Genomic DNA, 46,591 nt, shown 5'->3' on the forward strand with positions numbered 1-46,591 from the left:
CAGCAGACCCGCCGGGCGGCCCGGTTGGTCCGTGCCGCGCACCGCCAGCCGGTGGACGTCCTGCTGACCCACTCACCACCCCGCGACGTCGGCGACCGCGAGGATCCTCCGCACCGTGGTTTCGCATGCCTTCACATGGTCGTCGACCGGCTGAAACCCACCGTTCTCGTGCACGGCCACATTCACCCGCACGGGCAACCGGTGCCGGACCGTGTGCTTGGTAATACCAAGGTGCTCAACACGGTCGGATACCGCATCCTGGAACTGCCATGAAGCGAGACACCGGCTTTCCAGTCGCCGACGCCGAGAACGACTTCCTGCGGGCGCGCCGCAGGCAGGTCCTCTCGCGCCTGGCCGCGTGGCTGCGGCGCGCGCCGGACGACGTGAACATCATGCTGCCGTTCGACGAGGTGGTCGCGGCGCTGGGCAGGCTCGGCGAGCGGCGCCTGGGCCTGCAGGTCATCACCCTGGACTCGATCGTCGGCAGCGTGGACCGGTCGCGGGAGTTCGACCGCCGCTTCCGGCCGACGTCCGGCCAGGTCCGCGAACGGTGGCAACGCCTCGCACTGGCCCAACGCCGAGGCGAACCGATTCCCCCGATCGAGGTATACCGGGTGGGGGACATGCACTTCGTGATGGACGGCCACCATCGGGTGTCGGTGGCCCACGCCCTCGGCCTGAAGACGATCGACGCGTACGTCACGGAGGTCGTCACCCGCCTGTCCCCGAGTGGCATCAGCTACCGCGGTGACCTGCTGGTGAAGGACTACCGACGGATCTTCCTGGACCGCGTGCCGCTGACCGGCGAGGCGCGGAAGGCGGTGCTGCTCACCGACCCGTGGGACTACGCGGAGCTGGCGGAGTCGGTCGAGGCGTGGGGCTTCCGCCTCATGCAGGACGAGGGTCGCTACCTCGACCGGGTGACAGTGGCCACACGCTGGTACGACGAGGAGTTCGTGCCGGTGGTCCGCATGCTGCGGCAGGCCGGCATGATCGAGACCCAGACCGAGGCCGAGGCCTACATGTGGGTCGCGAGCGAGCGCTACCGCCTGATCCGCACCCACCGCTGGGACGACGAGGTCATCTCGGCGGTGCGGGACAGCAAACGCCGTTAACTCCCTCGCGCCCCTTCGTCAAGTTGTCCACATCGACCTGTGGACAACTCATCCCCTGTGGACAACCGTTTTCGCCACTCGCTCCCCCTCGGCGAGACTCGCAGTACGCCACATTCCACGGCGCACATCACAGGGGAGTCCACAGAAATGAAAATCCTGGCCATTCCGGTCGTCATCACGGCCTGGCTGCTGATCAGCACGACGACGACAGCCACGGCAACCGCGGAAACACAACCGTGTGAGCGCGGGGAGTTCTGCCTGTGGCCAACGGAGTCCTACGGGGGCGACATCCTCCGCGTGGCCCTGGCAACCGCGAACCCGAACGAATGCGTTCCCCTACCGGACGGCTTCGACGCCCGCTCATTCGCCAACCGCTCGAAACGACCGGTAACGGTCTACCAGGGCCGAGACTGCTCGACAGAAGCCGAGTTCGACACCTACCCCGGCGGCGGCACCTTCGTACCAGAATCCCCCTACGTCGTCCGCGGCGTACAAATCTGGGACGACTAACGCCCAGCACGGACGAAAGCCGTCCCACCAACCACTCACTCGTCCTCCGGTCCCCGAGACCGGCGGGACCTCAGTTCCCGACCCCACTGCGTTCCCCCGAAGGAGGCACATGCGGAAACCCCTAACTGAATAGGAGCACCCGGTCCTCACCCATTTCGAGCACAGTCGTATCCGCTGGAAGTCATCGGCCGAGTGCGTCGGCACCTCAGCTGAGGCACGTCTCAGCCCCGGTGCGGGAATGTGAACGCGCGTGCGTGCGTTGATCTCCGCAGGGGGTAGGACGATGGACCGCGACCCAGGCTCGACGCGAACCCGTCGGAGTCCGCTGCTGGGTGGCTTCCTGGTCCTGACAGCCGCCCTCTCCGTGGTGTCCATCGTCGCGATGGTGCGGTCCCTCGTGGCGATGACGTACCTCAACATCCACTTCCACTCCGAGGTGGACCCGTTCTCCCGCGCGGTCAGCTACTACGTGTTCTACGGTGACGGTCGTGAGGTGTTCGCGACGGCGGCGATCGTCCTCGCGGGTGGCACCGTGACCATGCTGGTCGGGCTGCGGGTGGCCGGGCTGCGGCTCGGTGCGCGGGCCGGCGCGTTCTTCGGGGTGTGGTGCACGAGCCTCACGCTGTGCGCGATCTTCCCCACGGACAACAGCAAGTCGATCACCAGTGTGTCCGGCCTGATCCACCAGGTCGCCGGGGCGTCGCTGTTCGTGAGCCTGCCGCTGGCGGGCATCGCACTCGCGAAGCGGCTCGTCGCCGACCTGCGGTGGACCCACGTCGGGCGGGTCGTGCGGCGGATGGCCGTGGTGGCGATGGCGATGGCGGCGGCGTACCTCGCCACCAGGTTGCCCGACATCTTCCCTGGCCTGGCCATGCCCGGCATCCTGGACGGACGGGGTGTCTCCGGACTCGTCCAGCGCGCGCTGTTCGGCCTGGAGATGCTGATGTTGATGGCGCTCGCGGTCCACCTGTTGCGGGTCACCGTCAGCACGGCTCGCGGGCGCGGGCAGCCAGCGAGAGCCGAGGCCACCGGATGATCGCACTCGCCATCGTCTTCGCCGTGCTCGGCGCGTGTTGCAGCGCGGTCGGGGCACATCTGCAGCACAAGGGCGTCCGCTCGGCGACCAAGGACACGGGGCTGCGGCTGCGTGCCGTGTCGGCGCTGGTGCACAACCGCTCGTGGCTGCTCGGGTTCGCCGTGCTGTTCACGTGCACGGTGCTGCAGATCCTGGCACTCGCGCTGGCGCCGGTGACGATCGTGGCGCCGATCGTCGTGCTCGCCCTGCCGGCGGTCGCCGTGCTCAACGCACGGTCCTCCGGTGAGCGGCTCGACACAACGGTGGTGGTCGCGATCGGGGCGAGCACGCTCGGGGTGGCGCTGTTCGTCGCCCTGGCGTCCAGGCACGCGTCGGCCGTGCACTTCCCGACCACGGCGGTGTTGCTGGCGGGTCAGCTGACGGCGGGTGCGGTCGTGCTGTTCGGCGTGGCCGGGGCCCTGACCAGAGGGCTGGTGCGGTGCGTCCTGCTGGCGACGGGCGCGGGCTGCGCGTACGGGCTGGTGTCGGTGCTGGTCCGTGACGTGACGTACACGTTCCAGTCCGCGGGCCTGCGCGGTGTCCCACCGCTGCCGGTCACCGGCCTGGTCGCGGCGTTCGCGGTCGGCTCGTGGTTCATCCAGCTCGCGTATGCCAGCGGCCCACCGGACATCGTGGTGGGTTGCCAGACGGTGCTGAGTCCGCTCGTGGCCACCGCCATCGCGATCGGCCTGCTCGACGAGACGGCCGACGCGGGCGGCTGGACAGGCGCGGGCCTGGTCTGCGGTGCGGCCGCGGCGATCGTCGGCGTCGTGCTGCTGGCACGCCACCACCCGGAAGCGACGTCCAGGGCGACCCCGCACTCGGCCGAGCGACACCTGTTCCGCGCCATCTCCCGCCGCTGACCGCTACGGCGGCCGGGCGAGCAGCCTGCCCCACTCACGCGCCGATGAGCAGGATGGCGGCCCGTGACAGGCGACGTGGGGACGGCGGCGACAGCCAGGAAGTCGACGCCGCCGTGTGCTACCGGAAGCCCGCGAGCAGGAGCGCCGGCCTGCGGACGTGCTGCTCGCGAGGCAGCCGCCCGTCACGGATGAACGTCACGAGGCCGGGAGGCCGCCCAGAACAGCCACCCCTGGACGCGCTGGCCGAGGTCTACCGCGGCCGGGACCTGGCCGTGAGTGCGCGCCCGGCATGGACTTCGCCGAGCTCCGTCAGCGACCCCAGATTCTCGGCCGGCGCATGCGAACGGATTGTCTCGGCCAGCTCGCGCGCCGCCGCGACGATCAGCTTCTCCCGCTCCGCGCGCTCCCGACGCGGTTAATCGCCATGCTCGTGATTCTAGCAACGCTAGCCAACCTGCCGACGCTCATGCTAGCGTCACTCCTGTTCCTAGCAATGCTAGAAAGGGAGCCGAGATGCTCACCACCGTCGCCTACGGGCTGGCCATCGTCCTCGACCTGATGATCCTCTTCATCGGGTTGCGCTTCCTGTTCGTCCCGTGGGCAGCCGCGGCCGCGTACGGCGTGCCGGCGAAGCAGGACCGGGCCTACCTGACGATCAAGGGCATCCGGGACAGCAGCTACGGCCTCATCGGCCTGGCCCTGCTGGCCTTCGCCGGCGTGCGGGCGGAGACGTGGTTCATGCTGGTCGTCGCGCTCGTGCCACTCGGCGACATGGTCGTCGTCCTGCGCAACGGCGGCACGAAGACCGTGGCGTTCGGCATCCATCTCGCGACCGCCGTGGTAGTCGTCGTGAGCGCCGTCCTGCTGTTCCTGGTCTGAGAAGGAGACGCGATGTCACTCATCCACCCGGACTTCACCGAATCCGTCGTGGTCCGCGACGCCGACGCCGAGGTGATCAATCGCGCGCCCACCACCATCAGGTTGCTGGCCGACAGCAGCGCCACCTTTCGCACCAGCACGGCCTGGGACCAGCGGTGAACGCGGAAGTGGCGCCCCAGCCCCGCGGGCCAGGACGCCACTTCCGTCGTGAGCTACTCCGAGTACGTCAGGTTCTTGCCCGACGCCGGGTCGAACAGCTGGATCTTGTCCGCGTCGAACCAGACCTCCAGCTGCGCGCCCTCCTTCGCGGCCGAGGTGGCCGACAGGCGGGTCACCAGCTGTGAGCCGCTGGCCGGCACGTCCGCCGCGCCGGCGTCGGCGGCCAGCTCCTCCAGCTCGGCGGCCGTCGCGGCCTCGCCCTCCACCGTGAAGTAGGCGAACTTGTCCGAGCCCATGGACTCCAGCACGTCCACCGTCGCGGTGAAGGTGCTGCCGCCGGTCAGTGTGGTCTCGTCCAGCACGTGCGAGTCCTCGAAGTGCTCGGGGCGGATGCCCGCGATCAGCTCGCGTGGGGCGTTGGCCGCCTCGGCGAGCCGCCGCACCCGGTCGGACAGCGCGACCTGGCCGAGTCCCGTCGACAGCTGGCCGTTCTCCAGCGTGCCCGGCAGGAAGTTCATGGACGGGGAGCCGATGAAGCCCGCCACGAACAGGTTCACCGGGTTGTCGTACAGGAACTGCGGCGAGCCGACCTGCTGGACGACCCCGCCGCGCAGCACCACGACCCGGTCGCCCAGCGTCATGGCCTCGGTCTGGTCGTGGGTCACGTACACGGTCGTCGTCGCGAGCTGCTTCTGCAGCTTCGACACCGACGTGCGCATCTGCACGCGCAGCTTGGCGTCCAGGTTGGACAGTGGCTCGTCCATCAGGAACGCCTTGGGGCTGCGGACGATGGCCCGCCCCATGGCCACGCGCTGGCGCTGGCCACCCGACAGGTTCGCCGGCTTGCGGTCCAGGTGCTGGGTCAGGTCGAGGATCTTCGCGGCCTCCTCGACCTTCTGCCGCACCGTGGTGTCGTCCACCTTGGCCAGTCGCAGCGGGAACGCCATGTTCTCCCGCACGCTCATGTGCGGGTACAGCGCGTAGGACTGGAACACCATCGCGATGTCCCGGTCCTTCGGCGCCTTCTCGTTGACGCGCTGGCCGTCGATGCGCAGCTCGCCGGCCGTGATGTCCTCCAGGCCGGCGATCATGTTCAGCATCGTGGACTTACCGCAGCCGGACGGGCCGACGAGGATGATGAACTCGCCGTCCGCGATCTCGATGTTCACCTCGGACACGGCAAGGGCACCATCCGGGTACCGCTTGGTCACCTTGTCCAGAACGATCTCAGCCATATCCCCTCAGCCCTTCACGGCACCGGACGTCAGCCCCGCGACGATGCGGCGCTGGAAGAACAACACGAACAGAATGATCGGGATGGTGATCACCACGGCGGCCGCGGAGATCGTCCCGACCGGGGCCTCGAACTGGGAGGCGCCCGTGAAGAACGACAACGCCGCCGGCACCGTGCGCGACGCCTCGGTGGACGTCAGCGAGATGGCGAACAGGAAGTCGTTCCAGCAGAAGATGAACACCAGGATCGCGGTCGTGAACACGCCGGGCGCCGCCAGCGGGGCGATGACCCGCCGGAACGCCTGCGCGGGCGTCGCACCGTCCATCTTGGCCGCCTTCTCCAGCTCCCACGGGATCTCCCGGAAGAACGCCGACAGCGTGTAGATCGCCAGCGGCAGGGCGAAGGTGATGTACGGCAGGATCAGGCCCGGCCACGTGTCGAACAGCCCGAGGTTGCGCTCCATCTCGAACAGCGGCGAGACCAGCGAGACCTGCGGGAACATCGCGATCAGCAGTGAGACGCCCACCAGCAGCTGCTTGCCGGGGAAGTCCAGGCGCGCGATGGCGTAGGCGGCCATCGTGCCGAGCACGACCGCGATCACCGTCGCGATGATCGCGATGCCGATCGAGTTGACCAGCGCCCGGATGAACTCGCTGGTCGTGAAGATGTCCTTGTAGTTCTGCCAGGTCCACGCGCTCGGGAAGAAGTTCCGGTCGGTCTGCGTCTCCGGCGTCTTGAACGACAGGGAAAGCGTCCACAGCACCGGGACCAGCGCGTAGACCACGATCACGATGTCCACAAGGGTCCACCGGGCCTTGCGGCCACCGAGTGTGGGCCCCGCGGACTTGGCGCGTGCGGTGCGGGGGGTCGGGTCAACAACAACGTCGGTCATCAGCGCCTACCTCCCGGGTCGTTGCCGGGCGCCGAGGCGCCGAACAACTTGATGAAGATGAACGCGATGATCGCCACCGCGATGAAGATCAGCACGGACATGGTCGACCCGATGCCGAGGTTCAGGCCGCGGATCAGGTTGTTGTAGGTCTGCATCGACACCGACGACGTGTCGTTCGCGCCCTTGGTGAGCACGAAGATGTTGTCGAAGATGCGGAACGCGTCGAGCGTGCGGAACAGCAGCGCCACCAGGATCGCCGGCTTCATCACCGGGACGATCACCTTGGTGAACCGCTGCCACGCGGTCGCGCCATCCATCGACGCCGCCTTGAGCAGGTCGTCCGGCACCAGCGCGAGCCCCGCCATCAGCAGCAGCGCCATGAACGGCGTGGTCTTCCACACCTCGGCGAGGATGATGATCGCGAGCGACGCGGCCCGGTCGGTCAGCGGGGCCTCGGCGCCGAACAGCGCGGCCAGGTAACCGGTGTCGGAGTTCCACGCGTAGAACCAGGAGAACGCGGCCACCACGGTCACGATCCCGTACGGGATGAGCGACACCGTGCGCACCAGGCCGCGGCCGACGAGCGTGCGGTGCATCACGAGCGCCAGCAGCATGCCGAGCACCAGCTCGATCACCACCGACACCACCGTGATCAGCGCGGTGACACCGAACGCCGTCCACCAGTAGCCGTCCGACAGGACCGCGACGTAGTTGTCCAGGCCCACGAACTGGCGCTGGTCGGGGAAGCGGAGGTCGTAACGCTGCAGGGACAGCCAGATCGAGTAGATGATCGGCCAGCCGGTGACCGCCAGCATCACGATCGCGGCCGGCGCGCACAGCAGGAGACCCAGTCTCCGCTCGGCCTTCTTGCCCTCGGACAGGGCGGGCTTTCCCTTCGCCCGCGCCTCGCCCGTGGGCGCGTCAACTGTCCGGGTCTGAGCTGATGGATCGCTCGCAAGCTCGCTCACGGGAGAACTCCCTTGGAATCCAAGGCTTTCTGCAACTGGTCCCGCAGTTCGTCCGCGGTGGACTTCGGGTCGATGTTCTGCGGTGGCGAGAGCACCTTGGACGTGATCGTCGACAGGTTCTGGTACACCACGGTCAACGGCCGCACCGTCGCGTCCTGCAGCTCGTCGCGGATCGTCTGCCACATGGGGTACGCCTTGACGAAGTCCGCGTCGCTCTTGTCGTACACCGACTCGATCGTGGGCGGCACGCCGTCGTTGATGGCCGAGTACCGCTGACTTTCCGCGCTGCGCAGGCACAACGCCGCCTCGAACGCCTCCGGCTTGTGCTGCGAGTACGCGCTCACCGCGAGGTCGTAGCCGCCGACCGTCGCCTTGCCCGGCCCGTCGATGCCCGGGTAGGGCGCCCACTTGAAGTGCTTGGCGCGGTCCGGGTTGCCGGTCTGCATGGCGGCGTAGACGTACGGCCAGTTCAGCTCGAACGCGGCCTTGCTGTCCGTGGCCTCGAACGCCTGCTGGACCTGCTGCTCCTGCGCGTTGGTCAGCGAGGGGTCGGTGATGCCCTCGGTCGTGACCTGCTTGAGCAGCTTCAACGCGTCCACGGCGCCGGAGTCCATGACGACCTTCTTGCCGTCCTCGGACAGGATGTGCCCGCCGTACGAGGCGACCAGCGTGTTGTAGGTGACCACGAGGCCCTCGTACTGCGCGCCGGTGAACACGATCCGGTACGGCTTGTTCTCGTCCTTGAGCCGCTTCGCGACGGTGATCATCTCCGACCACGTCTGCGGCGGGTGCGGCGTCACGGTTTCGTCATACCAGAGCAGCTGGACGTTCGTGTTCTTCGTGGCGGCGTAGAGCTTGTCGTTCCACTGCGCCGTCTTCAGCGGCCCCTCGAGCACGCCGTCCTCGGCCTCGCTCTTGTTCGAGCCGGTCCACTCCTGGAGCCAGTTCGCCTCGGCGAACTCAGGCACCCAGGTGACGTCCAGACCCAGGACGTCGAGGTCGGTGTCGCCGGCCGCGAGTCTGCGGACCATCTGCTCGCGCTGGCCGTCCGCATCGCGCGGCAGCTTGCGGTAGACGATCTCGTAGCGGCCCTTCGCCTCCTGGTTGCACCGGTCGATGACCGACTGGAAGTGTTCCTCCGGCGCGTAGTAGACGTTGATCTCTGTGCCACCATCCGAGCCGCAGGCAGCGACCAACGGCGCCACGGCGAGTGCGACTCCGCTGACGGCGAGCATTCGCCATCGCATGAGAACCCTGCCTCCCTTCCCGCCCGCACGGGAGGCGCTTGGCACCTCCATGTGCCTGGGGGAATCATGTTTCACGGTCCACTGAACCTAGGCCCGATGATCACGAGTCGCAAGCGAGATGCACAACGATCCGGTCAAGGCCCGTAACGGACCGAAGCGGAAAACCGGCCTACTCCGCCGCGGCGGACGGCCGCATCGCGAGCTTGGCGAGGAGGTCGCGCCCCTTCTCGGCGCTGCGCGGCTGGGCGAGCACGTCGTACCTACCGGCCACCAGCTGGCTCGCCGACGCGATCTCACGCCCCGAACTGCGCGTGGTCGCATACCCGACCGCGGCGAAGACCAGCCCGAAGACCACCCCGGCGACCAACCCGACGAGAATCGGCGCGAACGACATCGTCTGGGAGCTGAACAGACCCAGCAACAGCCCGACGAACAGCCCGAACCAGGCCCCGGACAACGCACCCGTGCCGAGCACCTTCGGCCAGCTCAACCGCCCGATCACCCGCTCGACCAGCATCAGGTCGACCCCGACGATCGTGACCTCCTGAACCGGGAACTCGTTGCCGGCCAGGTACTGAACGGCGCGATGGGCCTCCTGGTAGGTGTTGTAGGACCCGATCGGCCAGCCAGACGGCGGAGTCGGCACCTTGGGGAGCCCCTGGCTCCCCCGCGCCCCACCCGAGAACGAACCGGTCACCGTTGCTCACCTCTGTTCAGCAGTTGACACCATCCTGCCAACAAGGGGCGAACAGTGCTAACCCGACACCGACCGCGCGTGTCCAACGCCCACAGCCCGCGTGTCCAACGCCCGCAACCCGCGTGTCCAACGCCCGCAACTCGCGAGTTCAACGCACCGAACCCGCGAGTTCAACGAATCCGGCCAGCTACTGCCGACCACTTTCGTTGGACTCACCGGCCGCGTGCGTTGGACTCACCCGACGCGTGCGTTGGACTCACCGGGCGCGTGCGTTGGACTCGCGAGGTCAGCGGGACTTGTACTCGCGGAGGAGGCCTCGGCTGATGATGGTCTTCTGGATCTCGCTCGTGCCCTCGCCGATGAGCAGGAACGGGGCCTCGCGCATGAGGCGCTCGATCTCGTACTCCTTGGAGTAGCCGTAGCCGCCGTGGATGCGGAACGACTCCTGGGTCACCTCGACGCAGTACTCCGACGCCAGCAGCTTCGCCATGCCCGCCTCGACGTCGTTGCGTTCGCCGGAGTCCTTCAGGCGCGCCGCGTTCACCATCATCAGGTGGGCGGCCTCGACCTTCGTGGCCATCTCGGCCAGTTTGAACGCGATCGCCTGGTGTTGGGCGATGGGCTTGCCGAACGTGCTGCGTTGCTGCGCGTAGTCCACCGCCAGCTCGAAGGCGCGGATCGCGATGCCGCAGGCGCGGGCGGCGACATTCACGCGGCCCACCTCGACGCCGTCCATCATCTGCGCGAAACCCCGGCCGGGGGCGCTGCCCAGCACCGCGGCGGCGGGGGCCCGGTAGCCGGAGAACACCGCCTCCGTCGTGTCGACGCCCTTGTAGCCCATCTTGTCGATCTTGCCCGGGATGGTCAGCCCGGGCGCGACCTCGCCGAACCCGGACGGCTTCTCCACCAGGAACGTCGTCAGGTTCTGGTGCGGCTTCTCGGCGCCCTCGTCGGTCCTCACCAGCAACGCGATCAGGTTGGAGCTGCCGCCGTTGGTGAGCCACATCTTCGCGCCGTCGATGACGTACTCGTCGCCGTCGCGCTTGGCGCGCGTCTTGATCGCGGCCACGTCCGAGCCGAGGTCCGGCTCCGACATCGAGAACGAGCCACGCACCTCGCCGGTGGCCATTCGCGGCAGCAGGCTCTGTTTCTGCTCGTCCGTGCCGTGCTGGCGGACCATGTGCGCCACGATGAAATGCGTGTTGATCACACCGGACACGCTCATCCAACCCCGCGCGATCTGCTCGACCACCAACGCGTAGGTGAGCAGTGACTCGCCGAGCCCGCCGTACTCCTCCGGGATGGTGAGGCCGAACAGCCCCATTTCCTTCATCCCGTCGACAATGTCCTGCGGGTAGGTGTCCGCGTGCTCGAGTGCCTGAGCGTGCGGGATGATCTCCTTGTCGACGAAATCACGGACGGTGGCGAGTATTTCCTGCTGGACGTCGGTCAGGCCGGCGGTCTGAGCGAGGCGGGCCATCGTGGGCGCTCCCTCCGGTCGACGATAGTTACCGGCCAGTATCCACCGGTTAACGCTCGTTCGCGCCGAGGTTGTGCGCAGCGCCACTGGACGCGATGTCAGCTCACCGGGAGTTCGGCGCGGGAGCCGCAGTCGCGGCACTCGTCGACGAGGACGTACACGTCGGCACCACAGTCACGGCAGGTGCGGAAGCTCCGCTCGAAGAGGTCATCCCGACGGGAACGGCCGAACAGACGCGGCCCTCTTCCGCTCTCCTTGCCAAGTCGATGCTTACCCATGCCCGACAGCTTCACTCGAAGGGGTGGGTGTATGCCAAGTATTCGTCGTTATCTGTGCGTTATATCACGGCAACCTTTGACGTTCCGTAACGTCCGCTTCCCTGCTCCGTAGCAATCGTGACCGATCGTGTTCACATCACGACCCGGGAAACAGGCGAGTGAACACCTCGCCGAATCCACCCTCCAGGTGTACCTCGATCCGGCCATCCGAATCACGATGCGTGATCTGCTGGAAATGTCCGTCCTGCCACCAGTAGACGTGCGGGCTGATCGGTCCGACCTCCGTGTCGTACCCCGCGGCGGCGTTCCCGGCCATCGTGTTCAGCGCCTCGACCACGCCGCCGTCGCGCGGCACGTGGTACAGCAGCTGGTGGCGGAACGGCACCGCGACGAGCACGCCGTTGGGCAGGTGCGCCTCCCCCGTGGTGCGCAGCACGATCTCCCGCAACACGAGCACGGTGGACGCCATGAACATCGACCCGACGAGGATCTCCACGCCCTCGTGCGTCGCCCGCTCGTCGGCCTCCTCGCGGCGCAGGTTGGCGAGGCCCGCCGTGCGCAGCCGATCGAGGCCGTGCTTCGCGACCTGCTCGTCGTTGAACGTGGCGACCGAGTCCGGCAGGTCAAGCGCCAGCAGTTCGAGCACGCCGGGCAGCGCCTCGCGGCCGTAGGTCCACCAGTTGCCGCTCGGCAGCGCGCCCGCCTCGTACAGGCGCAGGTAGGTCCGCTCGAGCAGGTCGTCGGTCGGCACGTCGAACTCGTCCGGTCCGTCGACGCTCGCGAGCAGGCGGCGGACGTGGTCGTCGACGATCGTCGGCCACTTCTTGTCGGGCACGCGGGGCGCGGCGAGGCGACGGGCGAGGCCGCCGAGTCCGAACTGCCGTCCGTCGGCGTCCTCGACGTGTCCCGCGTAGACGGTCACCTCGTAACCCGCGACGGCCATGCTGCCCCGGACGAGGTCACGCAGCCGCTGCGCCTTGCTGACCGTCAGCTCGGGCAGGGCCTCGTCGGTCGGCTCGGCCGGTTGGCGGTTTCGGTTGAACAACCCCACCGCGCCACCCTATTCGGACGGCTTCTCCTCGGGCTTGGGGGTCAACGCCGGGCTGCCGCTGCGTTCGAGGAACCGCAGCAGCTCAACGGGGAACGGCAACACGAGCGTGGAGATCTTCTCGGACGCGACCTGCACGACGGTCTCCAGTAGACGCAACTGGAGCGCGGCGGGATTCCCGTCCATAACCTTGGCGGCGTCCGCGAGCTTCTGCGACGCCTGGAACTCGCCGTCGGCCGAGATGACGCGTGCGCGGCGTTCCCGCTCGGCCTCGGCCTGGCGGGACATGGACCGCTTCATCGACTCGGGCAGCGCGACGTCCTTGATCTCCACCCGGTCGATGTGCACGCCCCATTCCAGCGCGGGGCTGTCGATCATCATCTCGAGGCCCTCGTTGAGCCGCTCGCGGTTGGCGAGCAGGTCGTCGAGGTCGCTCTTGCCGATGATCGAGCGCAGCGAGGTCTGCGCGACCTGCCCGACGGCGAACCGGTAGTCCTCGACCTTGATGATCGCCGAGATCGGATCGACCACCTTGAAGTACACGACCGCGTCGACCCGGACGGTCACGTTGTCGCGGGTGATCCCCTCCTGCGCGGGAATCGGCATGGTCACGATCTGCATGTTGACCTTCTGCAGCTTGTCCGCGACCGGCGTCAGCACGGCCAGCCCCGGGCCGCGGAGGCCGGGCTGGACCCGCCCGAACCGGAAGATCAACCCCTGCTCGTACTGCTTGATGACGCGGAGGCTCGACGCCACGCCGACCACGACCACCACGAGGATCAGCAGAAGAATGCTGGCAAGCATCGGCGCCTCCCGCGGTCAACCACCCCTCGGGACCGATGCTACGCCGGTGGTCAGCGTGTGACGGCCTCCGCCAGCGCGAGGATTCGTTCCGCGTCGGCCACGTGCAGGTTCTCGATCATGCGGCCATCCACGGTGGCCACGCCCCGGCCCTCCCGCCTGGCCTCCTCGAACGCGGCGATCACCCGATGCGCCCGCGACACCTCCTCCTCGGAGGGGGCGAAGATCTCGTTGCATGGCTCGACCTGGCTCGGGTGGATCAGCGTCTTGCCGTCGAAGCCGAAGTCCCTGCCCTGGCGGCACTCCGCGGCGAATCCCGCCGGGTCGCGCACGTCGTTGTACACGCCGTCGAGGATCACTCGCCCGGTCGCGCGGGCCGCGAGCACACACGTCGACAGCGCGCCGAGCAGCGGGCCGCGGCCGGGGACCTGCGCCGCGGTCAGCTCCTTCACGAGGTCGTTCGTGCCGAGCACCAGCACGGTCAGCCGCTCGGCCGCCGCCGCGATCGACGCGCAGTCCAGCACCGCGACCGGGGTCTCGATCATGGCCCAGATGGCCGTGTGGTCCGGCGCGTGCGACAGCGCCTTCTCGATGGCGTGCACGTCCGCGGCGGAGTTCACCTTCGGCACCACCACGGCGTCCGGACCGGCGGCAGCGGCTGCCCGCAGGTCGTCCGCGTGCCACGGCGTGCCGAGACCGTTGACGCGGATGGCCACCTCGCGCGAGCCGTACGAGCCCACCGCCGCGCACACCCGCTCCCGGGCCGCCGCCTTGGCGTCCGGTGCCACCGCGTCCTCCAGGTCGAGGATCAACGCGTCCGCGGGCAGTGCCTTCGCCTTCTCCAGCGCCCGTTCGTTGGCGCCCGGCATGTACAGGACGGACCTGCGTGGCCTCATTCCCCGGCCTCCTTGTACAGCACCGCCAGCTCCGGGTCCCGGGCGGCCAGGTCGTCGGCCAGGGCCACGACCACCTGGCACTGCTTGACCGTCGCGTCGTCCTGCATCTTGCCGTCGAGCATGACCGCGCCCGTGCCGTCGCCCATCGCCGCGATCACCCGCCGCGCCCACGCGACCTCGGCCGGGTCCGGCGAGAACACCTTGCGCGCGATCGCGATCTGCGCCGGGTGCAGGCTCCACGCGCCGACACAGCCGAGCAGGTAGGCGTTGCGGAACTGGTCCTCGCACGCGACCGTGTCGCGGATGTCCCCGAACGGCCCGTAGTAGGGCAGGATCCCCGCCTGCACGCACGCGTCGACCATCCGCGCGACCGTGTAGTGCCACAGGTCCTGCTGGTAGGTGACCCGCCCCGCCGAGAGGTCGTCGCCGGCGGGGTCGGTCCGCACCAGGTAACCGGGGTGGCCGCCGCCGACCCGTGTCGTCTTCATCCGCCGGCTCGCGGCCAGGTCGGCCGGGCCGAGGGAGATGCCCTGCATGCGTGGGCTGGCGAGCGCGATCTCCTCGACGTTCGCCATGCCGCTCGCGGTCTCCAGGATCGCGTGCACGAGCAGCGGCCGGGTCAGCCCCGCGCGGGCCTCCAGCTGGGCGAGCAGCCGGTCGACGTAGTGGATGTCCTCGGCGCCCTCGACCTTCGGCACCATGATCACGTCGAGCTTGTCGCCGACCTCCGTCACCAGCGTGACCAGGTCGTCGAGCACCCACGGCGAGTCGAGGCTGTTGACCCGCGTCCACAGCTGCGTGTCGCCGAAGTCCACCTCGCGCGCGATCCGCACGAGCCCGGCGCGCGCGGCCTCCTTGCGGTCGGCCTGGATGGCGTCCTCGAGGTTGCCGAGCAGCACGTCGACCTGGCCGACCATGCCCGGTACCTTGGCCGCCATCTTCTCGTTGCCCGGGTCGAAGAAGTGGATCATCCGGGAGGGGCGGAACGGGATCTGCCTCGGCGGCTGCGGCGCGCCGACGGCGAGCGGACGGAAGAAGTCCTTCGGTGACCTCATCGAGCCTCCCTGCGCTGCGGAATCCCCGGAGTTACTTCCCAGTAACCATAGGGGCTCCGAAACTGGTTCGCCGCACACGTGTCGGCTACGCCACCCTTGGGGGGTGACCTTGACCGTGCCAGAGAGCTTCGCCGAGGGCTTCGGGGACCAGCGTTGGCTCGCCAGGCTCCCCGCGCTCGCCGAGTCCGTGCTCGGGCAGTGGGACCTGACCGTCGAGGGCGAGCCCATGCACGGCGCCTGCGCACTCGTCCTGCCGGTCCGCCGCCCCTCCGGCGAGCCGGCGGTGGTGAAGATCAGCTGGCCGCACGAGGAGGCCGAGCACGAGGCGCTCGCACTGTCCGTCTGGGACGGCACGGGCGCGGTACGCCTGCTGGCCCACGATCCCGCCGCGTGGGCCCTGCTGCTGGAACGGCTCGACCCGGACGTCACGCTGGAGAGCGAGCCGCTGCCCGAGGCGCTCGCGGTCGTCGCCGGCCTGATCCGCCGGCTCGCCAGACCGGCACCGCCGGGGATCAGGCACCTGCGGGACGTGGCCGCGCGCTGGGTCCACGAGCTGCCGGCCCGGAACACCGGGGTCGTGCCGGACGAGTTGGTCGCCCAGGCCGTCGCCTACTGCCGCGAGCTGGGGCCGCGCGCGGGCGACCACCTGGTCAACGAGGACCTGCACTTCCAGAACGTGCTGCGTGGCGAGCGCGAGCCGTGGCTGGTGATCGACCCGAAACCCATCGCGGGCGACCGCGAGTTCGGCCCGATCCCGTTGCTGTGGAACCGCTTCGGCGGGACCTCGATCCCCGGCAGGCTGGCCGCGGTCGTGGACATGACCGGGATGGACCACGACCTGGCCAGGAGGTGGACGTTCGTCCGCGCGATCGGCAACTGGCTCCACAGCGGTCCAGGCCACTGGATGGGTGACAGATGTTCCCGAATTGCCACAGCGCTGGCCTGATCCCGGTTACCGTCTGACCGTGTCCGATTGGGTGGTGCCGGGTTACACGCAGCTGACCGTGCTCGGCGCGGGCGGGTTCGGCCGCGTGGTGCTGGCGCGGCACGACGCCTCCAGCCGGGTCGTGGCGATCAAGTACCTGCACTCGACCGACGAGCCGTCGCGTGCCCAGTTCCGGCACGAGGCCGCGATCCTGCGCCGCGTGGTGAGCCCGCACGTGGCGCGGCTGTACGAGTTCGTGGAGACGGCGGGCGGCGCGGCGATCGTGATGGAGGCCGTGCCGGGGGTGTCGCTCAAGGAGATCCTCGACCGGCACGGCGCGCTCCCACCCGAGGCCGCGCTCGCGATCCTCAGGGGCTCGCTGCTCGGGCTCGCCGCCGCGCACGCCGTGGGCACCGTGCACCGCGACTACAAGCCGGGCAACGTGCTGGTGCAGCCCAACCAGCAGAGCAAGCTGGTGGACTTCGGCATCGCGCTGCTGTCCGGCCACAGTGGACACTCCGGCGGCACGCCCGCGTACATGGCGCCCGAGCAGTGGCAGGGCGCACCGGCCACACCCGCCACGGACGTCTACGCGGCCACCTGCGTGTTCTTCTTCTGCGTCACCGGTTCCCGGCCGTTCCGGCAGCACACCGACACCGAGAGCCTGCGACAGGCGCACCGGTCCGCGCCGCCACCGGTCGAGCAGGTGCCCGAGCCGGTGCGGGCACTGGTGGCGCGGGGGATGGCGAAGGACGTCTCGGCACGGCCGCCGAGCGCGGCGGCGTTCGTCCGCGAGCTGGAGGCCGCCGCGGTCGCCGGGTACGGCAGGGACTGGGAGACCAGGGGCTGGCAACGGCTCGCCGGCTACGCGGGTGCGCTGCTGGCGGTGTCGCCGATGGCCTGGCTCGTGTCGTCGACCGGCGTGCTCACCTCGGCCGGCGCCACCGCCACCGCGACAGGGGCGGCCGGCGCCGCGGGTACCGCGGCCGCCGCGAAGTCCGCGATCGCCGCCGCGGCGGCCAAGATCGCGGCGGTGGTCGTCGGGGCCGCGGTGGTCGTGAGCGCGACCGTGATCATCGTGAACACCACCGGCGACGACCCGCCGGGTGTCACCCAGGAGGCGCTGTCGGTGAGCACGGTGACCGAGCGGGCCGACTACCAGGTGAACGTGGACGTGTCCGCGCAGGTCGTGCGGGTGTCCGGGGTCGGCGGCGCGGACGCGCTGAACGCGGCGCTGCGTGCCCCGGTCGACACGCGGGTCCGCCAGCTGCGGGCCAACCTCGACGACGTCCGCTCCGGCATGCGCGACTCCGGCGACGAGCGCTGGGACGACCCGGCGACGATCACGATCACGGCCACGGTGCTGCTCCAGAACGCCGACTACCTGTCCGTCCGCTACGACAACGAGCCGGACACGAGCCTGATCTCCAACAGCTCGTGGCAGAGCTACGACACCGTGACCGTGGACCTGCGGACCGGCAAGGCGTTGACGATCGACCAGATCTACCGGCCCGGCGCGGCCGGCCCGCTCGCCGGCGTCCTCGTCGCCACCGGCGAGATGTGCGAGTCGGCCGACCTGAACCCCACCCGCGACCTCACGCTCACCGAGGACAACCTCGGCGACCAGGTGAAGGTGGCGTTCACCCGCGACCACGCGTCGTTCACCGTGGAGCTGCCGGCCCTCGACCGGCCCAACGCGTGCGGCATCCCCACGGTCGACATCCCGTACGGCCAGCTGGCCGACGTGCTCGACCCGACACTGGTGCGGGGGCTCACCGCCGGGTGAGCGTCGGCCCGGACGGCTAGCCTTGCCGGGTGAGCAGGGTCTTCGTCGCGCAGCTGGTCGGCCTTCCGGTGTTCGGGCCGGACGGCGAGTCCATCGGCAAGATCCGGGACGTCGTGGCCGCGCTGCGCACCGACCGCACGCCGCCACGCGTGCTCGGTGCGGTGGTGGAGCTGGCCACGCGCCGCCGAATCTTCGTGCCGATGCTGCGCGTCACCGCCATCGACGCAAACGCGGTCACCCTGTCCACGGGCTCGGTGAACCTGCGCCGGTTCAACCAGCGGCCCAACGAGGTGCTGGTCGTCGGCCAGCTGCTGGACGCGCGCGCGGTGATCGTCGAGACGGGGCGGCAGGCCGTGATCGTCGACGCGGCGATCGAGCCGACCAGGACCCGCGACTGGGTGCTGAGCCGGGTCGCCATCCGCGAGCGGACGGGCAGGCTCACCCGGCGCGGGCCGATCCAGGTGCGGCGCTGGGAGGAGATCGAGTCGCCGGGCGTCACGGACCTGGCGTCCGCGCCGCAGGAGACGACGCACCTGTTGAGCGTGTTCGAGGGCATGCGGGCCGCGGACGTGGCCACCGCGCTGCGGGACCTGCCGGCGAAGCGCCGCTACGAGGTGGCCGACGGCCTCGACGACGAACGCCTGGCGGACGTCTTCGAGGAGCTGTCGGAGCACGACCAGCAGGAGCTGCTGGCGCACCTCGACGAGGAGCGGGCGGCGGACATCCTGGAGGCGATGGACCCCGACGACGCCGCGGACCTGCTCGGCGAGCTGTCCGAGCTGGACCGGAGCCGGCTGCTGTCGCTGATGGAGCGGCAGGAGTCCGACCCGGTGCGCAGGCTCCTGGCGTACTCGTCGGACACGGCGGGCGGGTTGATGACGCCGGAGCCGATCGTGCTGCTGCCGGACGCCCCGATCGCCGAGGCGCTGGCCATGGTCCGCAACCCGGACATCACGCCCGCGCTGGCCAGCATGGTGTTCGTGTGCCGCCCGCCGTCCGCGACGCCGACCGGCCGGTACCTGGGCTGTGTCCACCTGCAACGCCTGCTGCGGGAGCCACCGGGTGAGCTGGTCGCCAGCGCCCTGGACATGGAGTTGGCGCGCCTCACCCCGGCGGCGACACTGAACGAGGTGACGCGGTACTTCGCCGCCTACGACCTGGTGTGCGCCCCGGTGGTGGACGACGCGGATCACCTGCTGGGCGCGGTCACCGTCGACGACGTGCTGGACCACCTGCTGCCCACCGGGTGGCGGGAGTCCGGCAGCGAGGAGCCAGCGGATGCCTGAACTGCTTTCCCGCCGCCGTCTCGACCAGCCCCGACGCCAGGGGCGCTTCCGGGTGTCCATCGACCCCGAGGCGTTCGGGCGGCTGTCCGAACGCCTGGCCAGGTTCCTGGGCACGGGCAAGTTCCTGTTCTGGCAGACGCTGCTCGTGGTCGTGTGGATCACGCTGAACCTGGCGGCGGCGTCGCTGCGCTGGGACCCGTACCCGTTCATCCTGCTGAACCTGGCGTTCTCGACGCAGGCGGCGTACGCGGCGCCGCTGATCCTGCTGGCCCAGAACCGCCAGGACAACCGCGACCGCGTGTCGCTGGAGGAGGACCGGGCCCGCGCGGCCCGCACCAAGGAGGACACGGAGTTCCTGGCCCGCGAGCTGGCAGCCCTGCGGCTCGCGGTCGGCGAGGTCGCGACCCGGGACTACCTGCGCAGCGAGCTGGACCGCCTCCGCACCGACCTCCTCGACGTCCGCAAGCCCCGCAAGTCCCGCCCGGCAGCGGAATCGGTCCGCGACGACCACCGCTGGGCGGACGCCACGAGTGCCGGCGAGTAGCGCCTGTCCTGCGGATCTCCGTCCGGCAGGGGTGCTCGGACGCCGGTGTTCCGTAGACGCTGCTCGCGCACCCCGGTGCGGGTTCAGTCGGCCAGGCGGGAGCTGAGCTCGCCGAAGGCGGCCAGTTCGTCGGGGTCCATGGCTTCGACGAAGTGGCGGACGACACCCGCGAGGTGGGTCCCGGCCGCGGAGCGGAGCGTGTCGATGCCCTTGGTGGTGATCACCGCCACCACGCCGCGCCCGTCGCCGTCGAAGCGTTCCCTGGTGACCATGCCGGCGACCTCCAGCCGGTCCACCAGCCGCGTGACACCCGACCGGGACAGGAGCACGGCATCGGCCAGCTCGGCCATCCGCAGCCGCCGCCCCGGGGCCTCGGCCAGCTGAACGAGCACGTCGTAGGCACCCAGGGTGATGGGGTGCTCGGCGACCAGCTCGGTTTCCAGCACTCGTGTCAGCCGTGCGTGCGCACGGAGGAACGATCGCCAAGCGTCGAGTTCGGTCGCGGTAGGCAATCGTGTTACCCCGTGTTCAGGCACGAAGAGGATGTTACGGAACTGGCCCGTAGCATGTAGGGGTGACCACTCCAGATGTCGAGGCTGTGCGTGCGGCGCTGGCCACCGTGCAAGATCCGGAAATCCACCGGCCGATCACCGACCTGGGCATGGTCAAGAACGTGTCCATCGGCGACAGCGGCACGGTGCACGTCGAGATCTACCTGACCGTGTCCGGCTGCCCGCTACGCGACAAGATCAACCGTGACGTGACCTCGGCCGTCTCCGCGGTCGACGGCGTCCGGCACGTGACCATCGAGATGGACGTCATGTCCGACCAGCAGCGCACCGAGCTGCGGCAGAAGCTGCGCGGCACCTCCGAGGAGCCGCGGATCCCGTTCGCCGAGCCCGGCTCGATGACACGGGTCTACTGCGTCGCGTCCGGCAAGGGCGGGGTCGGCAAGTCGAGCCTCACGGTCAACCTCGCGGTGGCGATGGCCGCCCGCGGGCTGTCGGTGGGCGTGGTCGACGCGGACATCTACGGGCACTCGGTGCCGCGCATGCTCGGCGCCGACGGCCGGCCGACCCGCGTGGAGAAGATGATCCTGCCGCCGGTGGCCAACGGTGTGAAGGTCATCTCCATCGCCATGTTCACGCCGGGCAACACGCCGGTCGTGTGGCGGGGCCCCATGCTGCACCGGGCACTCCAGCAGTTCCTGGCGGACGTCTTCTGGGGCGACCTGGACGTGCTGCTGCTGGACCTGCCCCCGGGCACCGGCGACATCGCGATCTCGGTGGCCCAGCTGCTGCCGAACGCCGAGCTGCTGGTCGTGACGACCCCGCAGCAGGCGGCGGCCGAGGTGGCCGAGCGGGCCGGGGCCATCGCCATGCAGACCCGGCAGCGGATCGCCGGCGTCATCGAGAACATGTCGTGGCTGGAACTGCCCGACGGCACCCGGATGGAGCCGTTCGGCTCGGGCGGTGGCGAGACCGTGGCCGCCTCCCTGACGAAGACCATCGGCGCGGACGTGCCCCTGCTCGGCAAGATCCCCCTGGACCCGCGGATGGTCGAGGCCGGCGACAAGGGCGAGCCGATCGTCACGTCCGTCCCGGACTCCGCGGCGGCCCAGGAGCTGACCCGCATCGCGACCAAGCTGTCGGTTCGCGCGCGTGGCCTGGCGGGCCGCATGCTCTCCGTCTCCCCGGCCTGAGTAACCGCGGGGCCCTCTTCGGCGAGGGGGGCCCGCGGAACACAGTCAGGTCGCGTCGGGGTCGAACTTCGCCTCGCCGGTCGCCGGCGGTTTCGGGTCTTCCTTGACCGGGGTCGGCGCCGGGGTGGCGGGCGGCGGGGTGTGGCCGTTCGGCTTGGTGCCGCCGTTCGACACGTCGACGTCGTCGAACAGGTGCCTCGCCACCGCGCGCCGGGGGTCGAAGTTACGCAGCTGCTGGAGGTCCTGCAGTGGCTTGCGCAGCTCCTCGAAGTCGTCGCCCATCTCGTTGCGGAGCTGTTCACGGGCGCCGGTCGCGTACTCGCGGACCTTCCGCACGTTGCGCCCCAGCCACGCCGCCGCGGACGGCAGGCGGTCCGGGCCGAGGATGAACAGGCCCGCCACGACGAGAATGAGGATCTCGGACCAGCCGATGCTGTCGAACACTGTGGCCGCCCTCCCGCGACGAAACCCCCGCCCTCTGGTATTCAGAGTAGCCGGTCAGTCGGATTGCAACGTCACCTGAACGGTGAGCTCGCGCCCGTCACGGGCCAGCACCACCGGCACGGTGTCGCCGATCTTGTAGTGCCGAACCGTCACGATCAGTTCGGCCGCGTTCGCGATGACCCGGTCGCCGACCTTGCGGATCACGTCGTTCTGCTTGATGCCCGCCTTCTCGGCGGCGCCGCCTCCGCGGACGTTCTGGACCCGGGCGCCCTCGGCCGTCTCCGCGGACACCGACGACGCGTTCACGCCCAGGTCGGCGTGGTTGACTCGGCCCGTCTTGATCAGCGAGTCGACCACCGGCCGCGCGTCGTCGATCGGGATGGCGTAGCCGAGACCGATGCTGCCGCCCTCCTCGGACGTCGAGATGATCGACGAGTTGATGCCGATGAGTGCCCCGGTCGAGTCGACCAGCGCGCCGCCGGAGTTGCCGTGGTTGATCGCCGCGTCGGTCTGGATCGCGTCGTACGCCGCCGGCTGGCCGTCCTCGCCGCCGAGCACGACCGGGCGGTTCAACGCGCTGACGATGCCCGCGGTCACGGTGTCGGCCTGGTCCAGCGGGGAGCCGATCGCGAGGACCGTGTCGCCGACGGCCAGGTCGGCGGACTTGCCGAGCTGGATGACCGTGCTGACGTCGGCGTCCACCTTGACGACGGCGAGGTCCATCTTCGGGTCCGTGCCGACCAGCTTCGCGGCCACGCGCCGCCGGTCGTTGAACACGACGGTGATCTTCTGCCCCTGGGTGACGGCGCCCCCGAGGGACACCACGTGCTCGTTGGTCACGATGTAGCCGGCGCTGTCGATGACGGCGCCGGAGCCGATGCCGGTGCCCTGCTCCGTCCGCACCTCGATGGTGACGACCGCGGGCCGCACCCGCCGCGCGATGTCCGCGACCGAGCCGGCCGGGCGTTCCTTCGCCGGTTGCACCTCGGCGAGCGTCGTGTCGCTGTACAGCTCGTCGCCGCGGTTCACGAGGAAGTACGCGGCGATCCCGCCGCCCGCCCCGATGACCAGCGCGAGCACCGCGAGCATGATCAGCGCGGTCGGCTTCACCCGGCGCCCGAACAGCACCTCGGGCAGGCTCAGCAGCTTGGCGGCCGGCTTGCCCGCGGGCTTCGCGCCGTCGCCGTCCCGGTCGGGCCCGACGGCGGGTGGGCCGATCACCGCGCCGGCCGACGGGTCGCGCCAGGGGTCGTGCGCGGCGTCCGGATCCCACGGGTCGACGCCGTTGACGCCGTGCTCGTCGGCGGGCGGGCGCTGCAGCAGCTCCTGGCTGCCCTCGGGGCGACCGAACGCCGAGGCGAGCGACTCCGGTGCCGGCGGCGCGGTCTTCAGCTCACCGAGCGTCGGGTGACCGCCCGCCTGCGGGGAGAACGCACCGTCGACGCCTGATGGCCGGCCGAACACGGCCGCGGTGTGCGGGTCGACCTCCGGGCGGTGCAACGGCCGTGGCCCGAGCCGGGGCCGATCGTCAGCACCGGGAACGGCGCTGCCGTTCAGCGGCGTGCCCGGCTCGGAGTTCCACTGGTTGCTCATCGTCGCCAAGCGTGCCGGAGGGATGGTGAAGTCAGCGTTCTGTTCCCGCGGAGATGCTTCACAGCGGCCTTACACGGGTTGTGCCTGGTCAGCGGTCGGTGGACCGCAGGGTCGCGTAACCGACCTGCTGCATGCTGCCGCCGACCACCGCGGGCCGGTCACCGCTGGCCGGGGCCTTCAGCGGGGTGTCGCCACCGCCGCTGGCCGTGCCCGCGATCGCGAGCGCACCAAGCACCAGACCGGACACCACGACGCCCGCGCCCTGGACGGCCCGACGACCGGACCTACGCCCGAGGACCGCGCTGCCCTCGCCGAGCTTGGCGGATGTGCCCAACGGCGCGGTGCCCCCCAACGCCGCCACCCGGTCCGGCCGCTGCACGGCGACCAGCTGGCCGTCCTGCGTCACGGCGAGACCGTCCGGCATCTCCGGCATCTCGACCTGATCGGGTATGGCCCGCAGGCTGGCCAGCAGCCCTGCGGGCGCGGAGAACGCGTTGGCCGCATGGACGGCCGACGCGGCCTGGCGCTGTGCCGCGACGTCCGCGGCGCAGACCGCGCACCTGGCCAGATGTGAGGACGCCCGATCATGCGCCGTCGCCGACAGCTCACCGTCGACGAACGCCACGACGACGTCCGGGAGTAAGTGCTGTTCGGACAGACCCCAACCGCGCTCGTCGGTCACGACCTACCCTCCCGTACCAGTTCACGGCGCCGCTCCAGCGACGCGCGCAGTGCCTGCCGCCCCCGGTGGATCCTGCTGCGCACAGTACCCAACTTCACGCCGAGTGTGGCGCCGATCTCCTCGTAGGAGAGACCTTCGACGTCACACAGCACGACCGCGGCCCGGAACTCCGGGGGTAGCTCGTCCAGCGCGGCCTGCAGGTCAGGGTCGAGGTGGTTCGCCACGTACACCTGCTCCGGACTCGGGTCGTCGCCGGCGAGGCGGTCGGTGTCCTCCGGCAGCCCCTCCATGCGCAGCCGCGAGCGACGACGTGCCATGTCGAGGAACAGGTTGGTGGTGATGCGGTGCAGCCAGCCCTCGAAGGTGCCCGGCTTGTAGTTCGCCAGCGACCGGAACACCCGGATGAAGGTCTCCTGCGTGAGGTCCTCGGCGTCGTGCGCGTTACCCGTCAGCCGGTAGGCGAGACGGTAGACGCGGTCGGCGTGCTCACGCACGACCTCGTCCCACGACGGCGGCGTCCAGGTGGGCTCGTCGTCGAGGGTCACAGGCGCGGCGGCGGCTGTCGCTTCTGTCGTCGCTGGCATGAGGGCTTGTGCCACCTCTTCCGGGTCGGTAAACCCACTGTCGTGCTCAACGTGCACCGCGCTCATCGTGTTCCCCGTCCCCCGACCTGTGTCGTACTGTCACCCGGAATCATTTCGGGTGCTGGTGTGAAGCTAGTGAGAGTCATCTGAGAAGCGCCTGAGAATCGACCGGGGCCTTACCACCCGGTTTGGGTGCGGACAACGCTAATCTCACCTTTCGTGGCATCCGATACGCCGACGATCGACTCGGACGCGGTAAACGCGTACGTCGAGGGCTACCTCCCCGAGGAGGACACCGTGGCGGCCGCGCGCAAGCGGGCCGACCAGCTGGGCGCTGGTCCGGTCTCTCCGGGCGCGGGCGCGGCACTGCGGTTCCTGGCGACCGCGCTGCAGGCCAAGGCCGTGGTCGAGGCCGGCACCGGCGCCGGGGTGAGCGGCCTGTACCTGCTGCGCGGCATGGCCCCCGACGGCGTCCTGACCTCCATCGACGTCGACCCCGAGCCGCAGGGCGCGGCCAAACGCGCGTTCTCGGCGGCGGGCATCGCACCCGGCCGGACCCGACTCATCATGGGCCGCGCGCTGGACGTACTGCCGAGACTGACCGAAGGCGCCTACGACCTGCTGTTCGTCGACGCCGCGAAGCCCGAGTACCCCAGCTACCACGAACAGGGCGTGCGGCTCCTCCGCCCAGGCGGCGTCATCGCGTTCGCCAGCGTCCTCTGGTCCGGCCGCGTAGCGAACCCCACCCGCCGAGACACGGAAACCGTAGCCCTGAGAGACGTAGCCCGCACAGTCCGCGACGACGACCGCCTGGTCCCAGTACTACTCCCACTGGGCGACGGCCTACTGGTGGCCGCGAAGGCCCGCTGACCAGCGCCTTCACCTCGCCCCGACTCCGGCCCACGCCAGCGCGACCGCCGAGGCCCCGACCAAGCTCCAAGGCTCCAGACCAAGCCTCAGGGACTCCAGCGCAAGCCCCGGTTTCAGCGCAAGTCCCAGGGTCGCAGGCCAGGCCTGAAGGGTGCCAGCGCAAGTCCCCAGGCCGCAGGCCAGGCCTCAAGGGTCCCAGCGCAAGTCCCCGGGTTTCAGCGCAAGTCCCCCGGGTTCCAGACCGGGCGGCAAGGCTCCGGACCGAGCCCCAGCGATCCAGCCCAGGCCTCAACGCTCCGGACCAAGCTCCAAGGCTCCAGCTCAACGCCGCAAGCCCCGAGACCCCACCGCCCTAAAGCCTCACGCCCCCAAGCCACGCTGTCCCACCCGGAACGGCACAGACTCCGAATACCCAAACGCCTCACCACCGCAAACTCCGCCTCGCCCCACCTACCCGCCGCACCACACCAAAACTTTCACCGAAAACTTCCGCCCGTAAGGTAGGCACCCCCCACCCCATCCCGGGGGCGGCCCCGGTCCCATTCTATCGGTGGGCACCGACATTCAGGGGGTTGTTGATCTTGCCTGTGGATAGCTGGAGCTGTGGATAACTAGTCGTCGTTCGTCGCGACGTAGCCGCCTACGCTCACCGCTATCGACAGGCCGATGATCAACATCGCGAGTGCGGCGCCCGAGAAGTAGCCCCACATGATCACGACCAGGGCGAACGGCGCGAACACGGCCAGCCCCGTGAGGATGCCGGCCCGCCAGCGGATCCGTCGGTCCCGACGCCCGCCGTTCCCCCCGACCTGCGACATCTGCCACACGGCCCGGTACGGATCCTTCTCCGCGGGTGGCTCCATCCGCCAAGCGTAGGCGCGTCCCCGGCGAAAAGGACCGAAATCACTCGACTCGCTCGCCCTTGCCGAGCACGACGATCCCGCCCGAGCTGACCGTCCACCGCTGCCGGTCGGCGTCCAGGTCGACGCCGATCTCCGCGCCCTCCGCCACCTCCACGTTCTTGTCGAGGATCGCCCGGCGCACGACCGCGCCCTTGCCGACCCGCACGCCCGGCAGCAGCACGCTGCCCTCGACCCGCGCGCCGTCCTCGATCATCACGTCCGCGCTGATGACCGACTCGCACACGGTCGACCCCGACACGATCGTCCCCGGCCCCACCATCGACTCGACCGCGTTGCCCGAGTTGACGAACTTCGCCGGCGGCAACGGCGGCGTCGCGGTCCGGATGGGCCAGCGGTGGTTGTACAGGTTGAACACCGGGTGCACCGACACGAGATCCATGTGCGACTCGTAGTACGCGTCGAGCGTCCCCACGTCCCGCCAGTACCCGCGGTCCCGCTCGGTCGCGCCGGGCACCTCGTTGTCGTCGAAGTCGTACACCCGCGCATCGCCCCGGCCGACGAGCATCGGGATGATGTCGCCGCCCATGTCGTGCATGGACTCGGGGTTCGCGGCGTCCTCACGCAGGGCCTCGAGCAGCGTCGAGGTGCGGAACACGTAGTTGCCCATCGACGCGAACGTCACGTCCGGGTCGTCCGGGACATGCGGCGGGTTGGCCGGCTTCTCCAGGAACCGGGTGATCCTGCCGGTCGCGTCGGAGTCGATGCACCCGAACGCCCTCGCCTCGGCCCGCGGCACCCGGATCCCGGCCACCGTCACCCCGGCGTCGGAGTCCATGTGCTGGGACACCATCTGCGCCGGGTCCATCCGGTACACGTGGTCCGCGCCGAAGACCACGATGTGGTCCGGCTTCTCGTCGTACACGAGGTTCAGCGACTGGTAGATCGCGTCCGCGCTGCCCGTGTACCACCTCGGCCCGAGCCGCTGCTGCGCCGGCACCGGCGTGATGTACTGCCCGAGCACGCTGGACAGCCGCCACGTCGTGGAGATGTGCCGGTCCAGCGAGTGCGACTTGTACTGGGTGAGCACGCACAGGCGGTGGAAGCCGGCGTTCACGAGGTTCGACAGCACGAAGTCGATCAGCCGGTAGTTGCCCCCGAACGGGACGGCGGGTTTCGCGCGGTCCGCGGTCAGCGGCCACAGACGCTTCCCTTCGCCCCCGGCGAGCACGATCGCGAGCACGTGCGGCTGCTGCCACTTCACGGGGCTGACCCTAACGGCGTACAGGCTGGTACGGCTACCTTGAGGATCGTGCGTATCGGGCTGTTAACTCGTGAATGGCCGCCGGACGTGTACGGCGGCGCGGGCGTCCACGTCGAGTTTCTCGTGCCTCGGCTGCGGGAGCTGGTCGATGTGGACGTGCACTGCTTCGGCGGGCCCCGGTCGGGCGAGGGTGTCCATTCACACACTCCCGCGCCCGGCATGGAGCACGCCAACCAGGCGCTGAGCACGCTCTCGGTCGACCTGTCGATCACGGCGGCCGTCGACGGCGTCGACCTCGTGCATTCGCACACCTGGTACGCCAACCACGCGGGCCACCTGGCGAAGTTGCTGTACGGGATGCCGCACGTGGTCACCGCGCACTCGCTGGAGCCGCGCCGGCCCTGGAAGGCGGAGCAGCTCGGCGGCGGTTACCGGCTGTCGTCGTGGGTGGAGAAGACGGCGTACGAGTCCGCGGACGCGATCATCGCGGTGAGTGAGGGCATGCGGGCCGACGTGCTGGACTGTTACCCCGCGCTGGACCCCGACCGGGTGAAGGTCGTCCGCAACGGCATCGACGCGTCCGCGTACCACCCGGTGGCGGAGTCGGACGCGTTGCGCCATTACGGAGTGGATCCGGACCGCCCGATCGTGGTGTTCGTCGGGAGGATCACCCGGCAGAAGGGTGTCGGCCACCTGATCGCCGCCGCGCACCAGATCGACGAGGACGCGCAGCTCGTGCTGTGCGCCGGCGCGCCGGACACGCCGGAGATCGCCGAGGAGACGACGACGGCGGTGTCGGAGCTGGCGGCGGCCCGGCCCGGCGTGTACTGGATCCAGAAGATGCTCCAGCCGGCCGAGGTGCGGCAGTTCCTCAGCCACGCCACGGTGTTCGTCTGCCCCTCGGTGTACGAGCCGCTCGGCATCGTGAACCTGGAGGCCATGGCGTGCGGCACGGCCGTGGTCGCCTCCGATGTCGGCGGGATCCCCGAGGTCGTCGACGACGGCCGGACGGGCCTGCTGGTGCACTACGACGCGGCCAACGAGTCCATGTTCCGCGTCGGCCTCGCGGACGCCGTGAACGCCCTACTGGATGACCCCGATCGGGCGAAGGCAATGGGCCAGGCCGGCCGGGAGCGGACGGTCAACGAGTTCTCATGGGCGTCGGTGGCCGAGCAGACGGTGGCGGTCTACCGGTCGGTGCTCGGCTGAGCCGCCATGCGGGCGCAACTCGGTGCGGGTGAGGTGACGCTGCGTCGCTGGCGGGAGACGGACGCGGCGGCGCTGCACCGGGTGGTGACCGAGTCCATCGAGCACCTGCGACCGTGGATGGCGTGGGTGGCGAACGGCTACCCGCCGGAGGCCGCGGCGACGTTCCTCGCGGCGACCCGGGAGGACTGGGAGAGCGGCGCGGCGTACAACTACGCGATCTTCGTCCAGGGCCGGCTCGCCGGTGCCTCGAGCCTGATGGCCCGCGTCGGCCCGGGCGGCCTGGAGATCGGCTACTGGCTGCACCCGGCGTACGTCGGTCGTGGCACGGCGACGAGGGCGGCGTCGCTGCTGGCCACGGAGGCCTTCCGGGTCGGCGTGCGGCGGGTCGAGATCGTGACGGACGTGGCGAACTTCCGCAGCGCCGCGGTTCCGAGACGCCTGGGCTTCACCGAGGTGGAACGACGTTCGCCACAGGAGCCGCTCACCCCGGGCGAGGACGGCGTGGACATCATCTGGCGTCTCACCCCTGACCGGGGTTGATAGGGGGAGACTCAGGGATCTGCCTGAGAGCGCATTCAGGCTCGGCGCAATAGCGTCGGCGCATGGCACCTTCGCGCACCAGGCTGGCCCGCTTCACGGTGGCGTCGGCGATCGCCACCGCGTTGAGCCAGGTGGTGCTGCTGGTGCTGTACGCGTGGACCCCGTTCGACGCGACGGTCGCGAGCACGGCGGCGTTCCTGGCCGGTTCGGTGCCGCACTTCCTGATGGTCCGCCACTGGGCGTGGCCGCCGGGCAGGCTGCGCGCCCAGCTGACGACGTACCTGACGGTGACGCTGCTGGGCGGGGCGGCGTCCATCGCGCTGACGACGGCCGCCGAGTGGCTGGTCCTCCCGCTCCTCCCAGGCGGTTGGCGGCCGGTGGCGCTGACGCTGAGCTACCTGGCGGCGAGCGGGCCGGTGTTCCTGGCCAAGTTCGCCGTCTTCGACCGGGTCTTCGCCGCCCGCGCCGAACGCGGGTACGCGGCGCTGTCCCCTTTACCCGTGTGACGCGGCCAACTCGACCAGCGTCCGCGCGGCGAAACCAGTCGCACCGGCGCTGACCTCGTCGTAGTTGCGGTCCGCCCGCGCCGGACCGGCGATGTCCAGGTGCGCCCACGGCAACCCGCCGGTGAACTCACGCAGGAACATGGCCGCCGCGATGCCACCGGGCCCCGGCGGGCACTGCCGCACGTCCGCGATCTCGCTGCGTACCGTCTCCGCGAACTCGTCCGCCACCGAGCCCATGTCCGAGCCCAGCGGCATCCGCCACCACCGCTCGCCGGCGGCCTCGCCCGCGGCCAGCACGCGCGCCGCGACCGCGTCCGTCGACGCGAACAAGCCACCCGTGCGCAGGCCCAGCGAGACCTTCATCGCGCCGGTCAGCGTCGCCACGTCGACCAGCAGGTCGGGCTTCAGCCGGTCGACGGCGTAGGCCAGCGCGTCGGCCATCACCATGCGACCCTCGGCGTCGGTGTTGGTCACCTCGGTCGTGCGGCCGCCGTAGTGCCGCACGACATCGCCCGGCCGGTACGCCGACCCGGAGACGTGGTTCTCCGCGCACGACACCAGGCCGGTCACCCGCACGTCCAACCCGAGCCGTGCGATCGCCTCCACGGCGGCGATCACGGCGGCTCCGCCGGACATGTCCGTCCGCATCAGGTGCATGCCGTCCGCCGGCTTGATGGACACGCCACCTGTGTCGAACGTGATGCCCTTGCCGACGAGCACCACGTGCGGACTCTTTCTAGCAGGGCGCCACGACAGTTCCACGAACCGCGGTGGCCGCGCCGAGCCGCCGCCGACCGCGAGCACCCCGCCGAAGCCCTGCTCGGCCAGCCATTTCTCGTCCCGCACGACGACCTCGGCGACCTTGCCCGCGGTACGCGTCGCCATGGTGGCGAGCCACGCCGGGTCCTTCACGTTCGACGGCGTGTTCGCGAGGTCCCGCGCGAGGGCGGTGGCCTGCGCGAGCACCGCGGCCCGCCGCACCGGCGCCTCCAGTGCCGAGTCGGCTGTGACCAGCCGGATCGTGCGCACGGTCGGTGCGGCTGACTTCGCCGTGACCGCGTACCGGTAGCCACCGAGCCGGAGCCCGCACACCAGCTCGGCGACCTCGTCCGGCCCCACCGAGGACGGCAGCTCGAGCTGCAGCGTCCGCTCGGCGGCGCGGCCGGCGTCGGTGTCCTGCGCGATCCGCGCGTTCAGCGCCTTGGTCAGGGCGGCACCCGCGGTGCGCCACTGGCCGGGCGCACCTTCCCCGACCCCGGCGACCCAGCGCACCGGGGAGCCGACCGGCCCCGGCTGGACCTCGCCCGCCTTGCCGGTGAGCGCGACGGCGGCCATCCACTCGCCGGTCAGATCGTCGCCCAGCGCCGACAGCGAGGACGGGGTGGCGTCACCCGCCCGGTACACCACGGCGAGCGGCGTCGCCTGCCGTGGCGCGGGGATCACCTCCACCTCGGGAAGTGCCGTCGGTATCGCGGGCACCGGTGTTCGCAACGGACCTCCATACTCGACGGAACAGAACCTCCACTCTGGACCGTTAGCCAGCCGCGACCTTCAACGCGTCACCCAGGGCACTTGCCTCTTCAGCCGACATCTCGACGACGAGGCGCCCACCACCCTCGAGTGGTACGCGCATCACGATGCCCCGACCCTCCTTGGTCACCTCGAGGGGACCGTCACCGGTCCGGGGCTTCATGGCCGCCATAGCGTGCTCCCTCCGTCATAGCCTGCCACCTCGGCCGGAGGTACCCCGGCCAAAGACCCTGACATTCTCCCCTATGGCATCTCGCGGGTGAAATCGAACCGATCACCTGCGTGTCGATGACCGGCCAAGACGCACGTGCACCGCACTAGACTCGGAAATCGTGCGAGCCCGGTCCGCGCTGTTCGACGTCTACGGCAGCTACCTCAGAGCCCGAGGTGGCTCGGCGACGATCGCCGCCCTGGTCCGGCTGCTGGAGCCGCTGGGCTTCGAGGCCCCGGCCATCCGCACCGCCGTGTCCAGAATGGTGCGACAGGACTGGCTCCGGCCGGTCAGGCTGGCCGACGGGCCCGGATACGCGCTGACCAAGCGTGCCGAACGGCGGCTTGACGAGGCCGCCTCGCGGATCTACCGCACCCGACCCTCCACATGGGACGGCCACTGGCACGTGCTCGTCCTGGAGGAGTTGCCGAACCGCGGTGTCCGCGACCGCCTCGACTCTTCCCTGCGACTGATCGGCTACGGACCGTTGGGTCCCACTACCTGGGTGGCGCCGCGGCCGTCCCCGGAGCTGACGGACATCCTGGAGGACACCCCGGCCCGCGTGTTCCACGGCGAGCACGAGGGCGACGACAAGGACCTGGCCGCGCGGGCCTGGGACCTGGACACACTCGCCGCCGACTACAGCGGTTTCGTGACCGAGTGGCTACCCGTCGTGTCCGCTGTGGACGGTACCAGGCCGCCGGCGGCCTTCGCCGCGTCGCAGCGCCTGCTCCACGCGTGGCGAAAGTTCCTGTTCCGCGATCCCGGCCTGCCGTCGCTGGTCCTGCCCCCGGACTGGCCGGGCACGGCGGCGGCGGAGTTCTTCGACGAGCACACGCACCGCCTGGCCCCCGCCGCGGAGAGTTTCCTGTCCGACTGCCTGAACCGACATACCAGGTCGAGCGCCTGAGGAGGATCCGTTGACGTCCCTGCTGGTCGACGACAGTGACGGAGTGCGCACGTTCACCCTCAACCGTCCGGAAGCGTACAACTCGCTGACGGTCGAGCTGAAGGACGCCCTGCGCGATGCCCTGACCGACACCGCGGCGGATCCGGCCGTGCGTGCCGTGGTCCTGACGGGTGCGGGCAAGGCCTTCTGCGCGGGCCAGGACCTGAAGGAGCACGTGGCGGCACTGCGGTCGGACGACCCGACCCCGTTCCGCACGGTCGCCGAGCACTACAACCCGATAGTCCGGGCGATCACGTCGATGCCCAAACCGGTCATAGCCGCGGTGAACGGCATGGCGGCCGGCGCGGGCGCGTCGTTCGCCTACGCCTGTGACCTGCGGGTGATGGCCCGCTCAGCCAAGTTCCTGATGGCCTTCGCGACAATCGGCCTGACAGCGGACTCGGGCGCGTCGTGGACCCTGCCGAAGCTGATCGGCTACGGCCGAGCGATGGAACTGATGCTGCTGGCGAAGCCGGTGACGGCCGACCAGGCCCTGGCAATGGGCATGGTGACACAGGTGGTGGACGACGAGGTCGCCCTGTCAACGGCCCGGGAGCTGGCGTCCCGCATGGCCACCGGCCCCACGACCGGCTACGCCAAGATCAAGGAAGCCCTCCTGACAGCCGCCGGCACTAACCTGGAACAAGCCCTGGCGGCAGAGGACGCGGCCCAGTCCCAACTAGGCGCAACATCTGACCATCGCGAAGCAGTGGACGCCTTCGTAGCGAAACGAACCCCGAATTTCACCGGCCACTAGCCCTATCCACACGTCCAACCGCATATTCACGCGCGACGCCGTGGCCCTTGTTCCGTCCGATGAATTGACCGCGGTGCCTACTAGCGTGGACAGCCGTCGACCCGGCCCGCTCAATCCTTCACCAAGTCTCCCTAAAACACACAAGGCCACCGCCCAGGCCCGCGCCCCACCAGTCACCCAGCCCTGCCAGCAACTCCACACTATTCGGCACTGGCCGCCATACGACCAGTTACCAGCTTCAGAGCTTTGCAAGCCCGGCCAACCGCCGCAACCCGAGGGCGCCCGCCTTTTCGCCCCTTCCTTTTACGCGTTCCCGTGCACTCACCTTCCCCGTCCCTAATCACCCCACTCGCCAGGCACAAACTCAGAAACGAGCCAACGCCGAAACACCGAATTTCGCCAAATCCGCCTCGTAAGTGAGACGGCACCCCCCACCCGATCCCGGGGGCGGCCCCGATGCCAGTCTATCGGTACCCATCGACAGGGACGGCCGGAATGATCTTGGCTGTGGATAACTGCATCGCCTGTGGATAACTTGGGGAAACGCTGTGGACGCAGGAATGCTCAAGGGTGTGCCAGCGCGCGAGACCTCGTCGATGCGCTGGTGGAGGGTTCCGCTGCGTCAGTTCTCCGACTCGGCGGCGGCCAGAGCGGACTCGATGCGTTCCTTCGCGCCGGCCAGGTGGCGGTCGCAGATCTTGGCCAGCGCCTCGCCACGTTCCCACAGCGCCAGCGACTCCTCGAGCGACAGGCCACCCGCCTCGAGCTTCGCCACCACGTCCGCCAGTTCGTCACGGGCCGCCTCGTAGTCGAGGGCGGCGCCGCCGGCTAGCTCGCTCACTGGGCGTGGGTCTCCAATCGGCTGTGGGCGTTCACCAACGCGGCGGCCACGGCCTGGTCGTAGCCGACGAACGCCTCCGCGAAGTCGGCGCCGTCACGTTCGGCCACCGCCTCCTCGATGCGCTCCAGCGCACGACTCACCCGATGGCGGTGCTGCGAGCCACGGCCGAGCCACCAGCGCATGCCAGCGTAGTCGGACGTCGCCTCGGACAGCGCACGCAGCCGGATCGGCAGGTTTCGGCAGCCGGGCGCGTCGCAGCCGGCGAGCAGCGCGACCCAGCAGTCCGCCGCCGCGGCGTTGGCCTCACGCGCACGACGGGAGACGACGTCAGCGGGGACGCGTAACGCCGGCTCATGCTCCATGGCCCGCGCGACGGCGCGGGTGGCATCGATCGTCAACGGCAGGAAGGTCGGCTCACGTTCCGGTCTCGGCACCGCTACCTCCGCTCGCGTCACCCCAGGGCGACGCGATCGCGTGCACCGCGCCATCAGTGACACGGACCCGCAACCGGGTCCCGTCCGGCGCCTCTGCCGTCGAGCGGAGCACTCGTGGGCTTCCTTCCGCGTCCACCCACTGCACGACCGCGTACCCGCGGGCAAGCGTGGCGGCTGGTCCGAGCGTCGTCAAGCGGGCTCTTGTGTGGTCGAGGGCCGCCCGCTCGGCGGCGACAAGGGTGATGACGGCCCGCCTTGATCGCTCCGCAAGTATCCTGACCTGCGCATTCAGCTGTTCCAGCGGCGTGAACGGGTCCGCCAGAACCGGCCGACTCCGCAACGCATCAAGCAGACGACGCTCACGATCCACCCATCCGTGCAACGCCCGTCGCGCACGGTCACGAAGCTGGCGGATCCTGGCCGTCTCCTCCGCGATGTCCGGCACCACCCGTCTGCCGGCGTCGGTCGGGGTCGAACAACGGACGTCCGCGACGTGGTCGAGCAGCGGCGTGTCCTGTTCATGCCCGATGGCGCTCAGCACCGGCGTGCGGCAGTCCGACACCGCGCGCAGCAGTGTCTCGTCGGAGAACGGCAACAGGTCCTCGACGCTGCCGCCGCCACGCGCGATCACGATGACCTCGACGTTCTTGTCGCGGTCGAGGGCGCCGAGCGCGTCGACGATCTGCGGCACGGCCATCGCCCCCTGCACGGCGACGTTCTCCATCCGGAAGCGGACGGCCGGCCAGCGGGCCCGGGCGTTCACCACCACGTCATGCTCGGCTGCGGACGCCCGGCCGGTGATCAGGCCGACGGTGTTCGGCAGGAACGGCGGCCTCCTCTTGCGCCGCGGGTCGAACAGGCCTTCCGCGGCGAGGAGCTTGCGCAGCCGTTCGATCCGCGCGAGCAGCTCACCGATGCCCACCGCGCGGATCTCGTCGGCCCGCAGCGACAGCGTGCCGCGGTTGATGAAGAAGGCAGGACGGGCGTGCAGGATGACCCGTGTCCCGTCGGACAGGGGCGGCTGGTGCTCGCGCAACATGCCGGTAGAGCACGTGACGGTCATCGAGACGTCCGCGGCTGGATCACGCAGCGTGAGGAAGGCGGTGCCGGTACCCGGGCGGTTGGAGATCTGGGTGACCTGGCCCTCGACCCACACGTCCCCGAGGCGGTTGATCCAGTCGGCGACCTTGCGCGCGACTGTCCGCACCGGCCAGGGCTTCTCCGGACTGGTTGCTGGTTCCGTCACCGCTGGTCGCGCACCGTCGCGATGCGGCGGGTGAGCATGCCGACGTAGGACGGCCGGTTGCCGTGGGTGCGCTCGTACTCGAGCAGTTCGGCCAGCTCGTCGGCGGAGAACCGGCGCAGGCGGGCACGCAGCTGCGGCAGCGACAGCTCGTCGTACCCGGTGACTTCCTGTAGCGGCCGCTCGTCCGTCACCTCAACGCCGGCATCGGCCACATACTCGCCACCATCGGACTCAGCGCCATCAGTCTCGGTGCCCTCGGGCTCGCTGATCTCGTACACGTCGGACTCGTGCGCGCCGGTCTCCTCGGCGAGCGCCTGCTCCTCCTGCGTCCACGGATCGGGTGTGGCGAATGTCTCGCCGCTCACGCTGTGGTCACCGTTACGTCGTTCCAGCTCGTCGTCGACCCGGTCGAACGCCGAGTCGAACGGCACGGGCTTGCTGGCGTCGAAGTCGTCGTCCTGCACGTCCTCGTCGAAAGTGGCCCATTCGGGCGTCTCCTCGACGTGCCGGAAGCTGCCGAGTACCTCGTCGCCGCGGATGGCCAGCTCCGTGACCTGCTGTTGCACGCGCATGGAGACCTGCAGAGCCTGGCTCGCCACGGTGACGGGAAGCCCGGCGAGCTTGGTGGGCAGCGAGCGGGCCTGTTCCACGGCGGTGACGGCGAGGCCGGCCGCAACCCGGATCGGGAGCGGGAGTGACTTCATGCATCTAGCCTGCACCAGTCCCACCGATCTGCCTACACAGGCACCCGGTACGTACGCTGGGTACGTACTCTGGGTCTCATGACCAAGCGAGTTCTGCTGGCCAGGCCGCGCGGCTACTGCGCCGGGGTCGACCGCGCCGTCGTGACCGTGGAGAAGGCGCTCGAGACCTACGGCGCCCCCGTGTACGTGCGCAAGGAGATCGTCCACAACAAGCACGTGGTCGAAACCCTGACCGAACGCGGCGCGATCTTCGTCGACGAGGCCGACGAGGTGCCGGAGGGCGCGCTCGTGGTGTTCTCCGCGCACGGCGTGTCGCCCGCCGTGCACGAGCAGGCGGCCACACGGCAGCTGCGCACCATCGACGCCACCTGCCCGCTGGTCACGAAGGTCCACCAGGAAGCGAAACGATTCTCCCGCGACGACTACGACATCCTGCTCATCGGCCACGAGGGCCACGAGGAGGTCGAGGGCACCGCCGGCGAGGCGCCGCAACACGTCCAGCTGGTCGACACCGCGGAGGACGTCGAGAAGGTCACCGTCCGCGACCCGTCCAAGGTCGTCTGGCTGTCACAGACCACGCTGTCGGTCGACGAGACCATGGTGCGCGTCAACCAGCTGAAGGCCCGCTTCCCCGAACTCCAGGACCCGCCGAGCGACGACATCTGCTACGCCACCCAGAACCGCCAGGTCGCGGTGAAGGCCATGGCCCCGGAGTGCGACCTGGTCATCGTGGTCGGCTCGCAGAACTCGTCCAACTCGAAGCGTCTGGTCGAGGTGGCCCTGCAGGCCGGCGCACGAGCGGCGCACCTGGTCGACTACGCCCGCGAGGTCGACCCGACCTGGCTCGAGGGCGTCACCACGGTCGGCGTGACCAGCGGCGCGTCCGTACCGGAGATCCTCGTCATGGACCTCCTAGCGTGGCTCGCCGACCGCGACTTCGCCGGTGTCCAGGAAGTAACCACCGCCAACGAGAAGGTCACGTTCGCCCTCCCACGCGAGCTGCGCAAGGCACTCAAGGACAACGACCTCCAGGGCAACATCCGCTAAGCAGTCGACACAGCACGACGCCACCACCCGATGGGTCGTGGTCCGGACCCACCAACGTCAGCAGGACAGGTCAGCGCCAGCCGTCGGCGTCACCGGTATTCCTCAGGCGGACTGCGTCAGCGGTATTCCTCAGGCGGACGACGCCGCGGTTGGCGCCCTGACGCGCCACCTCGGCCATCCCGATCGGAGTCACGACCGTCAGCGTCGCGACCGGGATCCCGCCGACCGGCACCGCGGTCGTCGCGGGACGCACCGCCCTCGCCACCCGGCTCCCGCCGGCGCGCCGGCGGCTCACCGCCACGACCGCGACCCCGAGCGGCGTCCGGTGGTGGTTGCTCACCTCGGCCTCGCTCACCGCGACCAGCGGCATCCCGGCCAGCCGGATCGCGACCAGCCGCATCCCGACGCCGCGAGTCGCGGGCACCGTCCCGGCCCGCATCGCGACCGCTGTCCCGGCCAGCCGCCTCACGCGAAGGCGACGGACGCGGCCCCCGACCGGGCATGCGCCGAGCAACGCGCTCCTCTTCCGGTGCGCCCTCCGACTCAGGCCGGCCTCGACGCCCCGGTGGCGCGACCCGGTCCTTGCTCGGGCGCTCCCGCGGGTCACGCCCGCCAGTGCTCTGCCCAGGCTCGTCAGCCAGTCCGACATCGGCCCCGCGCGCGACACGTTCCTTCGGCGGCTTGTTGGGACGCGCCTCCGGGTTGGGGTTGCGTTCCCGCCACAACCGGAACACTCCGATCGCGACCACGACGGCGGTCGTGATGCCCATCGTCGGGAAATTGCTGGTCAGTGGCAGTGCCACCGACAGGATCAGCGATTTCAGGCCGCCACTGCCGGACTTCGGGTCCAGCAGCACGAACGCACCGATAGCGGTAATGGCGAAGACCAACGGTGGCTGCACTATCGGTCCGAACAGGCTCCGCCTCCGCACGAAGCAGACCGCGACGACGCAGCCCACCACGAAGGCACCCTGGTAGATCCGGCCCAGTGAGTCCTGCCGCTGCATGTCGACGAACGCGGCGATCGCCGTCACACCGAAGGCGAGCAGGACCGCCGCCCACCAAGGCAGTCCACGGAACTGCCCATAAATCGGACGGTCGTCCCACGCCAGTCCGGCGTCTGTTTCAGGATCGCTCCTGCGATCGCGGGTCGCGGTCACGAGGCACACGTTAGTGGGTCCGCAGGCCAACCTGACCAGCGTTCTGAAAACGGCACTCCTGATGCCACACCAAGATGTGAACCAGGACACAAACGTTTACTGTCCGCTTCCAGCGCTCAGCCCAGTGGCCATATTGAGTTGTCGGTGGTCATCGCTCGATAGGCACCTCCACATCAGGTAGTTCGTCGTACTGTTCGACCGGCACCACGTCACGCGCAGTAGGCGAGGCATTCGCGGCCACCTCGTCCGATCGTCGCACCGCCGGCAGTGGCGTCGGGCTGGCCGCCGCGTCCGTCAGCGGCACGACGGCGGACGTGAACTGGGTCAGCGCGTCGAGTTCGCGCCGCCGCGCCTGCAGGAACCGCTGCAGGTGTGTGCTCGACACGTTGACCGCGTCCACCGCGCTCTCCGCCGCCCGGTGCGCCGCGAGCGCCTGCCCACGCAACGCGTCGATGTCGGCCGCCAGCACCCGTTCGCTCGCCGCGAGCATGGCCGCCGACGCGATCACCGCGAATCCCGTCGGCCCGCAGACGAACACCCGCCGGTCGAGCAGCCAGCGGAGCAGGTCGGGATCGGTGTCCAGGGCGGCGACCACCGCGGCGTCGGAGGGAACGAACATGATCGTGCCGTAGATCGCGTCCGCCCATCGCTGGTATCCCTTGCTCGCGAGCTCCGCCGCCCGCGACCGGATGTTGCGCACGTGCACGCGTAGCGCGTCCGCCCGCTCCTCCGGATCCTCGGTCTCGACCGCCTCGACCCAGCAGGCGACCGTCATCTTCGCATCGACAGGCACGAGCCGCCCGTCGCCGACCGACAGCAGCATGTCCGGCCGCACGGACCCGCCACCGGCGACGTCGGTCTGCAGTGTGAAGTGCAGACCCTCACGTAAGCCGAGCGAGCGCGCGGTCTCCACGAGCACCTGCTCACCGAGCTCACCTCGCCCGCTGATCGACGCGAACATCACCTCGTAACGACGGAGGGCGGCCGAGTGCGCTTCGGACCGGTCGCGCTCCGCACGCACGGCTAGCACGGCCTCGTCCAGCCTGCGCTGGCTGTCGTTGTACAGCCGCCGGAACAGTGCCGCGCCGCCGATGAGCAGCAGCAACAACACGAACGCCACGGTGCCCAACACCGCTGCCACTGACATCCCCTTTCCTGGATCGAACCGAGTGGACGCATCATGAACCACGACACCGACAAATTCCGCACGGACACCGGCGCGCCGAGCGCGATTGGACGGCTTGGAACGCGAACGGAAGGTTTGACGAACTGAATTTCTGCCGGTTTTCCTGGGGCCTGTCGCTCAATGGGGTGGCGCGCCTCCCTCCGATCGTCGTCCCGGCCGAATAACTTGTGGGGCATGCGAGTGCTCCACACCTCCGACTGGCACGTGGGACGGATGTTCCACGGCCGAGACCTGCTTGCCGACCAGGAATCCGTCCTGGGCGGACTGGCCGACGTGGTCACCGATGAGCAGGTTGACGTCGTGGTGGTTTCCGGAGACATCTACGACCGCGCGGTGCCGTCCGGTGAGGCGGTGTCGGTCTGCACCCGGGTGCTGGATCGAATCCGTGACGCCGGCGCGCGGTTGGTCATCACACCGGGAAACCACGATTCGGCGCCGCGTTTGGGCGCGTTCGCCGAGTTCGCGGCGGCGGGCGGCCTGCACCTGCGTACGCGGGTCGCCGAGCTGGACCGTCCCGTGCTGCTCGAGGACACACACGGACCCGTTGCGCTGTACGGGATTCCGTATCTCGAGCCGGAGCCCGCGCGGCACTCGCTGGAGATCGAGGCAACCGGGCATGCCGGCGTGCTCACGGAGGCGATGCGCCGTGTGCGGGCCGACCTCGCCGCACGTGGACCGGGCGTGCGGTCGGTCGTACTCGCGCACGCCTTCGTCACCGGCGGCGCGCCGAGTGCTTCGGAACGGACGATCTCGGTCGGTGGCGTCGAACAGGTCTCGAGCACCGTGTTCGACGGCGTCGACTATGTGGCGCTCGGCCATCTCCACGGGCCTCAACGGCTGGCCGAGCACCTCCGTTATTCCGGCAGTCCACTGGCGTACTCGTTCTCCGAGGCGCGGCACCGAAAGTCGGTGTGGCTCGTGGAACTGGACGCCGGCGGGCTCGCCGGAGTCGAGCGGCGGGAGCTGCCGATCCCCCGCTCGCTCGCCACGGTCCGCGGCAACCTCGAGGAGTTGCTCACCTCGCCGGCACATGGGCAGCTCGTCGAGGCGTATCTGTCGGTCGAACTGACCGATCAGGTGCGGCCGACGGACGCGTTACGCCGCCTACAGGAGCGGTTCCCGCATGCCGTGCATGTGGAGTGGCGGCCGGCGAGCGGCCCGCTGGCCACGCCACTGCGCTACGCCACGACCGTGCGAGACCGGTCCGACCACGACGTGGCATGCGACTTCGTCACCGAGTGCCGGGGTGCGGAGCCGAGTGAACGCGAGCGGGCCCTCCTGCTGAAGGCGTTCGCAGCCGTGGCGAACGACGAACGCGCGGAGCTCGCGCGGCAGCGCGGGAACAGGGAGGCCGCATGAGCGAAGAGGGCTTACCGCCGGCCGGCTGGCCCGTGGTGGCGCCGAGCATGCGCGGCGCCACCACGAGGCGGAACGAATCTCGAACCCAGCGGCTACCACGAGCCGCACGGGTTTGCGAGGAGCGGCCGTGAGCCAGAAGCGGTGAGGCTGCATCGGCTGGAGCTGACCGCGTTCGGGCCGTACGCCGGTCGTGAGGTCGTGGACTTCGACCGGCTCGGCGCGGATGGGCTGTTCCTCCTCCACGGTGACACGGGTGCCGGCAAGACGACGCTGCTGGACGCGGTGGCGTTCGCCTTGTTCGGTGCCGTGCCCGGCGTACGCGACCAGGCGAAGCGGTTGCGGTGTGACTACGCGGAACCGGACGTGGTCACGGAAGTTCGGCTTGAGCTCAGCGTGCGCGGGCACCGACTGCGACTGACGCGGAGTCCGGAGTACCTACGTCCGAAGAAGAGAGGTGACGGCACTACAAAACAAAACGCGAAGGCATCGCTGACCTGGGTCGGCACGGCGCCGAGTGGGCACGCGCCCGACGGGTTGACGAGAATCGACGAAGTCGGTCGCACGATCGAACGGCTGCTCGGGATGAGCAAGGACCAGTTCTTCCAGGTGGTCCTGCTACCGCAGGGCGAATTCGCGCGGTTCCTGTGTGCGGAGACTGCTGAGCGGGAGAAGCTGCTCGAGAAGCTGTTCGGCACGCAGCACTTCGCGCTGGTCGAGGAGTGGTTCCGCAACCGGCGCGTGGAGCAGGGCCGCACATTGGAGGCCGGACGGCTGCGATGCCTGCAGTTGGTCGCCCGGCTGGCTCAGGCCGTCGGCTCCGAGCCACCGACGGACGACGCGGCTGACGAGGCCTGGTTGGCATCGCTCGTCGCCACGGCCGAGGAAGAGGCCGCAGAGGCTGTCGCACGTGAGCTCGCTGCAGCCGTCGCGCGGGATCAAGCCGAGGCGGAACTGCTCGCCCGCCGGGAGCTGGCGGACCGGGTGCGCCGTGTGGCGGCGGCACACGCCGAGCTGGCTGTGTTGTCGGCGGAGGCGGATAGCCGGGCAACGTGGGCCGAGGAACTCGCGGCCGCTCGTCGGGCAATGCCGGTCGTCGCAGCGCACCGTGAGCTTGTACGGGTCGAGGCGGTGGCCCGCGCCACGGACGACGCGGTCGCGGCGCTCGCTGCGGAAGCTCCGACAGTCGAGGAACTGCGAGGTCTGGTCGCCGGATACGGCGTCGATGACCAGGTCGGCGCCGACGCCTCGAAGGGTGCCGCGGACACCGCCGCTGGTGTTCTGTCGGGCGATGAGTCCGACGGAGTCATCCGTGAGCCGTGGTCGCCAGGCGTGGGACTCGATGAGGCCGGGGCCGTGTCTGCGGCTTGGCGGACGGGTTCCGGGCCGGGTGAGCGCGGCCTGGCGGGGCTCGATCCTCGGGTCTGGGCCGGGCGGTTGCGAGAGGTCGCCGGAGCGTTGGGTGGCCTTGTCGAGGAAGCCGGGTTGCAGGTGGCCGACCAGAAGCGGGTCGACGAGCTCGGGCCGCTGGCGGAACGTGCCGAGGCCGTGGTCGCGTCGTGTGTAAAGCGGCTTTCCGAGTTGCCTGGCGAGGTCGAGGGCACTCGGGAGAGGCTTGCTGACGCGGCGCGGGCGGTCGCGGAGTTGCCGGCGTTGGTGGCCGCACGGGAGGACCTGACCGCGTTGGTTCGCGACGCCGAGCAGGTTCCGGCGGCACGGCGCCTGGTCCGCGAGCGCATCGACGCGGCGCAGGTGGCGGTGGACGCTCATCAGGGCGCCCGGGAGTCCGTGTTGGACATCCGGGAGCGGCGGTTGCTCGGGATGGCGGCTGAGCTCGCGGGTGGCCTCGTCGACGGTGAGCACTGTCCGGTGTGCGGATCGACTGACCATCCGCTGCCGGCGGTCGGCGCGATGGTGCAGGTCACCGCGGCGGATGAGCGGGCGGCGGCGGTGCGGGAGCAGGAGGCTGACGTCGCGCGGCAGCGGGCTGCTCGTGAGTTGGCGCGTGCCGAGCAGGCCTTGGCGACGCTGCTGGACCGGCTGCGTGGGCGGGAGGCTGACAAGCTCAACGAGGCGTTGCGTGCGGCCGCCGAGGCGCATGAGCACGCCGTTCTGCTCGCGGGTGAGCATCGACGGCTGCGGGAGCGGTTGCGGGCACTGGAGAACGAGTCCGAGGAGGTGATGGCGCGGCTTCGGGCCGCGGAGAAGGAGGCGACCGGCTTCGCCCATGAGCGGGTGGCGCTGGTTGACCGGATAACCGAACGAGCCGAGCGCTTGGCGACCGCGCGGGCCGAGCATGCCGACGTGGCGGCGCGGAGAGCGCATCTGCTGTCGGTCGCGGATCGGCTGGACGCGTTGGCCTCGACACTGGCGGAGCAGTCTGTGGCGTGGGGCCGCGTCGAGGAGCAGGGCGGCGTGATGCGTGATGCGGTTGAGGCGGCCGGGTTCGCGGACGTGGCTGCGGCCCTCGCCGCTGCGCGGCCGGACCACGCCGCGCTTGAGCGGCGGTTGAACGAGGCGGCGGCGCGGGAGGCTGGGCTGCGACGGGTACTGGCGGATCCGGAGTTGGTCGGTGTCGACCCGAATCAGCGGGTTGAGGTGGGGCCGGCTGCGGATGCGTACTCCGTCGCGCGTGTCGAGATGGACGCGGCGGTCGCCGCGGCGCGGCTGGCGCGCCAGCGCGTCGTGGACGTCACGGAGTTGGCGGTGCGTCTGCGTGCGGCCTGGGCGGAGTTGGGACCTGCCCTGGCCGAGTTCGAGGAGCTGTCGGCACTCACCGACGTCGTGAACGGGCGTGGGCAGAACGCGCGGAAGATGTCGCTGCGGGCCTACGTGTTGGCGGCGCGGCTGGAGGAGGTCGCGATCGCGGCGTCGGTCCGGCTGCGGAAGATGAGTGACGGCCGGTTCTCGTTCGTGCACACGGATGTCGCTGGGCCGCGTGGCACGCGGGGCGGGTTGGGGCTGGACGTGCTGGATGCCTATTCGGGCAACGCGCGGTCGGCGAAGACGCTTTCGGGCGGAGAGACGTTCCTGGCTTCGCTCGCGCTGGCGCTTGGGTTGGCGGACGTCGTGGCCGCCGAGACCGGCGGTGCGCTGCTGGACACGCTGTTCGTGGACGAGGGTTTCGGCATGTTGGACGCGAACACCCTTGATGAGGTGATGGACACGCTGGACGAACTGCGCGCGGGCGGTCGAGTGGTGGGGCTGGTGTCTCACGTGGAGGAGCTGCGGGACCGCATCCCTACCCGACTGCGGGTTCACAAGACGCGCACTGGGTCGCGGGTGGAGCTGATCGCCTGATGGCGGGGAGACAACGACGACGCGGGGGTGGCTCCAGGCTTCTTGAAGGAGCCTTCGAGGCCTGCGAAGGTTCGGAGTCGAGTGCTGCTGGCTTGCTGCGGGTGGCTTGCGCGGTAGTCGGTGATGGGTAGTGAGTGGTGGCCCTACCGAGGAACAGGATTCGCTGATGCTGTCCGGCTCGGCTTGAGCAAGTCTTGGTGGTGCTTGGGCCGTCCGTGAGCGGTGCAAAACCGTATGCCAGAGGCCCTAGGACCGTGCTGTGGAGAGACGCGCCGAGGAGGCAGGTAGGGGGTTGTTGCGGGGCGATTTGGTCGAGTTGCAGCGGAGCTTGACGGTGCGAGTTAGCCCAGTACGGCGGTTATTACCAGGTCTGCTGCAGGGAGGGTGGCGTTGATGAGCACGGCGTTGCGTTCATCGGAGCCCAGGGTGCGTTCGCGGGCTTCTGCTGGGCTGCGGCCGTAGGCTTGGTGTCGGACCATCAGGCGTTCTTGCCTTAGTGGTTCACCTGGGGATAAGAACCAGGTTTCTGTTAGGTGAGTTCTCACCTGGCACCACGGTCTTTCGTTCAGCAGCAGGTAGTTTCCTTCCGTTACTACTATCCGATGCTCGGGGCCGACGGGGATTGCTCCTGCTATTGGTTCCTCCATCTCTCGGCGGAATTGTGGGGCGTACACCGTGGTGGCAACTTCGGTTGTCAGACGAGATAAGAGGTTTACGTAGCCTTCCGCGTCGAAGGTGTCCGGGGCGCCTTTTCTTGCGGTTCTGCCCAATCTGTTCAGCTCTACTTGCGCCAGGTGGAAGCCGTCCATTCCTACGTACACCGCTTCGCTTCCCAGCGCTGCCACCAGGCGTTCGGCCAGTGTGGACTTTCCGGCGCCTGGCGCGCCGCAGATGCCCAGTAGCACTCGACCCGGGCCCAGGCCGCGGGCTCTCGTTACCAGGTCGGTGAACTTCACGGCATCAGGTCCAGCATTGGCTTTACCCATGCCCTCGCTCCTTCATGCTGGATTCGGATTGCCGCCGCTTCGTTCGCGTACTCGATCAATCGCGGTAGGTCCGACGCGGTTGGGACTCGGGCCAGGTTGGCAACAGCCAGGGTCAGTGCGCCGTGCCATACGTCGCCTGCGCCGGAGGTGTCCTTTGCGGTTACTCGCTTTGCCGGTACCTCGCCCGTTGTTTCGGCTGTTGACCACGTGACTGGGTTTGCGCCGTTTGTTCTGATGACAATGGGGGTGGTCAGCGGCTCTGGTGAGGTGAAGGCCGCTGAGCATGCCGCTATGTCCACAAAGGGCAGGAGGTCTGTCAGTACTGGTTTCCAGCTGCCTGCGTCCAGTACTACCGGGATGCCTCGGTTCTTGGCTTCGCGTGCGGCGTGCATCGCCAGTGTCGGGTGGTGGCCGTCCACCAGCAGGGCGGTCGCGTCCGTCAGGTCGATCACAGCCGGGGTCTGCACGCCCTTTGCATTGTGGGCCACCACGGTTCGTTCGCCGTCGACCGTTCTTACGGATACCGCGCTAATTGGCGGTGGATCCGTGCGGGTTGGCAGCGCGTCCGTCAGTTCCACGCCGCATGCGGACAGGTCCGCCGCCGCCAGGCGAGCGAGGGGATGTGCGCCCAGCACCGTGGACAAGCGAACCCGGCCGCCCAACGCGGCTACCGCTACTGCCGCGTTCGTGGCCGGGCCGCCTGCTGCCACCTCCACGGACAGGGACTGCACCTTCTCGCCTGGTGCGGGCAACGTCTCCACTCGCTGCACCACGTCGACCGTGCACAGACCCACTGCTGCTACCAGCGTCACCGGCTCAGCCCGGTGGTCAGGCCGACTTCCTCGATCGAGCCGTCCTCCGCCATGCGTAGTGCGCCGGTGAGCAGGCCGAC

The 46,591-nt window shown here is 69.7% G+C and carries 47 protein-coding genes and 2 pseudogenes; 21 read left to right on the forward strand and 28 right to left on the reverse strand.

Annotated features, from left to right (window positions below):
• The 7 genes and pseudogenes from ACJ73U_RS10120 to ACJ73U_RS10150 all read left to right on the forward strand — a co-directional run.
• A pseudogene (locus tag ACJ73U_RS10120) lies at window positions 1–273 on the forward strand (metallophosphoesterase); the annotation flags it as partial.
• Window positions 270–1,115 carry a chromosome partitioning protein ParB gene (locus ACJ73U_RS10125; RefSeq protein WP_407777294.1) on the forward strand — a complete coding sequence of 282 codons (846 nt, stop codon included), beginning with the start codon at window positions 270–272 and terminating at the stop codon, window positions 1,113–1,115. The pseudogene ACJ73U_RS10120 and the gene ACJ73U_RS10125, both read left to right, overlap by 4 nt.
• A gap of 147 nt (window positions 1,116–1,262) precedes the next feature.
• Window positions 1,263–1,625 carry a peptidase inhibitor family I36 protein gene (locus ACJ73U_RS10130; protein ID WP_407777295.1) on the forward strand — a complete coding sequence of 121 codons (363 nt, stop codon included), beginning with the start codon at window positions 1,263–1,265 and terminating at the stop codon, window positions 1,623–1,625.
• A gap of 283 nt (window positions 1,626–1,908) precedes the next feature.
• Window positions 1,909–2,661 carry a DUF998 domain-containing protein gene (locus ACJ73U_RS10135; protein ID WP_407777296.1) on the forward strand — a complete coding sequence of 251 codons (753 nt, stop codon included), beginning with the start codon at window positions 1,909–1,911 and terminating at the stop codon, window positions 2,659–2,661.
• Window positions 2,658–3,563 (forward strand): hypothetical protein, encoded by a 906-nt coding sequence (locus ACJ73U_RS10140; protein ID WP_407777297.1) that lies wholly within the window; start codon window positions 2,658–2,660, stop codon window positions 3,561–3,563. Before ACJ73U_RS10135 ends, ACJ73U_RS10140 begins: the two co-directional genes overlap by 4 nt.
• A 513-nt stretch (window positions 3,564–4,076) precedes the next feature.
• Window positions 4,077–4,442: a DUF4267 domain-containing protein gene (locus tag ACJ73U_RS10145; RefSeq protein WP_407777298.1), complete on the forward strand. Its 366-nt coding sequence runs from the start codon at window positions 4,077–4,079 to the stop codon at window positions 4,440–4,442.
• A 12-nt stretch (window positions 4,443–4,454) separates the two neighbouring features.
• The gene (locus ACJ73U_RS10150; RefSeq protein WP_407777299.1) at window positions 4,455–4,601 is read left to right on the forward strand and encodes a hypothetical protein; all 147 of its coding nucleotides are present in this window, start codon (window positions 4,455–4,457) and stop codon (window positions 4,599–4,601) included.
• A 53-nt stretch (window positions 4,602–4,654) separates the two neighbouring features.
• Here the strand turns inward: ACJ73U_RS10150 and ACJ73U_RS10155 are convergent, their stop codons facing one another.
• From ACJ73U_RS10155 to ACJ73U_RS10200, 10 genes are all read right to left on the reverse strand, one after another.
• Entirely contained in the window at window positions 4,655–5,836 is a 1,182-nt protein-coding gene (locus ACJ73U_RS10155; RefSeq protein ID WP_407777300.1) for an ABC transporter ATP-binding protein, read from the reverse strand.
• A 6-nt stretch (window positions 5,837–5,842) separates the two neighbouring features.
• The gene (locus tag ACJ73U_RS10160) at window positions 5,843–6,727 is read right to left on the reverse strand and encodes a carbohydrate ABC transporter permease (RefSeq protein WP_407777301.1); all 885 of its coding nucleotides are present in this window, start codon (window positions 6,725–6,727) and stop codon (window positions 5,843–5,845) included.
• Window positions 6,727–7,695 carry a carbohydrate ABC transporter permease gene (locus tag ACJ73U_RS10165; RefSeq protein ID WP_407777302.1) on the reverse strand — a complete coding sequence of 323 codons (969 nt, stop codon included), beginning with the start codon at window positions 7,693–7,695 and terminating at the stop codon, window positions 6,727–6,729. Before ACJ73U_RS10165 ends, ACJ73U_RS10160 begins: the two co-directional genes overlap by 1 nt.
• Window positions 7,692–8,942 (reverse strand): ABC transporter substrate-binding protein, encoded by a 1,251-nt coding sequence (locus ACJ73U_RS10170; RefSeq protein WP_407777303.1) that lies wholly within the window; start codon window positions 8,940–8,942, stop codon window positions 7,692–7,694. The genes ACJ73U_RS10165 and ACJ73U_RS10170 overlap by 4 nt, the downstream gene beginning before the upstream one ends.
• A gap of 169 nt (window positions 8,943–9,111) precedes the next feature.
• The gene (locus ACJ73U_RS10175; protein ID WP_407777304.1) at window positions 9,112–9,639 is read right to left on the reverse strand and encodes a general stress protein; all 528 of its coding nucleotides are present in this window, start codon (window positions 9,637–9,639) and stop codon (window positions 9,112–9,114) included.
• 286 nt (window positions 9,640–9,925) lie between these two features.
• Window positions 9,926–11,119, reverse strand: coding sequence for an acyl-CoA dehydrogenase family protein (locus ACJ73U_RS10180; protein WP_407777305.1), 1,194 nt, complete (start codon window positions 11,117–11,119; stop codon window positions 9,926–9,928).
• Between the two features lie 414 nt (window positions 11,120–11,533).
• Complete coding sequence (locus tag ACJ73U_RS10185; RefSeq protein WP_407777306.1) at window positions 11,534–12,448, reverse strand: hypothetical protein; 915 nt, start codon at window positions 12,446–12,448, stop codon at window positions 11,534–11,536.
• Between the two features lie 9 nt (window positions 12,449–12,457).
• Entirely contained in the window at window positions 12,458–13,249 is a 792-nt protein-coding gene (locus ACJ73U_RS10190; protein ID WP_407777307.1) for a slipin family protein, read from the reverse strand.
• Window positions 13,250–13,299: 50 nt separating this feature from the next.
• A complete protein-coding gene (locus ACJ73U_RS10195) occupies window positions 13,300–14,142 on the reverse strand; it encodes an HpcH/HpaI aldolase/citrate lyase family protein (protein ID WP_407777308.1) in 843 nt (280 codons plus the stop codon).
• Window positions 14,139–15,197: an HpcH/HpaI aldolase/citrate lyase family protein gene (locus ACJ73U_RS10200; protein ID WP_407777309.1), complete on the reverse strand. Its 1,059-nt coding sequence runs from the start codon at window positions 15,195–15,197 to the stop codon at window positions 14,139–14,141. Before ACJ73U_RS10200 ends, ACJ73U_RS10195 begins: the two co-directional genes overlap by 4 nt.
• A 103-nt stretch (window positions 15,198–15,300) precedes the next feature.
• On the opposite strand from ACJ73U_RS10200, the gene ACJ73U_RS10205 reads away from it, so the two are divergent.
• Genes ACJ73U_RS10205 through ACJ73U_RS10220 form a run of 4 tightly spaced genes read left to right on the forward strand, consistent with a single transcriptional unit; the run spans window position 15,301 to window position 19,738 of the window.
• The gene (locus ACJ73U_RS10205) at window positions 15,301–16,143 is read left to right on the forward strand and encodes an aminoglycoside phosphotransferase family protein (RefSeq protein WP_407777310.1); all 843 of its coding nucleotides are present in this window, start codon (window positions 15,301–15,303) and stop codon (window positions 16,141–16,143) included.
• A 19-nt stretch (window positions 16,144–16,162) separates the two neighbouring features.
• Entirely contained in the window at window positions 16,163–17,908 is a 1,746-nt protein-coding gene (locus ACJ73U_RS10210) for a serine/threonine-protein kinase (RefSeq protein WP_407777311.1), read from the forward strand.
• Window positions 17,909–17,937: 29 nt separating this feature from the next.
• Window positions 17,938–19,194 (forward strand): magnesium transporter MgtE N-terminal domain-containing protein, encoded by a 1,257-nt coding sequence (locus ACJ73U_RS10215; protein WP_407777312.1) that lies wholly within the window; start codon window positions 17,938–17,940, stop codon window positions 19,192–19,194.
• Entirely contained in the window at window positions 19,187–19,738 is a 552-nt protein-coding gene (locus ACJ73U_RS10220) for a DUF1003 domain-containing protein (protein WP_407777313.1), read from the forward strand. The genes ACJ73U_RS10215 and ACJ73U_RS10220 overlap by 8 nt, the downstream gene beginning before the upstream one ends.
• A gap of 83 nt (window positions 19,739–19,821) precedes the next feature.
• Here ACJ73U_RS10220 and ACJ73U_RS10225 read toward each other — a convergent pair whose 3' ends face one another.
• Window positions 19,822–20,184: a MarR family winged helix-turn-helix transcriptional regulator gene (locus ACJ73U_RS10225; protein WP_407777314.1), complete on the reverse strand. Its 363-nt coding sequence runs from the start codon at window positions 20,182–20,184 to the stop codon at window positions 19,822–19,824.
• Between the two features lie 128 nt (window positions 20,185–20,312).
• Between ACJ73U_RS10225 and ACJ73U_RS10230 the strand changes: the two genes are divergently transcribed.
• Entirely contained in the window at window positions 20,313–21,440 is a 1,128-nt protein-coding gene (locus ACJ73U_RS10230) for an Mrp/NBP35 family ATP-binding protein (RefSeq protein WP_407777315.1), read from the forward strand.
• 45 nt (window positions 21,441–21,485) lie between these two features.
• On the opposite strand, the gene tatB is transcribed toward ACJ73U_RS10230, so the two are convergent.
• From tatB to sigE, 4 genes are all read right to left on the reverse strand, one after another.
• Window positions 21,486–21,884 carry a Sec-independent protein translocase protein TatB gene (gene tatB / locus ACJ73U_RS10235; protein WP_407777316.1) on the reverse strand — a complete coding sequence of 133 codons (399 nt, stop codon included), beginning with the start codon at window positions 21,882–21,884 and terminating at the stop codon, window positions 21,486–21,488.
• Between the two features lie 54 nt (window positions 21,885–21,938).
• On the reverse strand, window positions 21,939–23,477 hold the full coding sequence (locus tag ACJ73U_RS10240) for a trypsin-like peptidase domain-containing protein (RefSeq protein ID WP_407777317.1): 1,539 nt from the start codon (window positions 23,475–23,477) through the stop codon (window positions 21,939–21,941).
• A gap of 88 nt (window positions 23,478–23,565) precedes the next feature.
• Window positions 23,566–24,159, reverse strand: coding sequence for a zf-HC2 domain-containing protein (locus tag ACJ73U_RS10245; RefSeq protein WP_407777318.1), 594 nt, complete (start codon window positions 24,157–24,159; stop codon window positions 23,566–23,568).
• Window positions 24,156–24,809 (reverse strand): RNA polymerase sigma factor SigE, encoded by a 654-nt coding sequence (sigE, locus tag ACJ73U_RS10250; RefSeq protein WP_407777319.1) that lies wholly within the window; start codon window positions 24,807–24,809, stop codon window positions 24,156–24,158. Before sigE ends, ACJ73U_RS10245 begins: the two co-directional genes overlap by 4 nt.
• Window positions 24,810–24,962: 153 nt before the next feature.
• Between sigE and ACJ73U_RS10255 the strand changes: the two genes are divergently transcribed.
• The gene (locus ACJ73U_RS10255) at window positions 24,963–25,613 is read left to right on the forward strand and encodes an O-methyltransferase (protein WP_407777320.1); all 651 of its coding nucleotides are present in this window, start codon (window positions 24,963–24,965) and stop codon (window positions 25,611–25,613) included.
• Between the two features lie 611 nt (window positions 25,614–26,224).
• On the opposite strand, the gene ACJ73U_RS10260 is transcribed toward ACJ73U_RS10255, so the two are convergent.
• Both ACJ73U_RS10260 and glgC read right to left on the reverse strand, forming a co-directional pair.
• Window positions 26,225–26,476: a hypothetical protein gene (locus ACJ73U_RS10260; protein WP_407777321.1), complete on the reverse strand. Its 252-nt coding sequence runs from the start codon at window positions 26,474–26,476 to the stop codon at window positions 26,225–26,227.
• Window positions 26,477–26,516: 40 nt separating this feature from the next.
• A complete protein-coding gene (gene glgC / locus ACJ73U_RS10265) occupies window positions 26,517–27,737 on the reverse strand; it encodes a glucose-1-phosphate adenylyltransferase (RefSeq protein ID WP_407777322.1) in 1,221 nt (406 codons plus the stop codon).
• Window positions 27,738–27,785: 48 nt separating this feature from the next.
• Between glgC and glgA the strand changes: the two genes are divergently transcribed.
• The 3 genes from glgA (at window position 27,786) to ACJ73U_RS10280 (ending at window position 29,992) form a co-directional block, all read left to right on the forward strand.
• On the forward strand, window positions 27,786–28,946 hold the full coding sequence (gene glgA, locus ACJ73U_RS10270) for a glycogen synthase (RefSeq protein ID WP_407777323.1): 1,161 nt from the start codon (window positions 27,786–27,788) through the stop codon (window positions 28,944–28,946).
• Between the two features lie 6 nt (window positions 28,947–28,952).
• Window positions 28,953–29,486, forward strand: coding sequence for a GNAT family N-acetyltransferase (locus ACJ73U_RS10275; protein WP_407777324.1), 534 nt, complete (start codon window positions 28,953–28,955; stop codon window positions 29,484–29,486).
• 62 nt (window positions 29,487–29,548) lie between these two features.
• Window positions 29,549–29,992: a GtrA family protein gene (locus ACJ73U_RS10280; RefSeq protein ID WP_407777325.1), complete on the forward strand. Its 444-nt coding sequence runs from the start codon at window positions 29,549–29,551 to the stop codon at window positions 29,990–29,992.
• Here ACJ73U_RS10280 and ACJ73U_RS10285 read toward each other — a convergent pair.
• Window positions 29,981–31,483, reverse strand: a complete 1,503-nt coding sequence (locus ACJ73U_RS10285; RefSeq protein ID WP_407777326.1) for a leucyl aminopeptidase family protein — start codon at window positions 31,481–31,483, stop codon at window positions 29,981–29,983. The genes ACJ73U_RS10280 and ACJ73U_RS10285 overlap by 12 nt on opposite strands.
• Window positions 31,484–31,526: 43 nt before the next feature.
• A complete protein-coding gene (locus ACJ73U_RS10290; RefSeq protein WP_075136168.1) occupies window positions 31,527–31,694 on the reverse strand; it encodes a DUF3117 domain-containing protein in 168 nt (55 codons plus the stop codon).
• Between the two features lie 160 nt (window positions 31,695–31,854).
• Between ACJ73U_RS10290 and ACJ73U_RS10295 the strand changes: the two genes are divergently transcribed.
• Together ACJ73U_RS10295 and ACJ73U_RS10300 are read left to right on the forward strand one after the other, a co-directional pair.
• Complete coding sequence (locus ACJ73U_RS10295; RefSeq protein WP_407777327.1) at window positions 31,855–32,643, forward strand: PaaX family transcriptional regulator C-terminal domain-containing protein; 789 nt, start codon at window positions 31,855–31,857, stop codon at window positions 32,641–32,643.
• Between the two features lie 10 nt (window positions 32,644–32,653).
• Window positions 32,654–33,439 (forward strand): enoyl-CoA hydratase-related protein, encoded by a 786-nt coding sequence (locus ACJ73U_RS10300; RefSeq protein WP_407777328.1) that lies wholly within the window; start codon window positions 32,654–32,656, stop codon window positions 33,437–33,439.
• Between the two features lie 622 nt (window positions 33,440–34,061).
• Here ACJ73U_RS10300 and ACJ73U_RS10305 read toward each other — a convergent pair.
• From ACJ73U_RS10305 to ACJ73U_RS10320, 4 genes are read right to left on the reverse strand one after another with little or no spacing between them, the layout of a single operon-like run.
• Window positions 34,062–34,280: an exodeoxyribonuclease VII small subunit gene (locus ACJ73U_RS10305; protein WP_407777329.1), complete on the reverse strand. Its 219-nt coding sequence runs from the start codon at window positions 34,278–34,280 to the stop codon at window positions 34,062–34,064.
• Window positions 34,277–34,714 (reverse strand): sugar ABC transporter substrate-binding protein, encoded by a 438-nt coding sequence (locus tag ACJ73U_RS10310; protein WP_407777330.1) that lies wholly within the window; start codon window positions 34,712–34,714, stop codon window positions 34,277–34,279. Before ACJ73U_RS10310 ends, ACJ73U_RS10305 begins: the two co-directional genes overlap by 4 nt.
• A complete protein-coding gene (xseA, locus tag ACJ73U_RS10315; protein WP_407777331.1) occupies window positions 34,695–35,960 on the reverse strand; it encodes an exodeoxyribonuclease VII large subunit in 1,266 nt (421 codons plus the stop codon). The genes ACJ73U_RS10310 and xseA overlap by 20 nt, the downstream gene beginning before the upstream one ends.
• The gene (locus ACJ73U_RS10320; RefSeq protein WP_407777332.1) at window positions 35,957–36,664 is read right to left on the reverse strand and encodes a lipid droplet-associated protein; all 708 of its coding nucleotides are present in this window, start codon (window positions 36,662–36,664) and stop codon (window positions 35,957–35,959) included. The genes xseA and ACJ73U_RS10320 overlap by 4 nt, the downstream gene beginning before the upstream one ends.
• A 78-nt stretch (window positions 36,665–36,742) precedes the next feature.
• Between ACJ73U_RS10320 and ACJ73U_RS10325 the strand changes: the two genes are divergently transcribed.
• Entirely contained in the window at window positions 36,743–37,711 is a 969-nt protein-coding gene (locus ACJ73U_RS10325; RefSeq protein ID WP_407777333.1) for a 4-hydroxy-3-methylbut-2-enyl diphosphate reductase, read from the forward strand.
• Window positions 37,712–37,781: 70 nt separating this feature from the next.
• Here ACJ73U_RS10325 and ACJ73U_RS10330 read toward each other — a convergent pair whose 3' ends face one another.
• The 3 genes and pseudogenes from ACJ73U_RS10330 to ACJ73U_RS10340 all read right to left on the reverse strand — a co-directional run bounded on the left by ACJ73U_RS10330 (window position 37,782) and on the right by ACJ73U_RS10340 (window position 40,012).
• On the reverse strand, window positions 37,782–38,150 hold the full coding sequence (locus ACJ73U_RS10330) for a hypothetical protein (protein ID WP_407777339.1): 369 nt from the start codon (window positions 38,148–38,150) through the stop codon (window positions 37,782–37,784).
• Window positions 38,151–38,433: 283 nt separating this feature from the next.
• Window positions 38,434–38,961, reverse strand: a pseudogene (locus tag ACJ73U_RS10335) (DUF6542 domain-containing protein); the annotation flags it as partial.
• Window positions 38,962–39,019: 58 nt separating this feature from the next.
• The gene (locus ACJ73U_RS10340; protein ID WP_407777337.1) at window positions 39,020–40,012 is read right to left on the reverse strand and encodes a DNA recombination protein RmuC; all 993 of its coding nucleotides are present in this window, start codon (window positions 40,010–40,012) and stop codon (window positions 39,020–39,022) included.
• Window positions 40,013–40,231: 219 nt separating this feature from the next.
• On the opposite strand from ACJ73U_RS10340, the gene ACJ73U_RS10345 reads away from it, so the two are divergent.
• Both ACJ73U_RS10345 and ACJ73U_RS10350 read left to right on the forward strand, forming a co-directional pair.
• Entirely contained in the window at window positions 40,232–41,416 is a 1,185-nt protein-coding gene (locus ACJ73U_RS10345) for an exonuclease SbcCD subunit D (RefSeq protein ID WP_407777334.1), read from the forward strand.
• A 141-nt stretch (window positions 41,417–41,557) separates the two neighbouring features.
• Window positions 41,558–44,713 (forward strand): AAA family ATPase, encoded by a 3,156-nt coding sequence (locus ACJ73U_RS10350; protein WP_407777335.1) that lies wholly within the window; start codon window positions 41,558–41,560, stop codon window positions 44,711–44,713.
• Window positions 44,714–45,054: 341 nt separating this feature from the next.
• On the opposite strand, the gene ACJ73U_RS10355 is transcribed toward ACJ73U_RS10350, so the two are convergent.
• Window positions 45,055–45,699 (reverse strand): nucleoside/nucleotide kinase family protein, encoded by a 645-nt coding sequence (locus ACJ73U_RS10355; protein WP_407777336.1) that lies wholly within the window; start codon window positions 45,697–45,699, stop codon window positions 45,055–45,057.
• On the reverse strand, window positions 45,666–46,505 hold the full coding sequence (locus ACJ73U_RS10360) for a PfkB family carbohydrate kinase (RefSeq protein ID WP_407777338.1): 840 nt from the start codon (window positions 46,503–46,505) through the stop codon (window positions 45,666–45,668). Before ACJ73U_RS10360 ends, ACJ73U_RS10355 begins: the two co-directional genes overlap by 34 nt.
• Between the last annotated feature and the right edge of the window lie 86 nt (window positions 46,506–46,591).

This window comes from Actinophytocola sp., from assembly GCF_045807065.1.
GTDB lineage: Bacteria > Actinomycetota > Actinomycetes > Mycobacteriales > Pseudonocardiaceae > Actinophytocola.

What these genes read in the sequence shown, in the direction of transcription:
- ACJ73U_RS10330 (WP_407777339.1), bottom strand. Translation starts at nt 38,150, where the DNA reads ATGCGGGCCGGGACGGTGCCCGCGACTCGCGGCGTCGGGATGCGGCTG.
- ACJ73U_RS10320 (WP_407777332.1), bottom strand. Translation starts at nt 36,664, where the DNA reads ATGAAGTCACTCCCGCTCCCGATCCGGGTTGCGGCCGGCCTCGCCGTC.
- ACJ73U_RS10130 (WP_407777295.1), top strand. Translation starts at nt 1,263, where the DNA reads ATGAAAATCCTGGCCATTCCGGTCGTCATCACGGCCTGGCTGCTGATC.
- ACJ73U_RS10195 (WP_407777308.1), bottom strand. Translation starts at nt 14,142, where the DNA reads ATGAGGCCACGCAGGTCCGTCCTGTACATGCCGGGCGCCAACGAACGG.
- ACJ73U_RS10260 (WP_407777321.1), bottom strand. Translation starts at nt 26,476, where the DNA reads ATGGAGCCACCCGCGGAGAAGGATCCGTACCGGGCCGTGTGGCAGATG.
- ACJ73U_RS10125 (WP_407777294.1), top strand. Translation starts at nt 270, where the DNA reads ATGAAGCGAGACACCGGCTTTCCAGTCGCCGACGCCGAGAACGACTTC.
- ACJ73U_RS10345 (WP_407777334.1), top strand. Translation starts at nt 40,232, where the DNA reads ATGCGAGTGCTCCACACCTCCGACTGGCACGTGGGACGGATGTTCCAC.
- ACJ73U_RS10180 (WP_407777305.1), bottom strand. Translation starts at nt 11,119, where the DNA reads ATGGCCCGCCTCGCTCAGACCGCCGGCCTGACCGACGTCCAGCAGGAA.
- ACJ73U_RS10160 (WP_407777301.1), bottom strand. Translation starts at nt 6,727, where the DNA reads ATGACCGACGTTGTTGTTGACCCGACCCCCCGCACCGCACGCGCCAAG.
- ACJ73U_RS10155 (WP_407777300.1), bottom strand. Translation starts at nt 5,836, where the DNA reads ATGGCTGAGATCGTTCTGGACAAGGTGACCAAGCGGTACCCGGATGGT.
- ACJ73U_RS10150 (WP_407777299.1), top strand. Translation starts at nt 4,455, where the DNA reads ATGTCACTCATCCACCCGGACTTCACCGAATCCGTCGTGGTCCGCGAC.
- ACJ73U_RS10325 (WP_407777333.1), top strand. Translation starts at nt 36,743, where the DNA reads ATGACCAAGCGAGTTCTGCTGGCCAGGCCGCGCGGCTACTGCGCCGGG.
- ACJ73U_RS10220 (WP_407777313.1), top strand. Translation starts at nt 19,187, where the DNA reads ATGCCTGAACTGCTTTCCCGCCGCCGTCTCGACCAGCCCCGACGCCAG.
- ACJ73U_RS10280 (WP_407777325.1), top strand. Translation starts at nt 29,549, where the DNA reads ATGGCACCTTCGCGCACCAGGCTGGCCCGCTTCACGGTGGCGTCGGCG.
- ACJ73U_RS10140 (WP_407777297.1), top strand. Translation starts at nt 2,658, where the DNA reads ATGATCGCACTCGCCATCGTCTTCGCCGTGCTCGGCGCGTGTTGCAGC.
- ACJ73U_RS10190 (WP_407777307.1), bottom strand. Translation starts at nt 13,249, where the DNA reads ATGCTTGCCAGCATTCTTCTGCTGATCCTCGTGGTGGTCGTGGTCGGC.
- ACJ73U_RS10275 (WP_407777324.1), top strand. Translation starts at nt 28,953, where the DNA reads ATGCGGGCGCAACTCGGTGCGGGTGAGGTGACGCTGCGTCGCTGGCGG.
- ACJ73U_RS10200 (WP_407777309.1), bottom strand. Translation starts at nt 15,197, where the DNA reads ATGAGGTCACCGAAGGACTTCTTCCGTCCGCTCGCCGTCGGCGCGCCG.
- ACJ73U_RS10145 (WP_407777298.1), top strand. Translation starts at nt 4,077, where the DNA reads ATGCTCACCACCGTCGCCTACGGGCTGGCCATCGTCCTCGACCTGATG.
- sigE (WP_407777319.1), bottom strand. Translation starts at nt 24,809, where the DNA reads ATGAGCGCGGTGCACGTTGAGCACGACAGTGGGTTTACCGACCCGGAA.
- ACJ73U_RS10135 (WP_407777296.1), top strand. Translation starts at nt 1,909, where the DNA reads ATGGACCGCGACCCAGGCTCGACGCGAACCCGTCGGAGTCCGCTGCTG.
- ACJ73U_RS10170 (WP_407777303.1), bottom strand. Translation starts at nt 8,942, where the DNA reads ATGCGATGGCGAATGCTCGCCGTCAGCGGAGTCGCACTCGCCGTGGCG.
- ACJ73U_RS10240 (WP_407777317.1), bottom strand. Translation starts at nt 23,477, where the DNA reads ATGAGCAACCAGTGGAACTCCGAGCCGGGCACGCCGCTGAACGGCAGC.
- ACJ73U_RS10290 (WP_075136168.1), bottom strand. Translation starts at nt 31,694, where the DNA reads ATGGCGGCCATGAAGCCCCGGACCGGTGACGGTCCCCTCGAGGTGACC.
- ACJ73U_RS10355 (WP_407777336.1), bottom strand. Translation starts at nt 45,699, where the DNA reads ATGGGTAAAGCCAATGCTGGACCTGATGCCGTGAAGTTCACCGACCTG.